Annotated in this window: 48 protein-coding genes (1 of these 48 running past the window's edge); 24 read left to right on the top strand and 24 right to left on the bottom strand. The window is 41.1% G+C overall.

Annotated features, from left to right (window positions below; all coding sequences use genetic code 11):
• Positions 1 to 1147 carry the 5' portion of an acyl-CoA dehydrogenase family protein gene (locus MSC25_RS18540; protein ID WP_248444250.1) on the bottom strand. The gene continues 74 nt to the left of window position 1, outside the view, so the window shows 1147 of its 1221 coding nt (coding positions 1-1147); it begins with the start codon at positions 1145 to 1147; the stop codon falls past the left edge of the window.
• Between the two features lie 115 nt (positions 1148 to 1262).
• Between MSC25_RS18540 and MSC25_RS18535 the strand changes: the two genes are divergently transcribed.
• Positions 1263 to 2171, top strand: coding sequence for a LysR family transcriptional regulator (locus MSC25_RS18535; RefSeq protein ID WP_248444248.1), 909 nt, complete (start codon positions 1263 to 1265; stop codon positions 2169 to 2171).
• Positions 2172 to 2229: 58 nt separating this feature from the next.
• Here the strand turns inward: MSC25_RS18535 and MSC25_RS18530 are convergent, their stop codons facing one another.
• The 3 genes from MSC25_RS18530 to MSC25_RS18520 form a co-directional block, all read right to left on the bottom strand.
• Positions 2230 to 3102, bottom strand: coding sequence for a bile acid:sodium symporter family protein (locus MSC25_RS18530; protein ID WP_248444246.1), 873 nt, complete (start codon positions 3100 to 3102; stop codon positions 2230 to 2232).
• 1 nt (position 3103) lies between these two features.
• Entirely contained in the window at positions 3104 to 5089 is a 1986-nt protein-coding gene (locus MSC25_RS18525; protein ID WP_248444244.1) for an AMP-binding protein, read from the bottom strand.
• 129 nt (positions 5090 to 5218) lie between these two features.
• Positions 5219 to 6025, bottom strand: coding sequence for a class II aldolase/adducin family protein (locus tag MSC25_RS18520; protein WP_055254313.1), 807 nt, complete (start codon positions 6023 to 6025; stop codon positions 5219 to 5221).
• A 90-nt stretch (positions 6026 to 6115) separates the two neighbouring features.
• On the opposite strand from MSC25_RS18520, the gene MSC25_RS18515 reads away from it, so the two are divergent.
• A complete protein-coding gene (locus MSC25_RS18515; RefSeq protein ID WP_248444242.1) occupies positions 6116 to 7045 on the top strand; it encodes a LysR family transcriptional regulator in 930 nt (309 codons plus the stop codon).
• On the opposite strand, the gene MSC25_RS18510 is transcribed toward MSC25_RS18515, so the two are convergent.
• The 4 genes from MSC25_RS18510 to MSC25_RS18495 form a co-directional block, all read right to left on the bottom strand.
• Positions 7029 to 9413, bottom strand: a complete 2385-nt coding sequence (locus MSC25_RS18510; protein ID WP_248444240.1) for a TonB-dependent receptor — start codon at positions 9411 to 9413, stop codon at positions 7029 to 7031. The two genes, MSC25_RS18515 and MSC25_RS18510, sit on opposite strands and share 17 nt — an antisense overlap.
• Positions 9414 to 9576: 163 nt before the next feature.
• Positions 9577 to 10314 carry a phytanoyl-CoA dioxygenase family protein gene (locus MSC25_RS18505; RefSeq protein ID WP_248444238.1) on the bottom strand — a complete coding sequence of 246 codons (738 nt, stop codon included), beginning with the start codon at positions 10312 to 10314 and terminating at the stop codon, positions 9577 to 9579.
• The gene (locus tag MSC25_RS18500; RefSeq protein WP_248444236.1) at positions 10311 to 10901 is read right to left on the bottom strand and encodes a uracil-DNA glycosylase family protein; all 591 of its coding nucleotides are present in this window, start codon (positions 10899 to 10901) and stop codon (positions 10311 to 10313) included. Before MSC25_RS18500 ends, MSC25_RS18505 begins: the two co-directional genes overlap by 4 nt.
• A gap of 150 nt (positions 10902 to 11051) precedes the next feature.
• The gene (locus MSC25_RS18495; RefSeq protein ID WP_006793291.1) at positions 11052 to 11408 is read right to left on the bottom strand and encodes a VOC family protein; all 357 of its coding nucleotides are present in this window, start codon (positions 11406 to 11408) and stop codon (positions 11052 to 11054) included.
• Positions 11409 to 11630: 222 nt separating this feature from the next.
• Between MSC25_RS18495 and MSC25_RS18490 the strand changes: the two genes are divergently transcribed.
• The 3 genes from MSC25_RS18490 to MSC25_RS18480 are packed head-to-tail and all read left to right on the top strand — an operon-like array spanning position 11631 to position 13899.
• Positions 11631 to 11969, top strand: a complete 339-nt coding sequence (locus MSC25_RS18490) for a hypothetical protein (RefSeq protein ID WP_248444235.1) — start codon at positions 11631 to 11633, stop codon at positions 11967 to 11969.
• Positions 11966 to 13561, top strand: a complete 1596-nt coding sequence (locus tag MSC25_RS18485) for a PepSY-associated TM helix domain-containing protein (RefSeq protein WP_248444234.1) — start codon at positions 11966 to 11968, stop codon at positions 13559 to 13561. The genes MSC25_RS18490 and MSC25_RS18485 overlap by 4 nt, the downstream gene beginning before the upstream one ends.
• Complete coding sequence (locus MSC25_RS18480) at positions 13558 to 13899, top strand: DUF3325 domain-containing protein (protein WP_248444233.1); 342 nt, start codon at positions 13558 to 13560, stop codon at positions 13897 to 13899. Before MSC25_RS18485 ends, MSC25_RS18480 begins: the two co-directional genes overlap by 4 nt.
• 238 nt (positions 13900 to 14137) lie before the next feature.
• Here the strand turns inward: MSC25_RS18480 and MSC25_RS18475 are convergent, their stop codons facing one another.
• A complete protein-coding gene (locus MSC25_RS18475; RefSeq protein ID WP_121638614.1) occupies positions 14138 to 14659 on the bottom strand; it encodes a lipocalin family protein in 522 nt (173 codons plus the stop codon).
• Between the two features lie 120 nt (positions 14660 to 14779).
• Between MSC25_RS18475 and MSC25_RS18470 the strand changes: the two genes are divergently transcribed.
• The 3 genes from MSC25_RS18470 to MSC25_RS18460 are packed head-to-tail and all read left to right on the top strand — an operon-like array spanning position 14780 to position 16189.
• Positions 14780 to 15235 carry a YaiI/YqxD family protein gene (locus MSC25_RS18470; protein WP_004588273.1) on the top strand — a complete coding sequence of 152 codons (456 nt, stop codon included), beginning with the start codon at positions 14780 to 14782 and terminating at the stop codon, positions 15233 to 15235.
• Position 15236: 1 nt separating this feature from the next.
• Entirely contained in the window at positions 15237 to 15779 is a 543-nt protein-coding gene (locus MSC25_RS18465) for a hypothetical protein (protein WP_138685448.1), read from the top strand.
• A gap of 17 nt (positions 15780 to 15796) precedes the next feature.
• The gene (locus MSC25_RS18460) at positions 15797 to 16189 is read left to right on the top strand and encodes an ACT domain-containing protein (protein ID WP_248444232.1); all 393 of its coding nucleotides are present in this window, start codon (positions 15797 to 15799) and stop codon (positions 16187 to 16189) included.
• Positions 16190 to 16314: 125 nt separating this feature from the next.
• Here MSC25_RS18460 and MSC25_RS18455 read toward each other — a convergent pair whose 3' ends face one another.
• Complete coding sequence (locus MSC25_RS18455) at positions 16315 to 17196, bottom strand: LysR family transcriptional regulator (RefSeq protein ID WP_248444231.1); 882 nt, start codon at positions 17194 to 17196, stop codon at positions 16315 to 16317.
• A 144-nt stretch (positions 17197 to 17340) separates the two neighbouring features.
• On the opposite strand from MSC25_RS18455, the gene MSC25_RS18450 reads away from it, so the two are divergent.
• Both MSC25_RS18450 and MSC25_RS18445 read left to right on the top strand, forming a co-directional pair.
• Positions 17341 to 17946: a short chain dehydrogenase gene (locus MSC25_RS18450; RefSeq protein ID WP_248444230.1), complete on the top strand. Its 606-nt coding sequence runs from the start codon at positions 17341 to 17343 to the stop codon at positions 17944 to 17946.
• Positions 17947 to 18044: 98 nt separating this feature from the next.
• A complete protein-coding gene (locus MSC25_RS18445; RefSeq protein WP_157683944.1) occupies positions 18045 to 18215 on the top strand; it encodes a hypothetical protein in 171 nt (56 codons plus the stop codon).
• 1 nt (position 18216) lies between these two features.
• On the opposite strand, the gene MSC25_RS18440 is transcribed toward MSC25_RS18445, so the two are convergent.
• From MSC25_RS18440 to MSC25_RS18420, 5 genes are all read right to left on the bottom strand, one after another.
• A complete protein-coding gene (locus MSC25_RS18440) occupies positions 18217 to 18873 on the bottom strand; it encodes a class I SAM-dependent methyltransferase (protein WP_248444229.1) in 657 nt (218 codons plus the stop codon).
• 12 nt (positions 18874 to 18885) lie between these two features.
• Positions 18886 to 22536 (bottom strand): SbcC/MukB-like Walker B domain-containing protein, encoded by a 3651-nt coding sequence (locus MSC25_RS18435; RefSeq protein ID WP_248444227.1) that lies wholly within the window; start codon positions 22534 to 22536, stop codon positions 18886 to 18888.
• Complete coding sequence (locus MSC25_RS18430) at positions 22533 to 23780, bottom strand: exonuclease SbcCD subunit D C-terminal domain-containing protein (protein ID WP_248444226.1); 1248 nt, start codon at positions 23778 to 23780, stop codon at positions 22533 to 22535. Before MSC25_RS18430 ends, MSC25_RS18435 begins: the two co-directional genes overlap by 4 nt.
• Before the next feature lie 77 nt (positions 23781 to 23857).
• Positions 23858 to 24094: a hypothetical protein gene (locus MSC25_RS18425; protein ID WP_004588266.1), complete on the bottom strand. Its 237-nt coding sequence runs from the start codon at positions 24092 to 24094 to the stop codon at positions 23858 to 23860.
• A gap of 135 nt (positions 24095 to 24229) precedes the next feature.
• Positions 24230 to 24466, bottom strand: a complete 237-nt coding sequence (locus MSC25_RS18420; RefSeq protein WP_004588265.1) for a hypothetical protein — start codon at positions 24464 to 24466, stop codon at positions 24230 to 24232.
• 382 nt (positions 24467 to 24848) lie between these two features.
• Here MSC25_RS18420 and MSC25_RS18415 point away from each other — a divergent pair, with 382 nt between their 5' ends.
• The 4 genes from MSC25_RS18415 to MSC25_RS18400 all read left to right on the top strand — a co-directional run bounded on the left by MSC25_RS18415 (position 24849) and on the right by MSC25_RS18400 (position 29554).
• Positions 24849 to 27284 carry a M1 family metallopeptidase gene (locus MSC25_RS18415; protein WP_248444224.1) on the top strand — a complete coding sequence of 812 codons (2436 nt, stop codon included), beginning with the start codon at positions 24849 to 24851 and terminating at the stop codon, positions 27282 to 27284.
• Positions 27284 to 27775: a DUF6702 family protein gene (locus MSC25_RS18410; protein WP_248444222.1), complete on the top strand. Its 492-nt coding sequence runs from the start codon at positions 27284 to 27286 to the stop codon at positions 27773 to 27775. The genes MSC25_RS18415 and MSC25_RS18410 overlap by 1 nt, the downstream gene beginning before the upstream one ends.
• A 257-nt stretch (positions 27776 to 28032) precedes the next feature.
• Positions 28033 to 28650: an HAD-IA family hydrolase gene (locus MSC25_RS18405; protein ID WP_004588262.1), complete on the top strand. Its 618-nt coding sequence runs from the start codon at positions 28033 to 28035 to the stop codon at positions 28648 to 28650.
• A 178-nt stretch (positions 28651 to 28828) separates the two neighbouring features.
• Positions 28829 to 29554 carry a YebC/PmpR family DNA-binding transcriptional regulator gene (locus MSC25_RS18400; protein ID WP_248444220.1) on the top strand — a complete coding sequence of 242 codons (726 nt, stop codon included), beginning with the start codon at positions 28829 to 28831 and terminating at the stop codon, positions 29552 to 29554.
• 280 nt (positions 29555 to 29834) lie between these two features.
• Here MSC25_RS18400 and MSC25_RS18395 read toward each other — a convergent pair whose 3' ends face one another.
• Complete coding sequence (locus MSC25_RS18395; RefSeq protein ID WP_248444218.1) at positions 29835 to 32027, bottom strand: malate synthase G; 2193 nt, start codon at positions 32025 to 32027, stop codon at positions 29835 to 29837.
• A 236-nt stretch (positions 32028 to 32263) separates the two neighbouring features.
• Between MSC25_RS18395 and MSC25_RS18390 the strand changes: the two genes are divergently transcribed.
• On the top strand, positions 32264 to 33865 hold the full coding sequence (locus MSC25_RS18390) for an isocitrate lyase (RefSeq protein ID WP_004587182.1): 1602 nt from the start codon (positions 32264 to 32266) through the stop codon (positions 33863 to 33865).
• Between the two features lie 490 nt (positions 33866 to 34355).
• Here MSC25_RS18390 and MSC25_RS18385 read toward each other — a convergent pair whose 3' ends face one another.
• From MSC25_RS18385 to MSC25_RS18375, 3 genes are all read right to left on the bottom strand, one after another.
• Positions 34356 to 36392: a S9 family peptidase gene (locus MSC25_RS18385; protein ID WP_248444216.1), complete on the bottom strand. Its 2037-nt coding sequence runs from the start codon at positions 36390 to 36392 to the stop codon at positions 34356 to 34358.
• Positions 36393 to 36756: 364 nt separating this feature from the next.
• A complete protein-coding gene (locus MSC25_RS18380; RefSeq protein WP_248444214.1) occupies positions 36757 to 37491 on the bottom strand; it encodes a 5-oxoprolinase subunit PxpA in 735 nt (244 codons plus the stop codon).
• 19 nt (positions 37492 to 37510) lie between these two features.
• Entirely contained in the window at positions 37511 to 39307 is a 1797-nt protein-coding gene (locus MSC25_RS18375; RefSeq protein WP_248444212.1) for a glycoside hydrolase family 3 protein, read from the bottom strand.
• 557 nt (positions 39308 to 39864) lie between these two features.
• Between MSC25_RS18375 and MSC25_RS18370 the strand changes: the two genes are divergently transcribed.
• Entirely contained in the window at positions 39865 to 40074 is a 210-nt protein-coding gene (locus MSC25_RS18370; RefSeq protein ID WP_004587186.1) for a cold-shock protein, read from the top strand.
• Positions 40075 to 40195: 121 nt separating this feature from the next.
• Entirely contained in the window at positions 40196 to 40951 is a 756-nt protein-coding gene (locus MSC25_RS18365) for a transporter substrate-binding domain-containing protein (protein WP_348983544.1), read from the top strand.
• A 96-nt stretch (positions 40952 to 41047) separates the two neighbouring features.
• On the opposite strand, the gene MSC25_RS18360 is transcribed toward MSC25_RS18365, so the two are convergent.
• From MSC25_RS18360 to udk, 3 genes are all read right to left on the bottom strand, one after another.
• The gene (locus tag MSC25_RS18360) at positions 41048 to 41749 is read right to left on the bottom strand and encodes a transporter substrate-binding domain-containing protein (RefSeq protein ID WP_055254351.1); all 702 of its coding nucleotides are present in this window, start codon (positions 41747 to 41749) and stop codon (positions 41048 to 41050) included.
• Positions 41750 to 42103: 354 nt separating this feature from the next.
• Entirely contained in the window at positions 42104 to 43327 is a 1224-nt protein-coding gene (locus MSC25_RS18355; RefSeq protein ID WP_004587189.1) for a NupC/NupG family nucleoside CNT transporter, read from the bottom strand.
• A gap of 17 nt (positions 43328 to 43344) precedes the next feature.
• Positions 43345 to 43974 (bottom strand): uridine kinase, encoded by a 630-nt coding sequence (gene udk, locus MSC25_RS18350; protein ID WP_004587190.1) that lies wholly within the window; start codon positions 43972 to 43974, stop codon positions 43345 to 43347.
• 194 nt (positions 43975 to 44168) lie between these two features.
• Here udk and MSC25_RS18345 point away from each other — a divergent pair, with 194 nt between their 5' ends.
• The 6 genes from MSC25_RS18345 to MSC25_RS18320 all read left to right on the top strand — a co-directional run bounded on the left by MSC25_RS18345 (position 44169) and on the right by MSC25_RS18320 (position 52101).
• Entirely contained in the window at positions 44169 to 45386 is a 1218-nt protein-coding gene (locus MSC25_RS18345; protein ID WP_055254353.1) for a phosphopentomutase, read from the top strand.
• A 15-nt stretch (positions 45387 to 45401) separates the two neighbouring features.
• Positions 45402 to 46103 (top strand): purine-nucleoside phosphorylase, encoded by a 702-nt coding sequence (deoD, locus tag MSC25_RS18340; protein WP_004587192.1) that lies wholly within the window; start codon positions 45402 to 45404, stop codon positions 46101 to 46103.
• A 1508-nt stretch (positions 46104 to 47611) separates the two neighbouring features.
• Complete coding sequence (locus MSC25_RS18335; protein WP_248444210.1) at positions 47612 to 48613, top strand: glycosyltransferase family 2 protein; 1002 nt, start codon at positions 47612 to 47614, stop codon at positions 48611 to 48613.
• Between the two features lie 1583 nt (positions 48614 to 50196).
• On the top strand, positions 50197 to 50940 hold the full coding sequence (locus MSC25_RS18330) for a ferredoxin--NADP reductase (protein ID WP_248444209.1): 744 nt from the start codon (positions 50197 to 50199) through the stop codon (positions 50938 to 50940).
• Positions 50941 to 51032: 92 nt separating this feature from the next.
• Positions 51033 to 51764, top strand: coding sequence for a nuclear transport factor 2 family protein (locus MSC25_RS18325; RefSeq protein WP_029773547.1), 732 nt, complete (start codon positions 51033 to 51035; stop codon positions 51762 to 51764).
• A 16-nt stretch (positions 51765 to 51780) separates the two neighbouring features.
• Positions 51781 to 52101 (top strand): hypothetical protein, encoded by a 321-nt coding sequence (locus MSC25_RS18320; RefSeq protein WP_248444208.1) that lies wholly within the window; start codon positions 51781 to 51783, stop codon positions 52099 to 52101.
• Positions 52102 to 52866: 765 nt separating this feature from the next.
• On the opposite strand, the gene MSC25_RS18315 is transcribed toward MSC25_RS18320, so the two are convergent.
• Complete coding sequence (locus MSC25_RS18315) at positions 52867 to 53745, bottom strand: tetratricopeptide repeat protein (RefSeq protein WP_024032988.1); 879 nt, start codon at positions 53743 to 53745, stop codon at positions 52867 to 52869.
• A gap of 658 nt (positions 53746 to 54403) precedes the next feature.
• Here MSC25_RS18315 and katG point away from each other — a divergent pair.
• Entirely contained in the window at positions 54404 to 56584 is a 2181-nt protein-coding gene (gene katG / locus MSC25_RS18310; protein ID WP_248444207.1) for a catalase/peroxidase HPI, read from the top strand.
• 430 nt (positions 56585 to 57014) lie between these two features.
• Here the strand turns inward: katG and MSC25_RS18305 are convergent, their stop codons facing one another.
• Positions 57015 to 57470, bottom strand: a complete 456-nt coding sequence (locus MSC25_RS18305) for a transposase (protein WP_095206753.1) — start codon at positions 57468 to 57470, stop codon at positions 57015 to 57017.
• Between the last annotated feature and the right edge of the window lie 201 nt (positions 57471 to 57671).

Here is a 57671-nt window from a genome sequence, read left to right as displayed (position 1 = left end):
AAATACGCCCCATTGCATTAAACGAGGCAATAGGAAAGTCGCTCGACACCCCAGCGCCACCAAACACTTGTATTGCCATATCTGAGACCATTTGCAGCATATTAGGCACTACTACTTTTATGCTCGATATTTCGGTCATGGCGTGTTTAACGCCTTTGGTGTCTATTTTCCATGCCGCGTGCAGGGTTAATAAACGGGCTTGATCTATTGCCATACGCGCTTGCGCTACGCGTTCCAAATTACCGCCTAATTTAAGTAAGGGTTTACCAAAAGCGCTGCGCGACAGCCCGCGTTTAATCATGAGCTCTAAACAGCGCTCTGCTGCGCCAATTGCGCGCATACAATGATGAATTCGCCCAGGCCCCAGGCGCCCTTGTGCAATGGCAAAGCCTTTGCCTAACCCTAAAATAAGATTTTGTTTTGGTACGCGTACGTTATTAAATTCCATTTCGCCGTGGCCGTAGGGGGCATCAAAATCGCCACAGGCACTTAGCATACGCTTAATGTTTACACCGGGTGTGTTTAGCGGCACAAGTACCATTGAATGCTGGCTGTGTTTATCGTTTTCGGGGTTAGAAAGCCCCATAAAAATAGCCACCTGGGCATTAGGATGACCGAGGCCGGTGGTCCACCATTTTTTGCCATTTAAAATAAGCTCGTCGCCATCAACATCTATGGTTGCTTGCATGTTTGTCGCATCTGATGAAGCGACATCGGGCTCGGTCATGGCAAATACTGAGCGAATATCGCCATTTAATAATGGGGTTAACCACTGCTGTTTTTGCTCATCATTTGCAAAATGATAAAGCACTTCCATATTGCCGGTGTCGGGGGCATTACAATTAAATATTTCTGATGCAAATAAACATTTACCCATTTGCTCTGCAATAGGGGCGTACTCTAAGCAGGTTAAGCCTTGTGCTAGTTCTGCATCGGGTAAAAATAAGTTCCACAGGCCAGCGGCTTTTGCTTTCGCTTTTAATGGCTCAATGTGCTCACTTAGTTGCCAAGTGGTCCAATTGTTTGAATTATTTTTAGCATGGTTATGCGCAACTACTGCTTGCTCAATAGGCAATACGTGTTCATCCATAAAGGCGGTTACACGCTTTAGGTAGTCTTGGCTTTTTTGGCTTGGCTCAAAGTTCATTAGGGTTGCCTGTTTATTTTTTAGTTAACCCAGCATAAAACATTCGCCCCAATGAATTAAATGAAATATATTACCAGTTAAGTGTGAATTACATTCATAGTGTGAGCGGGTAATAATGATTGAAGCTAAAAATATTCAACAGTTGGATTTAAATTTACTTAAAATATTTGAATGCCTATACCGTGAAAAAAACATGAGCGAAACCGCAAAGGTGCTATACATAACGCCCTCAGCAGTCAGCCATGCTATAAAACGTTTGCGCAGTGTATTAAACGATCCGTTATTTGAGCGCCAAGGGCAATTAATGCTCCCCACCCCTGCGTGCCAACGTATGGCACCTGAGCTAATAGATTTACTCGAAAAATTACGCCAAGTGCTACAAGCCTGCGGTGACTTTAATTTAGCGACCACTGCACAAACCTTTAAAATAGCCCTGCACGATGCAATAGAGCCTATTGTTTTGCCTAAATTGCAACTTGCACTGGCAAAACATGCTCCCAATTCAAGCTTAGCGAGCGTAAAATTAAGCCGTGAAGATATGCATAAGCAATTAGCTAATCATCAAATAGATATGGCAATTGATGTAGCACGGCCAATAAAAGCGCCCATTAGCCACGCTGTTCTCTCAAGTGATCACTTTTGTGTACTCATGAAAAAAAACCACCCGCTTAAAAACCAACTCAATATAGACAATTATTTAGCGGCTACGCATGTTGCGGTATCTAATCGAGCAACCGGCACTGTTATTGAAGATATTGCGTTATTGCAATTGAGTTTTAATAGGCAGGTGGCTATACGTTGTCAAAATTATTTTGCCGCGAAAGAGGTAATAAAAGACGCGCCATTTTTACTTACTTTACCTTCAATGGTTGCCAGTCAATTGCTAGACGACACGCTAATAGCACGCCCCGTGCCCACTACTATGCCTGCTATTTATCAGCATTTATACTGGCATCAAAGTACAGATAAAGACGACGCTTTAATATGGTTACGCGGGCAAGTACAGCCTATTTTTAAACGTTAATAGCTATAAAAAAAGCGCCAAACTTAGTGAACTAAATTTGACGCTTCGCGTTGTTTTTTTAAGCGTTTACAAAGCGTTTGTTTTTAAACTTAAGCCCAGCAATTAATAATAGCGGCCCAATAAACATGGCAAGGCCATATACACCGCCCGTTACTGCGTATTCGGGCTTATTTAAAAAGCTTATAGCAATTAAAATAGCCAACGATGCGTTTTGAATACCCACCTCAATCCCAAGTGTAAGCGAATCGGTCAGGTTAAGATTTGAAAGCTTAGCTATGAGCAAGCCAATGACCATTGAGCCAATATTTAATGCAAGGCAGGCCCAAAATACAGCATCAAACGAGCTTATGAGTAAGGCGCGTTCTTTTATTACTAACGCGGCTATCATGGCGAGCATAAAAAATAACGAAAAACGCCTAAAAAACGGCTCGCTTTTAATCGCAAATTCGCTTTTAAAATGGCGCAGGCTTATACCTATGGCAACAGGCACTAAGGTAATGACAAACAGCCCAAGAGATGTAGTTAATATAGAAAAGTTAGCATCGTCTTGCGGCGCAAATTGGTGCATGGCAAAGCCAATAATAAACGGGGTGGTAATAATGCTAATAGCAGTTGAGGCAGCGGTTAAGCTTACCGAAAGCGCTAAATTAGCCTTTGCCAGCTGGCTCACTACGTTTGACATAGTACCACCTGGGCACGCGGCTAAAATCATTAACCCTATTGCTATAGGCGTGGGTAAATTAAGTAAATAACACAAACCTAAAGCCAGTAGCGGCATGGCAATAATTTGGCCTAGTAAGCCCATAGCAATTGCTAAGGGCTTTTTAAAAAGCCGCGTAAAGTCGCCAACTGTAAGCCCAAGCCCCATGCCAAACATAATAAGGGCAAGGGCGAGTGGGAGTATGATTTCTGTTAAAAATGATGCGTTCAAATCAGGCGGCCTCTGTTGTTTTTAATGCCAGCACTTCGTAGTTAAATGAGTACGGGGTTAGCAGCGTTTTTATCTGTTGTTGCAGCGCGTTTAACTCATCTTCATTAACTAAAATTGTGGCTTTTATGCCTAACTTTTTATCAGCAAACACATTTATTTGCACGGTTTTGTTGATTAATTGCTCGCTAAGAGCCTCTGTAATGGTTTGTTTTATTTCTAGGCAAACCAATTCGGGCTTATAAATTTTACCTACGGCAGTAAGCGGTATTTCATCAATTATATAAATAGCTTTTGGTATTGCTGCCCGCTCAGGTATGTTGGCGCTAACATACGCGGTGAGTTCATCAAGCTTAAGCGTGCTATTTGGGCTTAGCGTTACGTAAAGTACCGGCACTTCTCCTGCGTAGCTGTCGGGGCGTGGCACGGCGGCTGCAAGTGTTACATCGGGGTGGCTGGTTGCGGCATCTTCTATCATTTTGGGGTCTATATTGTGCCCGCCACGTATTATTAGCTCTTTTTGCCTACCACATAAAGATACATACCCGCTCTCATCTATTTTTCCTAGATCGCCGGTTCTAAAATACTGTTGGCCGTTTTCATCAACTACCCATGCGCCTTGGTTATGCGCATCTTCTACGTAACCCGGAAATACGTTATTACCGGTTATTATTATTTCGCCAACATCGAGTGTATCGCACATTTTAACAAGCGTGCCTTGCTCGTTTATATCGGCAATTTTAAGTGTAATACCAGGTATTGGTAGCCCTACAGAAGCCTCTTTATTAATTGGGTTTACAGGCATTAACGTACTTACTGAGCTGCCTTCAGTTGAGCCATAACCCTCTACCAGTGGGGTGTTTGTGAGTTTAGTAAACAGGGCTTGTAAATCTGATGAAAGCGGCGCGGCCCCACAAATGGCAAACTTCATTTTAAGCGGTGGCACCGATATTTTTTGCGAGGTAATTTGCTCAACCATAGCAGCGTAAACCGTAGGTACGGCGGTCATAACGGCTACATCGTAATTATTAATTAGGGTGAGTAAGTTTGGAATGATGTTTTTACCTCTAAAGCCAGAAGGGCTTGCGAGTAAAATTTTACAGCCTTTCATAACTGAGGCTATGCCTGTTGCCACTGCCGCATTTACATGAAATATGGGCAAACCTACTAGCATGGTATCGCCTGCGTTTACTGGCGAAAGTAAATTAACCTGCCCTGCATTGGTAAGCTGGTTTAAGTGCAAGTGCTTGGCAAGTTTTGGTAGGCCGGTTGTGCCACCCGTATGAAAATACGCGCACACATCGCTTTGCTCAGGCAAAATAAAATTAGCTGCTTGCGTATTTTGCGCCGCGAGTACTTTTTTAAACCCATACACGGGTACTTTATTATTTTGCGAGCACGCTATGTCGTCACCAAATAAGCTAATGACCGCTTTTAGGCCGGGTATATGCTCTTTAATTGCCATTACTTTTTGCCAAATATCGCTACCAGGGACAGGGCCTAGGGCAATGATTACTTTGGTATTGGCTGAGATCATAATTTCTTTCATTATGGACTCATCAAGCAAGGGGTTTATAGGGTTTGCAATGCCAGCGGCCTCTGCTGCCCAAAGCGATACATAGGTTTCAGGGAAGTTAGGTAATACCAGCGAGGTTACATCGGTTTTAGTAATACCCAACGAGTGCAATGCATTGCCAAGCCTTGTTACGTTTTTTGCGAGCGCTTTGTAACTCATTTTACGGTGCGGGTTAGCAAAGCTTTTGCCTTTAAAGGTCATTAAAATGCGGTGAATAAGCTTTTTTGCAAACGGAATTTGCGCTTCGCTAATGCAGTCGCCATCTAAAATGTATTCAATAGCGGTTGCATCACCAAAGTTTTTTGCCGATTGTAAAATGGCATGATAAGTAGAGCGAGGAAGTTGCTCTGGTGATATTTCAGCAAGGTTTAAATTGCCAACATCGGCGTGGTTTTTAATTGTTGTTATATTCATAAAACCCTCAACGTATCTTTATAATGTGTGTGTTTGCGTGTGAGTGTATAGTATTTAAACGCGGCCTTGGGTGTGTGGGCCATTACCGCGCAAATTTTAGTCTATCAAAATTAAGCTATTGCCAGTGTTTTAATCTAAAAAGCTGTTATCTTTTGCGGCAACAACCTGATACATGGGCTGAAAGTTCCCCCATGTAACTAGCTCTGAGCCATTGGCTTGTTTAGTGTGTAGCGCAACATCGTGAGAAATAAGCTTGGGCTCGCCTGCGGCTTGCGCTAATAATTGGCTTTGGCAGCAGCTATCTAGCAATACAAAATTGGCAACTGCGGCATCAACCGACGAACCAACGGTAAGTAAACCATGGTTTTGCAAAATAACAGCGCAGTGATCAGCCAGTGACTTAGCTATCATATCGCCCTCTTCGCTGTCGGCTACTACGCCGCTAAATACATCAAATACGCTATGGTTTTCGTAAAATACGCAGGCATCTTGCGAAATAGGTTTAAGTAACTCTCCTAATGCCGAAAACGCACGGCCATAACGTGTATGGGCATGGGCTACTGCGTTTACGTCGGGTCGCGCCATGTGTATGCGTGAATGGATAGCAAACGCGGCGTTATTAATCGGTGTGCTGCCTTCAATAATATTACCTTTATGATCAACCCGAATAAGATCTGACGCTTTAATATGCGAAAAATGCATACCCACAGGGTTTACCCAAAAGGTATCGGGCTCTATGCAGTCGCGAAGTGTTATGTGCCCGGCAAGCCCTTCATCAAAACCGTACATGGCAAATACTCTAAACCCAGCGGCTAGGCGTTGTTTTTCGTAGCTGCGTTGCTCCTCTAGGGTGTTAAATTTAGGCGGCATGATAAGTTTAAATTTGTCGCTACCTATGGTCATTTTTGCGGCTTGCTGCTCTAGTGTATTGCTCATAATAATCCTAAATTAAACTCTGTTGACTTTAGTTTAGTCTCGCTTAAGATAAATAGAAGTGATGTTAATTAATGGTTAAACATAAATACTATGCATGGAAAGATAGATTTAAACCTGTTTGTAATACTTAAAACGGTATATCAAGAGGGCAGTATTACCACTGCAGCGGATAAACTGCATTTAACGCAACCTGCTGTTAGCCATGCGCTTTCTCGCCTTAGAGAAAAGTTTGACGACCCATTATTTATTCGCCACGGTCGGCGTATGGTGCCCTCACCTTTTTGCCAAAAAATAATAGCGCAAGTTATTGAGTCGGTGCAGGTATTAGAGTCAACCTTAAATAACGAACGGCTTTTTGATATAGCCGCCTTTAAGCGCGAAATTAAATTTGGCTTTAGAGGTATTTTAGAATCGATATTTTTTCCGCCGCTAATGAGCGACCTACTCACAAACACCCCCAATATCACGATTAACAGCCGACAGGTGTCGCATGTTGATATGGAAAAATCACTCGAAAACCAAGAGCTCGATATAGTCATTGATGTACTTACCCCTACCAGTAACCACATAAAAAACACCTTTATTTGTAATGAGCATTTTTCGCTAATTTGTAGGCACGATCACCCAATATTAAATGACTTAACCGTACAAAATTACGCAAAGGCATCGCACGCGTTGGTGTCGTTAAAAGGTGCGCAGGTAGATATTATTGATATGGCGCTGGCAAAGCATGCACTTGCCCGTAATGTAGTGCTTAAATGTGAACATTATTTTGCGGCGACTAAAGTGATTAGCCAAAGCGACATGATAATGACAATGCCAAACGCGTACGCGCAGGTATTAAAAGAGCAAATGCCTGTGCATGTAACTAGCTTGCCGTTTGATGTGCCGTTAATGCCCGTGCACATGTATTGGCACGAACAAGCTGATGACGATTTAGTAAATAGTTGGATGCGAGAAAAGCTGCTAGGTTTAGCCCAGCAACTTATCCCTGCTGACAAACTTAAAAGCGGTAATTAAATTGTGCGTGATAACTGCGCCCACGCTCTGATAAAAAACGGTGTGCGTAGCTAATTACTGGCACATCGTTGGCCTGCGAAAAAGCTTGTTTATCGGTTAAATTTTTAGCCAATAACGCCACCGACCAATCTCCTTCACTGCTACCTAGCTCTATGCGTAAATTTAGCTTTTCAAAAGCGCTTTGCTTGGCTATTGGGTCAAGATCTTGCTCTAAAAAGTAATCGTCACTAAAGTTAAGCGCTAAATTGCTACTTAAAGTAAGGTTTGAAAACACCTCGGAATTGTAATCAATCGCTATATTGCCTGAGTAATCGGGAGCAAACGCGCCAGTTTGCCCGGTTAAATCTTGAAATGCTTGGCCAAGTAGCTCGCTTTGCATAACCGTTGGCGATGCACTGGCGTATTGTTCGTATTCAAAATCAAGCACCGCAAGGTTTGCCGATAGCTGCCAACTTTGATTTATTGCCCAGCGCGAATCGAGCTCAATCCCTTTTACTTTAGTTTCGGCGGCATTTTTAACTACAAATGCATTACCATTAAATTCAGATACTTGTAGGTCATCGTACAGGGTGTAAAACAGTGTAGCATTTACTTGTAGAGTATTTTTAATTGGCTCGGCTTTTATGCCAAACTCAAAGTTTGTGGCTTTTTCGTCGTCAAACTCAAAGCCTGAGTTTTCATCAACCGTGTTACCTTGTGAGCCATTTAAGCCAGAGCCATCAAAACCACCGGCTTTGTAGCCTATGGCAGCGCTTGCAAATAACATGGTGTTGTTAAACCCTAAATACTGCACACTAATATTGGGTGATAAGTGCGACTCATCTCGCTTAGCGTTAAGGTTATGTACCCCCGCGCCCGAAAGCTGCCCTGCAATAGTGGGAGCAGCTGCATTAGCAAATTGCTGTACGGCTTGCGGTGTGTTTGGCTCAAATACGCTATACACACTTTGTACGCTGCTTACTTCTTTTTCTTCTTTTTGATAACGCAGGCCAAAATTAGCGCGCCATTGCGCGTTTACATTCCAAGTAAGGGCGGTAAATGCTGAGTAGCTTTGTTGGTCTTGATCAAACAGCGCATTTACGCCCAATGATGTACCCACTAAATCAGGAATAAGTAACGATGCGCCAAATAAAATATCGTTTGGGTGCTCAAGCTCACTGCTCATGTAAAAAATGCCCGCTACGTATTCAAGCGTGCGCCCTGTTGGCGAGCTTACTCTAAACTCTTGCGTAAACTGGTTATAGGTTTCTAAGTAGTCTTGTTTTATAAGCGGGATTTCTGAAAAATCCGCGTCAAAGGTTGAGTCCCAATCGTACTCGCTATACGTGGTTACAGAGGTAAATTCGTATTCGCCATGGTTATAGGTTAATTTAAGTGATGCGTTATCAAGCGTGGTTTTACTTTGCTCATTAAGCCCACCTGGGTGATCATCGCCCGATACCGAACTTGTGTAATCAAGGCCAGAGTTGTCGCTTAATAAAAGTGAACGATACCCTACATTGCCTGGGTTAGTAGGGTCATTTGCTATTTGTAAATCTCGGTTGGGAGTATCAATAATGTATTGGTAGCGCGAACCGTGCGACTCAAACTCACCGTGTTCCCACTTAAACAATGCGTTTATATCATCGTTTATTTGCCAATCTATTGATAAACGTGCACCTGATGAGTCGTTAGATTGCTCATCACTTTGGCGCGCTTGGTTATATAAAAAGCCATCAACAGAATGATCAAACGCGGCAATACGAATGGCTAAATCATCGTTAATAGGAATATTTATAACGCCTGTAAAGCGCTTTTCGTTATCAGAGCCAAACTCTGCCGATACGTTGCCTTCAAGTACATCGGTTGGCGAGTTTGAAACCATACTAAAGGCTCCTGCTGTGGCGTTTTTACCAAACATAACCGACTGCGGGCCTTTTATAAGCTCAAGGCGCTGCATATCTAAAAATGGAAATTTAGCCTGATGCCCGCGCCCTAAATACACGCCATCTTTATACATAGCAACCGATTGCTCAAAGCCTGAGTTAGTACCCGAGCCTATGCCGCGTACAAAAATACGTTTGCTGCTTGAGGTTTCGGTTATATGCACGTTGGGTAGGTTTTCGCTTAGGGCGAGTAAATCGTCAACACTGTTTTGCTCGAGGTAGTCGCCAGAAAGCGCTTGAATAGAGGTAGGAATATCTTGTAGCGATTGGACCCGCTTTTGCGAGGTGACGGTAATGGTTTCAAGCTCACTTTTATTTATTTTTTGCTCGCCAGCTTGTGCCATACCCACGCTTAATGCGCTGAGCGTAAATAAAGTAAGTGTTTTTTGTTTTAAAAAAGCAGGTTTTAAACGTGTGTGTGACTGTGTGTGTTCAGTTGTCATAGCTGCAACTCCATTATAGAGGTTATTTTTATTGGATAATTTTGCGTCTATTTCATACTGACGAGTCTTAAAATAAATAACAGTGATGTTTATTTATTCAACACTATTAGTAATATTTATAGTTAAGCGAAAAAGTGTTGTGCTAAATGGGGTTATAGCGGGTTTAAAGTGGGTTAAAAAATACTTGTGGATTAGCGGTTATATTTGCTACTGCCGAGCTTGGGGTGTTTGCTGCATTGATAAAGGCAGTAAGCTGTGGTGCATTTTCGCAAAAAATAATATCCAGTGCTAGGCGGTTTTTGCCGTATAAGCCTCGGTGAATCATATTGGCTGAAAACAACAGTAAGTCACCCGCATTAAGTTTAATAACTTTGCCTGTAGTTAAGTTATCGCTTGGCAGTTTATTATTTTTTGCAAGACGTATATTTAGCTCCTCTGGTGTATCCCAATTTTTATGCGAGTGGGCTACAAGCTCTATACCTGGCTCGTCTTCAAGGGCTAACCGGCAGTGCACTACGTCGGGCCCGTTTAACGCAGCTTGTTGCTCTTGCACATTTAAATGGTATTGCATATCGCGATGCCAATAATTTTTTTGTGTAACATTAACGGGATTAAAAAATAACTGAGTATTTAAAAACAGTGGCTCACTAATCGCCTGTTTTACACGCTTAATTAATTCGTTATCAGCTATTAAACTAAATAAGGCTTCGTTTTGCTGCGCCGTTAAATACTCACTATTTGTTATGCCTGAACTATTAATTGCACGGGATTGATAAAACTCATGGTTATTAGCCTTCCACTTTGTATGAAAGGCATTAACTAGGAGCTTAATTTTATTTAGCTCTTTGATACTGTAAAGCCCCTTTACAAGCATATAACCGTTTGATTTATAGTTGTTCATTGTGGTTCTTTATTTAATATTGCAGCAACGCGCTCAGCAAGCTCTGGCAGTACATCTTGTGCAAACCATGGGTTCTTTTTAAGCCAAATATTATTGCGTGGGCTTGGGTGTGGTAGCACCAAATGCTCCGGCCAATATTCACGCCACGATTTTACTAACTCGGTTAAGGGCATGTTTTTAGTATGCGGTAAATGATAAGCCTGCGCGTATTTACCGAGCACGATTGTAAGCTCTAAATTTGGCAGAGCGGCCAGTAATTGCGCTCTCCATGCAGGTGCACATTCTTTACGCGGAGGTAAGTCGCCCGACTTACCTTTACCAGGGTAACAAAAGCCCATAGGTAAAATTGCTATTTTTTGCGGATCATAAAACTCATCAACACTTAGCCCAAGCCATTCGCGTAGGCGGTTTCCGCTGGCATCGTTAAAGGGCTTGCCAGTTTCGTGTACTTTTATGCCCGGTGCTTGGCCGGCAATTAAAATACGCGCATTGGCATTAAATTGTATAACGGGGCGAGCACCTAACGGTAAATGAGGTTCACAGATCACGCATTTACTAACTTGCTCAATTAAATTGATCGGATCCATATAAATCTGGCCTTAAATGCTTAAATTTCGTTCTAAATGGCCATTTAGACCTAATGAGTTGGTAAAAAATCGGTTTATTTTACTCAAATTAGTTATTAGTTGGTAAAATCGTGATCTCACTTGAAAATAACAACTAATCATTTGATATATTTATTGTTTTTCTGACCATACGGCAAATTCGTTACCACTGGGCTCGGTAAAATGAAAGCGGCAGCCACCGGGGAACTCAAAAATAGGTTTTACTATTTTGCCGCCATATTGCGCTACTTTTTTATAGGTTGCGTGAATGTCGTTACTGTAAAACACCAGCAGTGCGGCCCCATGTTGAGTAAGTGATTTAAGCGGTGCTTTAAAAAAGCCACCATCAAGCCCTTGGCCGCTAAATGCCGTATACTCTGGGCCATAGTCGGTAAATTGCCAGTTAAACACGTTAGTAAAAAAGCTTTTTGTAGCTGTTAAATCGCACGCGGGAAATTCTACATAATTTAGTTTTTCGTGGTTGCTCATTTTAAATTTACTCTTTGGCTTGCCAGTATTGACCACTGTAAACCTTCGTAATTAGCTAAGCAATAACCCTAAAACAGCAGAGATCAGTATTTTACTAACATGCTAGGCACTAATGTTAAATTAACTAGAATATACAAATGAGAATCGCTATTTTTTGTATTTGTAAGCTTTATAATAACGCCTTATTTTTATTCTCGTATTTGAATAAGGGATTTGTTAACTATGCAGGCACCTCTGCACATAGCACCTTTTACAAAAACTAACCTAGCTGCGCTTTTAAATGTGGCCCAAAGCTATAGAGTGTTAGTATTTTTGCGTTTTATTATTGCCATAGTGGGTGGTTATGCGTTTACCTCAGCGTGTATTTCATTATTAAGTGTACTGCTGCCCATTCCTAAGCAAGATGCCGTATTACTGTGTGTGTCTATCAGTATTTTAATTTACGCCGCAGTGTTTATTTATGCGTTTTCGGTTAAGTCGTTAAAAACTGTTTGGATCAGTATTTTACTAAGTACAGGTTTTTTTGTTGCTATATTGGCATTACTGAAGGGTTGGCTATGAAAGACAGTTTTTTTAGGTCGATGACCTGGCTACATACCTGGGTGGGCTTACTTACCTGTTGGATTATTTACGTAATATTTTTTGCAGGCACAGCGAGCTTTTTTAGAGACGAAATAAATCTGTGGAATCAGCCGGCTATACACAATGTGCAAGCCCAAACCGACAGAGTGGCCGCGCAAAGGCAGCAAATTATTAATGGCTTTGATTATTTAAATCAGCACGCTGAAAATTCCCCTAGTTGGCGTATTACCTTGCCTGAAGAGCGAATACCGTATTTGGTATATGGCTATGCAAAACCTAAAGAGCCAGGGCAGCGCCGCAGCCAGTTTGTAAATACCCAATTAAACCCAAACACCATGCAAGCGCTGCCTCCTTTTGTTGAAAGTAAAGGCGGTAACTTTTTTTATCGGTTGCATTATCAGCTTTATTATTTAGATGCCATAACAGGGCGCTGGGTAGTGTGTTTTGCCAGTTTTTTTATGCTACTGGCAATAATTTCCGGCGTGGTTATTCATAAGCGCATATTTAAAGATATGTTTACCTTTAGGCGCAATAAAGGGACTCGTAGCTGGTTAGATGCACATAATTTAAGCTCGGTACTTGCCCTACCGTTTCATTTAATGATTACCTACACAGGCATTATTACGCTTATATTTATGTTGTTCCCCTACCCTGCGTTAACGACGTATGACAAGGGTATGCGTGGCTTTTTTAACGATGTAACACCTAGCAATAACGTGACTAATAACGCCCAAGGCAGTGCAGAATTGCTCCCTATAAACACTATTTTGGATCAAGTTTATACTAAGTGGCCTAGTGCAGATATTACGCGTGTTCAGGTTAGTAAACCGAATATGGCCGCCTCAACAGTAACGGTATTGGTGAGCCCTGCAAAGGCGCTTCGCGATCAATCTCCACGGCTTTTGTTTAGTGGCGCTACCGGCGAGTTAGTAGCACAAACTGATGACGAACTTAGCAGTAGTAAAGCACTTTATGAATCACTTAACTCTATGCATACAGGGCGCTTTGCTACGCCTTTACTGCGCTGGTTATACGTACTTGGCGGTATTGCAGGCTGTGTAATGATTGGCTCTGGCTGCATAATGTGGGCTAAACGCATACGCGAGCGTAATAAAGGTAAAGCCTCATTTGGCTTACAATTAGTCGAAGGTTTAAACCTTGCCACCATTATGGGCTTACCACTGGCTACTTGCGCCTTTTTTATTGCCAATAGATTACTTAGTCCGACCGTAGCAGGGCGTGGTGAAAAAGAAGTTACAGCGTTCTTTTTAGCATGGTTGGTGGTTGCTGTTATGGCACTTTTAAAGCGAGATAGGCTGCAATGGCGTGTAATGGCTGCCATAAATGCCCTCGCGTGTTTGAGTGTACCGGCAATAAATGCGCTTACCACACAGGGCAATATAGTGAGCTACTTACTTAATAAACAATGGGCCTTGTTTATTTTCGATGCGGTATTTTTACTGTTTAGCATACTGTTTTTAGTACAAACCGAAAAATTACGTACTGCTTCTAGCGCATCTAAAAAAGCAGCTAATAAGCTAGCCGATAATAAAAAGGGGCAAAAAGCATGATTGATTTACTTAGCTTTAGCCTCTGTTTGTTTGCTTTTAATGGTTTTGCTTTGGCAAAACCAGCGCATTTTAAAACGGTGTTTACAACGCGTCCCTCTAAGCTGCAAAGTAATTTGCTACTAATAGTTGCCTGGATCAGTATTTTACTAAGTTTATTGCTCTGTGTTGTTACGCAGCAGGGATACGGTGCTTTACTTTTTTGTGGCTTTATGGGTCTAAGTGTATTAATTATAACGATTTTTTATAATTTTATAGAAAAGTTGATTAAGCCATTTAGCTTTTTAAATATGTTACTGATTGGCTTATCAGGGCTATTACTGGTAGTAAATTCACTTTAGTTAGTAAAAACCTGATCCAAAGAAAGCCATTAATTTTAGGCAAAAAAAATGGCAAGCTATAAAGCTTGCCAACAATAGGGGGATATTCAGTATGTCCAACACTTGCATGTCTCGTTGCAAGTGCAGCTAATATAGCCCTAACATATTTAACTTACCTTACAGTGAGATGATCGTTTTATTACAGCTGTAACAATCATTTGCTCAACAACTGTAAAGCCCCTTTACATAGCTAAATAGCCTACTGTTTAACCCAAATAATTTGCTCTGTAGCAAAGCCTAGTTTGTTTGCTTTAGCTATAAAATGTTGTTTAAGCTCGTCACTAACGGTAGGTGTACGCGATAAAAACCATAAAAAGTCACGGTTATAACTTGTAATAAACGCATATTGGTAGTCGTCTTGGTCTAATTCAAAAATAACGTAAGCACCATAAAATGGACCAAAAAACGAGACTTTAAAATGGCCTGTGTCAGTCCCTTCTACAAATTTAGCTAAGCCCTGTGCTTCATCCCACTTTTGCTCTTTAGTTATAAAACCTTTGTTGAGCACTTTTACTGTGCCATCGTCGTTTACTGTGTAAGTCGCGGTTACTTGCTCCATACCCTCTTCGAATGAGTGATCAAGGCGGGCAATTTCGTACCACTTACCTTTGTATTGCTCAAGGTCAAAGTTTTTAACCGGAGTAATGCCCTCTGGTGCGCTTGTACAGGCGGTGAGTAAAAATAACCCTGTAATGAGTAAAATAGTCGTAATGGCCTTCATGAAAGCTCCTTTTTAAAAGTGATGTTGTTTGTACGGCTCTAAGCCAATAAAGTTTGCTAGCCGATTAAAATAAATTGCTATAGGATCAGCTAAATACTAGAGCAATTAAAAGATTTAAGCATGAAAATATGGGTAGATGCCGACGCATGCCCTGTGGTAATAAAAGAAATACTTTTTAGAGCCGCTGAGCGCACGCAAACACCAACCATTTTAGTAGCTAACCATGCAATGCGCATTCCGCCTTCAAAATTTATAAGCCGCGTACAGGTTTCGAGCGGGTTTGATGTGGCCGATGACGAAATAGTAAAACGCGTAGAAAAAGGCGATTTAGTTATTACTGGCGACATACCGCTAGCCAGTGAAGTTATAGATAACGGTGGCCAAGCACTTAACCCACGCGGTGAGCTTTACACGCCAGAGAATATTCGCTCGTTATTAAACGTGCGCGACTTTATGGATACCATGCGCTCAAGCGGCGTAGAAATGAGTGGCGGGCCACCACCGCTTAGCCAAACCGACCGCCAAAACTTTGCTAATAACCTCGACCGTATTTTAGCGCAGAAAAAGGCGAGCTAGTGTGAGTGAGCAACTAATTGGCTTAGGTGAGCAAGCCTTTAGCGTAGCCGTTTATGTGGCAAAAGCGCCGCCTATGCCCTACTTTGCAACCCTACACAGTGTTGAGCCTGTAATAAACGAGCAAATAAATACCATAAACCAGCACTGCGGGAATGGCTGGCGTAAAGTGTTTAACGTATACGCTAAAGTGTTGTTTGCGCTACCGAGTGAGCATTACAGCTTTGCTAAACAAGCCGCTAGCTGGCAAGCGTATCGCGATACATTTTTACTGCAAAAAAACAGTAAAACAGCGCTGTTATTTAGTGCGCCCATTATTAACGGCGCAAATAAAAATCAACTGCATATTATTGCTGGGCGAACCCATGCTAAAAACTTATTACAGCAAGGTAAGCTTAATGCGCAATTTAATTGGTTAGACGATGAGTTTGCAATTGATACAACGAATAACATTATCGTGTGCCCGTACTTTGATTACCGGCAGTTAAGTAATATTAAAATAGCCCGATTAAGCGAGCTAGTTGCCAAGCTTAAAACATCTAATTAAAAATGTAAGGACTCAACATGGCGGGAATTTTAGAGCTAAATACGTTATTAAAATCAATGAACCCCGAGCTTAAACAAGGTGAATATATATTTTGCTGTTTAGCAGGCAACCTTGCTGACTACGTTCATTTAAACCCGCTTGCCAGTTACGTTGAAGAAGAAGGCCTAACCCTTATTTTAAATGCAGATACCGCCAATAAAGCCGGTATTACTTATGAAGCTAAATATAATTTAATCACCCTAAATGTGCATTCAAGCCTTGAGGCTGTTGGGTTAACCGCTGCGGTATCGGCCAAATTAACCGAGCATAATATTAGCGCTAACGTAGTAGCTGCGTTTTATCACGACCATATTTTTATACAAACCGATAAAGCGCAGGCCGCGATGAAAGCACTTGGTGAGATTTCTTGAGTTTGCGGGCACAGCAACATGTTAGGTGATGTGGATATTAGCGCATCGGGTGGCGCTTCGCTTAACCGACCTACGTTTTAGGATGAGCTTGTCTTAAGCGTTTGAGCAGAATTAATATATCCAAATTACTCAACCACTAACTTTGACACTACCCATTTATGCAGTGGGTTTTTATTGTAGCGTGGATGCCACGCGGCTATTACATCAAACGGAGCTGGCAGCTGCTGTAGCTCTATTTTTACCAGTTCGGAGCTTACCGCGCGTGAGGGTAAAAACGCGATGGAGTCGGTGATTTCTAGGTACATAGGCACAATTGAAAAACACGGTGCCGATACAACAACATTGCGCGTTAAATCAAAGCTTTTAAACCAATCGTCAATAGAGCCTTTAAAATTTGGGCGCGAAGGCGAGGCTATAATGCTTGGGTAACTGGCTATTTGTGCAAGGGTTGGTTTTGTGCCTGCTATTGATGAGTTAGCTGAAGTAACGCAAATATGTTGCTCCTCAAATAACTTAATAATGGGGTAAGTACTTGGGATGTAGTCAGGGAAGGCAATGGCTAAATCAACTTTACCGTTTTCCATTAAATCGTGCAGGCTATCGAGTTCAAAGTCTCTTATTATTAATTTTAAATTAGGCGCTTGCTCTCTTAACTCTTTTACAAGCGCTGGCAAAACAACTTGCTGTGCGTAGTCGGTAGCGGCTATTACAAACGCACCATCAACTGTTTTTGGGTCAAATATTTTAGGCGCTAATAATGCCTGAAAATCGTTTAGCAGCTTGTCTATATCTACCGATAACTCTTCTGCATAAGGCGTTGGCACAAAGCCGGTGGTTTTTCTTAAAAACAGCTGGTCGTTAAATACATCACGCAGCTTTTTGAGTTGCTCACTCACAGCTTGTTGGGTTAAGCCTAATTTACTCGCCGCTTTTGATGCGTTTTTTTCGCGAATGAGCGCCTGGAAAATACGCAGCTGCTTTATATCTAGCCTGTCTAACTTACTCATGCCAATGCCTTTGTTATTTTAGCATTATTAACGTATCACATTACCATTTATTTTTGTATCACTTACATGAAGTGGTTGTTTCTAATTGTCGAGCTACCCCCTTATTATGCCCCTACACACTAAATTGAATGATTGGAGCAAACAATGAAAACAGTAATTTTAATCGGTGCACTGGGCAAAATGGGTCAAGCGGCATTGACCGGTTTATCTAAGCATAAAGTAATTACAGCGGGTCGCTCGGGCGATGTAGATCATATTGTTGATATTACGAGTGAAGCGTCAATTACTGCTTTGTACGAAAAAGTAGGCCACTTTGATGCCCTAGTAAATACAGTGGGTTTATGCGAATACGAAACCTTTGCTGATATGAGCGAAGAGCAGTGGATGACGACCATTATGAGCAAAATGATGGGGCAAATTAACCTTGTACGTATTGGTCAAAAGTACATTGCTGATGGCGGCTCATTTACGCTAATTAGCGGTATTTTAAACGTTAAACCGATTCCTTTTGCGATTGCCGATGCAACAACAAGCGGCGCAATAGATACGTTTGCAAAATGCGTATCACTAGAAATGCCACGTGGCACGCGTATTAATGTGGTTAACCCTACTGTGCTTGAAGAAGCGTGGGATGTTTATGGCGAAATGATGCCAGGTTTTCAACCCGTGCCAGGCAAGCTTGTTGGTAAAGCGTTTGAGCGTTCGGTTGATGGCTTTATTACTGGCGAAGTTATTTTTGTAGATGCATAACTACCCGCCAAATTGGTGATGCAATTGGCAAACTAATAAGCGCTTTGCATTAACAGTAACTGCAAAGCGCTTAAATACAGATTTTAATAGGTGATGAAATGAAAAAATTAATACCCGTATTTGCAATATTATTGGCCGCAGGCTGTGCCAGTGTAGCACCAAGCTCGCAATATGTTAGCGAGCCAGGTGCCGATTCTAATAAAGAATGTAAAACCATACCGCGCCATAAACATACGGTTAAATGGTGCAGGCCGCATCCTTCAAGATAAGTTAAACAACGTATCCGCTAAAACCAAGCGCTTTAAAATAAAGCTTAGGAATACCGTATTTGCACTCGTTAAGTAACTCGCTAAAGCGCATTCTATCAAGTGGGTAAAATTCACTGTCTAAGTTTTGAGCTGTGTAGGCTTGCCCTGCATCACTTAAGCCTAAATCGGCACACACAGTAATTTGTGCTTCGCGCTCAAAGTCGGTTTCAGGTTTCATTAAATCGCTAATAAATAAGTTTGCGCCTTTATTTAAATTAGCTTTAATATTTTTTAATAGCTGCTTTTTGCTGCCGTCGTCTTTTAAAAAGTGCATTACGAGTAGGCATAGCGCCGCATCGGCCTTGGTAGATAGCTTATCAAGCTCGCCTTCAATAACATTAACGCGCTTTGCTATGCCGTGCTCTTCAAACGCGTGTTTAGCAATTGCGAGCATATCACTTGAGGTATCTTGCGCGGTAAATTGCCAAGTAGGGTTAAGCGCGGCAAGGGCGAGTATTTCTTTGCCTGTGCCTGCGCCCACGACTAAAATATGTGCGTTATCTTTAAGGGTTGCTTTAAGTTGAGCATTAGTAAGTTGATGCAATAGCTCATAACCAGGGACTAAACGGGTAATGCGGTCGTTGTAATGTGTTGCTTGCTCGCCTGTGAATGTTGGCATTTTTTAACTCCTTTATAAGACTTCAACAGTGGAGTATCCACCACTTTTTTTACTTACATGTACTTGCGTGGCTACGCGTTCACTCATTTCACTCACATGCGATATAACCCCTACTTTACGGCCTTGTGCTTGTAATGAGTCGAGTGCGTCCATAGCAACGCTGAGTGTTTCGCTATCTAACGTACCAAACCCTTCGTCAATAAACAAAGAGTTGATTTGCACTTTGTTTGAAGAAAGCGATGCAAGCCCTAAAGCCAGTGCTAGTGATACTAAAAATGATTCACCACCAGAGAGCGTATTAACAGAGCGTTGTTCGTCGGCCATATCGCGGTCAATAATGGCTATATCGAGCGATTGCGCAATGGCAGTGAGCTCGTAGCGTTTATTGAGGGTTTTTAAATGGCTGTTAGCATAATGCAGCAATATTTTAAGGGTTTGTGTTTGCGCTAAATTACGCATGGTTTTACCGGTTGCATCCCCTAATACTTTATTAAGCACGTGCCACTGCTCTACCTGCTTTTTAAGGGTAGCAAGTTCAGCGTGTTTGCCCTTAAGTGCTTTGGCGTTTTGATTGTGTTGCTCAAGCGCGGTATTAGTGCCAAGCAAACTATTTTGTAGCTCAGTTTGTTCATTGGCTAAGGACGTTTCTTGCTCTGCTAATTGGCTTTCGCTTTTTTCGGGCTTGTTAGTATTTTGGTGATCTGTTTGTGCCTTTTGCTGTTGCTTAAGCGCTGCATTTGCGTCTGTAAGTGCAGCTAAACGCTGCTCAAACTGCATTAATTGCTCTTTTATTTGCTCACTAGTCAAAGTTAGTAAAATAGCGATCTGTTCGTGATTTACCTCGCTATATTGCGCTTTAAAGTCGCTAAACCAGGCATTGTAGCGCTCTTCAAGTGTGCTTTGCTCTTGAATTTGCTCTGCCAAGCGCTGCTCAATGTTTTTGAGTGTTATAGCGTGCTCATCGCGTTTTTTAATTGCGCTGTCGTGGGCTTGTTGGCTTGTATGTAACGCCTTTTGGCACTGCTCAAGCTGCGCATTAAGTTTTGCTTGGTAATCATCGGCACTTAATGGCTCGTTGTTAAATAAAGCAAGGCGCTCTGTGAGTGTGGTGTTTTGCAGCTGTTGCGCCTTGGCTAAATCGTCTTTTAAAACTTTAAGCGCTTGCTCACTTTTAGCAATTAACGGTGTGAGTTGCTGTAATTGCTGATTAGCGCTGTCTATTTGTTTTTGACTTTGTTCAAGCTGAACTTGTGTTTGCTGGTACTGCTCAACCAGCTGGCTTAAATCGCTCATATTAAGCGTGTTGTTTTGCAATTGCTGCCAGTAGTCACTGTGCTCAAACTGTGCATTAAGGGTGCTGGTAAGCTCGTTAACTTGCGTATTTAGCTCTGCATGTTTAGTGTTTATTTGGCCAAGCTTATTGGTTAATTCAACATGCTGATTATGCAATTGCTGCTGTGTATGTTGCTCGGTTTTTAAGTTACTTATTAGCTGATTTACTTTTTCTTGCAGAGCTGTTTGCTGTTTTTGCGATTCAAAATAGTGCAACTTTTGACTGCTGAGCTGGGCGTATGTTTCATCAAGCTGCTGTGCTGTTAAGTCGTTAAGCTCTGTACGTGCCCCTTGCATTGTTGTTTTAATTTCTAGCTGCTTTGCCTGTGCGTTCTGTATGGCTTGGCTGTATTGGGCGTGCTCAGTGACAAGTACAGCATGTTGAGTTTGGTGCTGGTGCAGCTTAGCTTGGGCGCTATCGTGTTGCTGCTTAGCTTGGTTATAACTTGTTTCAAAATCGGCTATTAGGTTATTTAATTGCGGGTTTTGGCTGCTTGCATACGGGTGCTCTTTTGCCCCGCACACTACACATGGCTCGTTAGGGGTAAGCTGCGTGCGTAAATGCTCTACGTTTTCGCTGGCACGCAGGCGAGCTTGGTTTAATGCGTATTCACTGTGTTTAAGTGCTTGCTCGCACGAGGCTAAGCTTTGTTGCAATGTTGTTTGCGTTTGCTCACTGTGTACAAGCTTGGCCGCAACCGCAGCTTGTTGTTGTGTGCTGTGTTTTATTTCTTGATTAAACTGCTGGTAGCGCAAACGCTGATCTTTTAAATATTCAATATTTTTAAGTTTGCTATCGCATTGTTCAATATTAAATTGGCGTTGTTGCTCACTTAGCTGGTTAAGATCTTTTTGTTGATGCGCAAGTTGTTGCTCTTGCAACTCTACTTTTTTAGTTTGTTCAGCCAACAGTGCCGCTTGTTTAGTTTGCTCTTCTAACAGCAGTTGGTTTTGCGAAGCGGTTGCCTTTATTTGCTCATTGGCACTTAAATACGTATTAAAGCTATGTTGGTAATAATTCCAATCATTAGCCAATGGTTTAAGCTGCGTGTGTTCGTTTAGCCACGTTTGATGCCCAGTGCTGAGTTTGTTTGCCGCATCAAGTGCATGTTGGCTTTGCGTGTACTGCGTTTGTAATTCGCTAAGTTGCTGCTGCTCTTTTTCGCTTTGCTGAGTCAGGCTTGTAATAGTTTGTGCGTGTATAGCAAGTTGGCTGTCGAGCTCGCGGGCTTTTGCAATAATTGGCTCTGCCGTTTGCTTTTGCTCTTGCGCTGTTTTTAACTCGCTTTGCTTTGTTGTAAGTGTTGCGGCCTGCTCTTTTATAAGCGCAGCATGGTCAATCGCTTTTAAATCGCTTATTTGCGTACTAAGTGCGTTGTTTTGCGCCGTTAAGTACTCATGACGTTTGCGGTTGTCTTTTATTTCAAGGGCGCTTTGTGCTTGTTTAGCTTGCTCACTTTGCTTTGCTATTGCATCAAGCTGTTGTTGCGCGTGTTGCTGCTGCTCTACAGCGTGTTCTAGTGCCTTCGATAAGCTAGCTGCTTGTTTATACCAATTTAAGTCTTGCTCTGTTGCTGCATGCGTTTTTTTAGTTTGCTCAATTTTTTTAAGTAACTCATCGCGCTGGGTTTGTTTAGCACTTAATTCGTCATCGCTTAACAAGGTGTAGCTTGCAAGGCTTGCATTAAGTAATTCATATTGATCTTTTAGCGCTTTATTACGCTCAAAAATACGTTTACCTATTAAGCTAAATTTATCGGTGCCGGTTAAACATTCTAAAAGTTGTGCGCGTTCATCGCCTGTGGCTTTTAAAAAGGCTGCAAACTCGTGCTGTGCTAATAATACCGCACGCGAAAACTGATCAAAGCTTAGCCCTATTTTGTTTTCTACTTCTTTTATGGTTTGGCTTTTATCGGCTATTAGGGTTTCATCGGGCAAGGTTACTAACGTATGCTCAGCTACTTTTAGCTTGCCTGTTGCCTTTTTGTGGGTACGGGTAATAACGTAGCGTGCGCGGTATAATTGTTTGTCTTGGCCAACAAAATCAACTTCAGCAAAGCCTTCCCATTTGCCTCTGCGCAGTAAGTTACGCGCATCGTTTAGCTTTATACTGTCGCCGTTAAAATCAATTAAGTTGCCTTTATCGCCTTTTAAGCGTGCAGTTTTAGTATAAAGCGCTAAACAAATAGCATCTAAAAAGGTGCTTTTACCTGCGCCTGTGTCGCCGGTTATAGCAAACAAGCCCGCATCTTTTAGTGGAGCTTGAGTAAAGTCGATTTCGGCATCGACTATTGAGGCTAAGTTGTGAATACGAACTGCGGTTATTTTCATAGTTGCTCTTGCTCCGTCAGCTCACTTATTACATCGTTTAACAGTGTTTTTAGCTCATCTGGTACAGCTTGGCTGGCCATATCTTTGTCGTTTGCATAGGCTTGTTCTAATAAGTTTAATGGGTTGAGCATTTCAATTTCGCTTAAATCTTCAAATACGGTGCTGTTATCGCTTGTTATGGTTTGTTCTCGTACCCGCTCAATGCCGCAAAATTTTACGTGTTTACCCTCAAGTGCCTGCTCTATTTGTTCTCTAAAGGTGGTGTCGGTATCACTTGATTTAAGTTTTACGCGTAAATAAGGGGCTATAGTATGTTGTGATGTATCGAGCGCTTTAATTTGCTCGCATAAGTCGCTTAATGGCACGCACTCCCCTTTTGGTAAAATAATCACTTCAGCAGAGCGAGGAATGTAAAGGGGGTTTACAGATGTGCTAATAATCTGTTTTTCATCACTTTTAAATTCTACTACATTAACTTGGTGCGTGTAGTTACGCTCTGAAAACGACATAGGAATAGGCGTACCGCTGTAACGAATAACGTCTTTTTTAGCGACTTGCTGCGCTTTGTGTAAATGCCCCAGTGCTACGTAGTCTGCCTTGTTACCAAATATATTGGCCGAAATAGACTCCTCCCCACCAATCACTAAATTACGTTCTGAGTCACTTGAAATATCACCGCCTTTGGCATGTAAATGCCCCATTACAATTAACGGCGAATTTTGCGCGTTAATGCTATAGGCGTGATCAAGAGCAAGCTTATAGGCTTTTTCAACGCCTTGTGCGTAACTAGGGCCGTTTTTAGTATGACTAAGTGAACTTATATCGCTGGTACGTAAAAAAGGCATAGCGACGATTACAGCGCGTTTATTTTGCGTATTTATTTCAATCACGGTATTGGCTGGGTCGGTTACTTCAAAGCGCCCCACTACATGGGTGTCAAACTGAGCAAGTAAGGGCTGCGCTGCTAATATACGATTTGCTGAGTCGTGGTTGCCGGCAATAATAACAACATGCAATTGCGGGCAACGCTTTTTAGCATCTTTTATAAATTGGTAGAGTTGGTTTTCGGCGCTGGCACTGGGTGTGGCAGTATGATAAATGTCGCCTGCAACTAAAAGTATATCTATGTGTTGCTCTACAAGGGTGCTAAGTAGCCAAGTAAAAAATGCAGCGTGCTCATCACGGCGGTCATGTTCATAAAATTGTTGGCCTAGGTGCCAATCTGAGGTGTGGAGAACTTTCATATCGCGCTCTTAAAAAACCATAAGAGCGCCAATATACCCAAGGCAAGTAAAGATGCAAGCCTCGGGAGGGCTTTAGTTTAGGTAAAACTATATATAGCAATAATAATGACAGGAAGCGCTAACAAAGCCATACCTAGCGGCATTTTTAAACTTTTGGTTTGCTTTGCTTGCAATGCTTTTATGGCATTCGTTTCGTTACAGGCGGCTACTTTATCAATATAAAAATAACCTGAGTCTAGATACTGCTTACAACTTTGCTGATTTGCTGGAATGGCTATTAGCTCTTGTTGTTTTTTTAGGATATAAAAATCCATACACCCACCACATTGCTTACTGGTAATAAGTACATATTTGAGAATAATTGTAACGATTTTATTATGCTCAAATAAAAAAAGTGGGCGATTTTAAATATAAAATGCACTAAATATCAACCTAAAATTTCACTATTTTTAATTTATCGTATAAATAGTTAATATTAGTGAGATCACGGCAATATTTGCGCCAATTATTAGCCACTTTTTACTGTGTTTTTGTTCAGTAGATAGGCGTTTTAGTGCATCTTGCTTATTGCATGCCGACACCACATTAACATACGAATATTGGTTAGATTCGTAGCGCTCTAGTAAGTCTTTATCAGCAGGGATAGCTTCGAGCTGATGATCTTTTTTTACAATGTAAAATTTCATATCGGGCTCCTTTAGTTTAAATATGCGGCTTAATTTGTATTGAACCTGAGCGCATTAGAACCGTGTAAACACTGCTAACGCTATAAATTTAAGCTCAATTAAAACAACATATTTTTGCACCTTAATTTAATCCTAAGCTAATGGCATGAATTAGGCCTGAACCCTTATAAATACTGCGTTTGTACCTTAATTAATACACATCAACTAGCTGTGAAGTGTAAACCCCCTTTACAGTTTTAAAAGCGGCTTAATTTACTGATTAAAAAAGCATGTTAAAACAACGTGAATATTACCGTGTTTAATGGGCGGTTGGTCGCTAATTAATTGAACAAAAATAGTAACTTTGTCAAAGTACGCTCACAAAATTCCACTAGGACTCATAATGAAAAAAACAGTTCTTACGCTAAGCGCGTTTGTGTTGCCTTTGGCAATGTCGAGCGCTGTGTTAGCGTCATCCGTTGAGCAAACTAAAGGCTCATTCGTTGATAAATTTCGTCAGTTAGACGAAGCGCTTCCTACCCCAAATGTTTATCGTAGTGCCGCCGGTGAGCCTGGCGAAAAATACTGGCAGCAACGTGTTAATTACGACATAGATGTAAAGCTTGATGAAAAAAAGCGCCGCTTAACAGCAAGCCAAAGCATTGAGTATAAAAATAACTCGCCGCATACACTTAAATATTTGTGGTTACAGTTAGATCAAAATATTTTTAAAAGCGACTCAATTGCCGAAACCACAAAAACGTTTAAAAGCACGCTAAATAGTTTACCTGCGCAAAAGCCGGCTAAATTAAGTTTAGGTGAGCTACGTCGTCAACAATTTATGAGCGACAACGAGCTAGGCTATACAATTAGCAATGTAAAAGATGACAATGGCGATGAACTGCGCGTTACTGTTGTTGATACGCTAATGCGTATAGATTTAAACGAGCCGTTAAAACCAGGCAAAGAAGCTGAGTTTAGTATGAACTTTGCTTTTAACATTGTTGAAGAAGATGCCGTAGGTGCGCGTTCTGGTTACGAGCACTTTGAAGAAGATGGCAACGATATATTTTTACTTGCGCAGTGGTTTCCGCGTTTAGCTGCGTACACCGATTACGAAGCATGGACAAACAAGCCGTTTTTAGGCCGTGGTGAGTTTACGCTTGAGTTTGGTGATTATGATGTAGAAATTACTGTACCTGCTGATCATATTGTATCGGCAACAGGTAAGTTAGATAACGCAAGCAAAGTGCTTACTCGCACGCAGCGTAACCGCTTAGAAAAAGCTGAAACAGCAAAACGCCCTGTATTTATTGTTACTGAAGAAGAAGCGTTAGAAAACGAAAAACAAGGTACCGATAAAACAAAAACATGGCACTTTAAAGCAGAAAATGTGCGTGACTTTGCGTGGGCGTCATCGCGTAAATTTATGTGGGATGCAAAGGGCTATCAGCAGGGTGGCGATGAACAACCTTTAGTGATGGCTATGTCGTTTTACCCTAAAGAGGGTGGCGATTTATGGAAAAAGTATTCAACTGAATCTGTAGTACATACAATGGAAGTGTATTCTCGCTATTCATTTGACTACCCATACCCTGTAGCGCAATCGGTAAATGGCCCTGTAGGTGGTATGGAATACCCAATGATCACTTTTAATGGCCCACGTACAGAGCTGCAAGATGATGGCTCGCGCACTTATTCTCAAGCTGAAAAACGCTTTTTAATTGGTGTGGTTATTCATGAGGTTGGCCATATTTACTTCCCTATGATTGTAAACTCTGATGAGCGCCAATGGACCTGGATGGATGAAGGTTTAAATAGCTTTTTAGATGGTGTTGCAGGGCGTGAATGGGACCCAACTATACCGTGGGGTGTTGAGCCGCGCGATATTGTAAGCTACATGAAATCGCAAAACCAAGTACCTATTATGACGCAGTCAGACAGCGTACTTCGTTTAGGTCCTAATGCTTATACTAAACCAGCCGCGGCACTTAATATATTACGTGAAGTTATTTTAGGCCGTGACTTATTCGACTTTGCTTTTAAAGAGTACGCACAGCGCTGGAAATACAAGCGCCCTACTCCAGCAGATTTTTTCCGTACGATGGAAGAAGCCTCGGGTGTTGATTTAGATTGGTTTTGGCGCGGCTGGTTTTACAGCACCGACCATGTAGATATCTCGTTAGATAAAGTGTATCAATTACGTTTAGATACTAAAAACCCTGATATTGACTTTAAACGCTTACGCGATATAGAAGCAGACAAACCAACATCACTATTTGTTAAGCGCAACCGTGAAGAAGGTAAGCAAACTTGGATTGAAAAAAATCCAGATATTACCGACTTTTACGACGAAAACGACCGCTTTACTGTTACTAATAAAGAACGTAACGCGTACAACAAGTTTTTAAAAGGCTTAGAGCCGTGGGAGCGTAAAACGCTAGATCGCGCGCTTGAAGAAGATAAAAACTACTATGTTATGGAGTTTTCAAATCTAGGTGGCTTGGTAATGCCTATTTTATTAGAGCTAACTTATGAAGATGGCACAACCGAAGAGCGTTACATTCCGGCTGAAATTTGGCGCCGTAATCACAAAAATGTACAAAAGCTTATTGTTACAGATAAAAATAAGCCATTGGTATCGGTAAGTGTTGACCCTCGCTGGGAAACAGCTGATGTAGATGTTGAGAACAACAACTACCCTCGTCGTATTATTCCTTCACGTATTGAAGTGTATAAAAAGAAAAAGAGTAAAGCGAAAGTAAGTCGAGATATTATGCAAGACATTAAAACTGAGCTTAAAAAAGGCGAGAAAAAAGATGGTGAGGAGCAACAATAATGCGCTTTTTGCTTATTATTGTTTGCCTTTTAGTTGCTGCGCCAAGTATGGCGCATCAACTAAAGTCATCGGTTACTACGGTGCTTTTTAATAAACGTACTAACAATATTGAGCTTATGCATCGCTTTTATTTACATGATACTGAGCATGCTGTAGCGCATTTATTTAATGGAAAAGCCGATATCATTAGCAACAAGGCCGACCAACAACGTTTTGTAGAGTATGTTGAGTCGCATGTTGCGCTGCAAACCTTAAAGGGTAAGCCATTAACGCTTAGCCAAGTCGGTGCGCAAATTGATGGAAAGTTTTTTTGGGTGTATCAAGAAGCTCCTATCCCAAAAGGGATTGAAGGCATAAAAATGAGTAACGGCGCACTGCGTGACTTATGGCCTTCTCAAGTAAATATGGTAAACGTAGAAGGTAAAGGCAAGATTAAAACCCTTCACTTTACCCAAAACGATGCCTGGCTCGAGGCTAAGTTCGAGCAATAAGTACTTCCCCAACCTGCGCGCACTGCAGTTTATGTGCGCGTATTCTCCTTTTGTTTATGCTGTGTTCATTTTTGATCTGTTATTACTAGCTGTTCGTAGAATTTTAGTAATTAATTGGTGTTTATAAGGCTAAGTAATAGATAAGTGAATACTTTTCTAATAATTTGTTTGATAAACATTTGCTAAATTATTCTCATGAAGTAGAGTCATTATGTGTACACATGTTGTATTGATTTTTACCCCATTCAAGGAATGATATGAAAGCTCAAGTAGAGGCTATTCAAGGAGTTATATTTGATTTAGATGGCACTTTAGTATCGTCTGAGTTAGATTTCTCTCTTATAAAAGCACAAATAGGTTGCCCATGCGAGCAAGACCTACTTGATTATATTGCCCAGCTTCCATCGCCCTACATGCGTGAAGAAGCGATGAATATAGTGCATCAGCACGAGCTGCAAGACGCTCAGTTTGCCACTATATTGCCAGGCGTAACCGAAGCCGTTAACGCCCTTAAAGTTAAAAATATTCCTATGGCTATTGTTACCCGCAATTTTGATAAAGCGGCAGCAATAAAGCTACAAAATAACCCGCTACCTATCGAAACGGTATTAACCCGTAGCGATGCCCCAGCCAAACCCGATCCCAGTGCCTTAAATGCAATTGCCACGCTTTGGAATATAAACGCCAGCAACTTGTTATACGTAGGGGATTTTTTATACGACATTCAAGCAGCACATAATGCAAATATGCGCGCTTGTTTGTACGCGCCAAACGCGGTGCCTATTTATGCCGACCAAGCTGATTACGTTTTACGTGAATTTACCGAATTAGTTACTTTAGTCGAAAGTTACTCACAAAAAGTGGAGTTATGTTAAATAGCGCATAACTTTTATTGTTGCGTAATTACTCCTGTATTATTTGCATAGGCTCGGCCTTATTTATTTAGCAAATAGGTTGTTTTAAATTCAGTTTGTAAAGTTCAACAGACCCTAGCCCAATAGGGTTTGAATTGGTAAAATATGGCAAAATTAACGTATTGATTAGAGGCACAAGATGGGCAGAGCATTTGAAGTCCGTAAGAGCTCGATGGCTAAGACAGCCAACGCAAAAACTAAAGTTAACTCAAAGTACGGTAAAGAAATTTATGTTGCCGCTAAAAATGGCGAACCAGACCCCGATGTCAATCAATCACTGCGTCGTCTAATTGAAAAAGCAAAAAAAGACCAGGTTCCTGCTCACGTAATAGAAAAAGCAATTGAAAAAGCAGCCGGTGGGGCAGGGGAAGATTATTCTCCCGCACGTTACGAAGGCTATGGCCCAGGTAACTGCATGGTTATTGTTGATTGCTTAACCGACAACCCAAACCGTACAATTAAAGATGTACGTTTACCGTTTACCAAAACAGATTCAAAAATTGGTACACCGGGCTGTGTTGCACATATGTTCGATCACCTTGCCGTACTTGGTTTTGCCGGTGACGACGACGAAGTGGTACTTGAAGCACTAATGATGGCCGACGTTGATGTAACCGACGTTGAAGTTGAAAATGGTAAAGTGTCGGTATTTGCACCCCATACTGAGTACTATAAAGCGAAAACAGCGCTTGAGAAAAACTTTGAAGGGATTAACTTTGAAGTTGATGAAATTACGTTTGTTCCGCAAGTGCATGTAGAAATTGAAGATGAAGAAGTTATTGCTAATTTTGACAAGTTCATCAATATGCTTGAAGACTGTGATGACGTTCAAAACGTGTATCACAATGCAATAATTAAAAATTAATTTAGCGCTAGGTACAGTGAGCACTAAATTAGGGCGTGTTGACCTTTGGCGCTTGAATTTGCAGCAGTATGTTTGGTTTTTAGGCAAGGCAGAGCCTATGAAGTGTGGTTATTCCCCATAAATAGGCGATAACGTAGCATAAATGCCAAACATACGCTGCCCTTTTGGGTTCTGCCTAGGTTGAACAAATTTCAATCTGCAAAGATCAACACGCCCTAATAAACAAAAAGCGCGTTTTGTGTAGGCAAAACGCGCTTTTTTGCTGTTAAACTAATGTTAACTATTCAGCTAGGTTATGGTGTTTTGCTTTATATTTTAAGCGGTAACTGTGTAATAGGGGCTCGGTGTAGCCACTTGGCTGCTTAGCACCTTCTAATACAAGCGCTAAAGCGGCTTGATAAGCAATACTATTTTTAAGTGACTCTTCGCTTTGTGCCATTGGCTTGTACGCGCTGTCGTGCTCATTTTGGCCATCGACTACTTTAGCCATTTTAGCCATAATCGACTCTATTTGTTGTTGAGTACACACCCCATGCTGTAGCCAGTTTGCCATATGTTGACTTGAAATACGCAAGGTTGCTCTGTCTTCCATTAAGCCTATGTGGTTAATATCAGGCACTTTTGAGCAGCCAATACCTTGGTCTATCCAGCGTACTACGTAGCCTAAAATGCCTTGTGCATTGTTCTCAAGCTCACTTTGAATATCTTCTTTACTGAGCGTTTGCGGCTGAGCCATTAAAGGAGGTGTAAGTAAATCAGTAAGGCTTGCCATACCTCGTTTGGCAATTTCTTTTTGCTCGGTAAATACATCTACATCGTGATAATGCATAGCGTGCAAAGTGGCTGCGGTAGGCGAGGGCACCCACGCGGTATTAGCGCCAGATTGCACATGAGCAAGCTTTTGCTCCATCATAAGTGCCATTTTATCTGGCATTGGCCACATACCTTTACCTATTTGTGCTTTACCGCTTAGGCCGCAGGCAAGGCCTGTATCAACGTTACGGTCTTCGTACGCTTTGATCCACGGCTGAGCTTTAATAGCGGCTTTTGGCAAAGCGACCCCTGCGTGCATAGAGGTATGAATTTCATCGCCCGTGCGGTCTAAAAAGCCAGTATTTATAAACACCGCGCGCGCTTTGGCTGCGTGTATACAGGCTTTTAAATTTACTGAAGTACGGCGCTCTTCATCCATAATCCCCATTTTTAGGGTGTTTTTTGGCAAGCTAAGTGCTTCTTCTACCATGCTAAAAAGCGTATTTGTAAAAGCAACTTCTTCAGGGCCATGCATTTTGGGTTTTACAATATTGATGCTTTGCGCACTGGTGTTTTTAATGCCTGTTTTTTTATTTAAATCGTGCAGGGCTGCGGTTGCGCTAAACATCGCATCCATAATGCCTTCAAATACGGGTTGGCCGTAAATGTCGGTAATAGCAGGGTTTGTCATTAAGTGGCCTACATTACGGACAAACATCATGCTGCGGCCTTTAAGCGTAAGGCTACTGCCATCAAGGGCTGTATATTGCCTATCGCTTTGTAAAGTACGCTCTATGGTTTTATCGCCTTTTTTAAACGATTCAACCAAGTTACCTTGCATTAAACCCAGCCAGTTTTTGTAAACTTGTACTTTATCCTCGGCATCTACTGCGGCAACAGAGTCTTCGCAATCCATAATGGTTGTTAGTGCAGCTTCAAGCAAAACATCTTTTAATCCTGCTTTGTCGGCTTGGCCGATAGGGTGGTGATGGTCTATTTGCAGCTCGACATGCAGGCCATTGTTTTTTAATAAAATAGCACTTGGGTTTTGCGCTTCGCCTTGGTAGCCAATAAGTTGCTCAGGGTTTTTTAATTGAGTATGCGAGCTGTCTCTTAGGGTGATAGACAAGACGCCTTCAACAATTGAGTAGTTGGTGCTTTCTATGTGTGAGCCATTTTTAAGGGGCAGGGCTTTATCTAAAAATTGGCGCGCATACGCCATTACTTTAAAACCACGAACTGGATTATACGTAGTGCCTTTTTCAGCGCCGTCGTCTTCACTTAATACGTCGGTGCCGTACAGCGCATCGTATAACGAACCCCAGCGCGCGTTAGCCGCATTAAGCGCAAAACGTGCGTTGCTAACAGGCACAACAAGCTGAGGGCCTGCGCTGAGTGCTATTTCGGGCTCTACATTTTGCGTTTCAATGGCAAAGTCTGCAGGCTCTGGTACTAGGTAGCCAATGTCTGTTAAAAACGCTTGGTACTGCGCGCTATCCCACGTTTTATTTGTTTTATGGTAGTCATCTATTTGTTGTTGTAGCTGCTCGCGCTTAGCTAAAAGAGCGTTATTTTTCGGGGTAAGCGTTTGTACTATGTTTGCAAAGCTTTGCCAAAATTGCTGCTCAGATAAATGAGTGCCTGGGAGTAGCTGTGTTTTTACAAAGTTGGCCAGCTGTGTATCTACGCTTAGCCCTGAGTGTGTGAGAGTGTGTGCCATATTTACCTTCCTTAAACGGTCGCGGTGTTGTTGTGTGCGTTAAAGCAACAATAACGCAAAAAAGGCTCAGTGCGTGCTTTTTAGCCATTCACAAAAAATATAGCGGTAATAACAACTATAAATTTACTAAATCTAAAAAATAAGCCTAATGTTGAATTAAGCGATACGGAGCACACACTCCTAGCCACTCTCACAATAATTTAAATAATTTATAGACCCGTTCGAAGGATTTTATTATGACAACATACACACGTGAAACCGATACATTAGCAACACTTTGCCAATCTCAAGGTAGCGCATGGAAAGCCATTAACCCTGAATATGCAAGCCGCATGCGTTTACAAAACCGTTTTCGTACGGGGATTGAAATTGCACAATACACCGCAGATGTAATGCGTGAAGATATGGCCGCTTACGATAAAGACACCAGCCAATACACACAGTCTTTAGGTTGTTGGCATGGATTTACTGCGCAACAAATGATGATGGCAATAAAGCGTCATCAAAAAACAACTAAGCGCAGTTATGTTTACTTAAGTGGTTGGATGGTTGCTGCACTTCGCTCTGCATTTGGCCCGTTACCGGATCAAAGCATGCACGAAAAAACCTCAGTGCCTGCGCTTATTGAAGAGATTTATACGTTTTTAAAACAAGCCGATGCCCGTGAACTAGACCACTTATTTAATGATCTAGACGAAGCGAAAGCCAATGGCGGGGATGTGCAAGCGGTGCTTGATAAAATTGATAATTTTGAGACGCATGTAGTGCCTATTATTGCTGATATTGATGCTGGTTTTGGTAACGAAGAAGCAACCTACCTACTTGCTAAAAAGATGATTGAAGCAGGTGCGTGTGCCATTCAAATAGAAAACCAAGTGTCTGACGCTAAACAATGTGGTCACCAAGCAGGTAAAGTAACTGTACCGCACGAAGATTTTTTAGCAAAAATTAATGCTGTACGTTACGCATTTTTAGAACTCGGCATTGATAACGGTATTATTGTTGCGCGTACCGACTCATTAGGCGCAAGCCTTACGCAAAAAGTGCCTGTGTCACAAACGCCAGGAGACTTAGCTAGCCAGTACAACGCGTTTTTAGAAACCACACCTATTAACGGTGTAGATGATTTAAACGAAGGTGATACGGCAATGAAAATTAATGGCCAATTATGTAAGCCAACGCGTTTAGAAAACGGATTATACCAGTTCCGCGAAGGCACTGAAAAAGACCGCGTGGTACTAGATTGTGTAACAAGCTTACAATCGGGCGCTGATTTATTGTGGATTGAAACCGAAAAACCACACGTTAAACAAATTGCAGAGCTAGTTAACCGCGTTAAAGAGCAAGTACCTGATGCTAAGCTTGTTTATAACAATTCACCGTCATTTAACTGGACGCTTAAGTTCCGTGAGCAAGTGTACCAAGAGTGGCAAGAAGCGGGTCGCGATTTGAGCGCTTACCCAAGCCTAGGTGATAATAAAGGCCTAATGGCGCCAGAAATGGACGATACAGAGCTTGCTGCTGAAGCGGATGTATTAGTACAAAACTTCCAGCGCGATGGTGCACGTGAAGCGGGTATTTTCCATCACTTAATTACACTGCCTACATACCATACGGCTGCACTAAGCACCGATATTTTATCAGAAGGTTACTTTGGTGATATGGGCATGCTTGCTTATGTACGTGATGTACAACGCCAAGAAATTCGCCGCGAGCAAGCCTCAGTTAAGCACCAAGATTTAGCAGGGTCTAATATTGGCGATACGCACAAAGAGTACTTCTCTGGTGAAAACGCACTTAAAGCCGGTGGTGAAGATAACACCATGAACCAGTTTTAACTTTTCTAGATAGTGTTACTCAAGGGCCGTAAGGCCCTTTTTTTATTGTATTAATATAAATCGGACTCGGCTAAATTTAGTTTGGATCACAATTTAACTAGGTAGATATTAAGTACAGCTATATGGCTGCTTTTTTACTGTAAAGCCGCTTTAAAGTGCAAAATCCCCCTATTAAAAGGCTGTTTTTAGCTGTTTTACTAAGTATAAGTAAAATAATAAACCGAAATTTTACTAACCTGGTGCCTTTATAAAACAATTTTTTACTAACTGAGTGCTTATAAACAGTGGCTCAAACCGATTTTTTACCAACTCAAACGATTAAAATTACAATAAACCGAAATTTTACTAACTGAAAAACACCTAAGTCCGATATGGATAAGCTCAAAACTGTAAAGGGGGTTTACAGTTTGGCATTAATTAACCTAAGCGTTGGTAATTACAAAAAAAATAGCCACTTAGGTGTGGCTATTTTTAAACCTAAACACGGAACTTATTTTTTGTTTGAGTGTTTATCAAACCACCATTGAATGTAGGCTACCTTGGTCATTAAATTAGAAGGGCGCGCCGTAATACCGTGTGATGCATTAGGAATACGCACCATGGCGGTATCAACACCTTGCAACTTAAGGGCTTGATAAAACTGCTCGGTTTCAGAAATAGGGGTACGGTAATCTGCCTCCCCTGTTAAAAGCATAGTGGGCGTTGTTACGTTACCTACATAGCTAATAGGTGAGCGTTTCATGTAGTGCTCAATATGATCCCAAGGTTTACCTGGGAACCAGTAATCGGCAAAAAATGGATAAAAGTCGGCAGTTAGTACAAAGCTGATCCAATTAATCACGGGTTTAGCCACCACTGCTGCTGCAAACCTGTCGGTGTGCCCTACAATCCATGCGGTTAATACACCACCGCCAGAGCCACCTGTTACAAATAGTTTAGACTCATCAATAAAGCCTTTCGCTATTAGCGCATCAACGCCGGTCATTAAATCGTCAAAATCGTTACCTGGATAATTATGATGAATTGTTTGGGCAAACGTTTTACCGTATGAATCACTGCCTCGTGGGTTCATGTATAAAACCACGTTCCCTTGGGCTGCAAATAATTGCACCTCGGTACTAAAGTGAGGGCCATAATTGGCCACAGGGCCGCCATGAATTTCTAAAACAAGTGGGTATTTTGTTGATTTATCAAACCCAGGTGGGTATGCAATCCAACCTTGAATTGGCAGCTGGTCGTGGCTCGATTTAAGCCAAATCTCTTCTACGTTGGCAAGTTCTTTATCGCCTAACGCATCGGCATTGAGTGTAGTGAGGCGACGAGTTTTGCCTCGTTTTATAGTGGCTATATCTGCAGGGCGCTGAGTATCGGCAAGTGTAAAAGCAATTTCGCCATCTTCGCTTACATCAAAATCGCCGCCTGAATAAGGACGACCAAACGCAACGCTACCTATTTGCTCGGTGAGAACTTTACGCTTACCACTGCGTGGTTGGTAGGCAAGGGCTGTTTGGCCTTCGTCTGCGTAGCTAAAGTAAACCCCTTTTGAATTGGCACTCCATTTAATTTGCCCCACACTTCTATCAAAATTAGGGGTTAGGCTTTTTGTATCGCCCGTTTTTAAATCACGAATATAAAGCTGCGTGTTTTCGTAATTGGTGCGTTTATCATCATACCCTGTAAAGGCCAAGTAACGCCCATCGGGAGATACTTTAGGTTGTTGGTCAGGGCCGTTTCTGTTGGTAATGGCAGCAATTTTTAAGGTGCTTAAATCAAGCTGGTATATTTCACTATTAGTGGGCTTTAGTTGATTTTGCTCATGCCGATTGGCCGAAAAATAAAGGCTGTTGCCGTTTTTACTAAAGCTTACTTCGCCGGCGTTATTAAACTCATCGTGTGTGAGCTGCTTTGCATTACCGCCATTTGCATCTATTGCAAATAATTGGCTAAAACCTTTTTGGCTATAACCGCCTCCGTCGGCACGGTAGTATACATCGTCTATAAATTTAGCAGGTTCGGCCCATGTAGCGCCCTTAGGCTTACCAGGTAAGTTAACAGGTGGTGCACTGCTACTTGGTACAAACATACTAAAAATAAGCTGCTGAGAGTCGGGATGCCAGGTAATTGCGCGTGGGCTGCTGGTTAGGTTACTAATTTTTGCTACAGCACCTGTTTTAAGCCACTTCATATAAATTTGGCTGCTGCCATCGCGGTTAGATATAAACGCAAGGCGTTGCCCATCTGGCGATAGTACTGGGGAGTGATCCATATGCACGCCCGAGGTAAGCGGTTGCAGTTGTTTAGTTTTATAATCAACTGACCAAATATTACTGACTTTACGGTCCGTTTTTATATCCATACGGTTACGTACAAAGTACACCGTTTTACCATCGTCTGCTATATCAATTTGATTGGCGTATTCAAGGTTAAACACATCTTGTAGCTGTAATGTGTTGTCCTTTGCAAAAGCTAACTGGCTACTACCAAGTAATAAACTGCTACTTAAACTAAGTGCTAAAAGCGTCTTCATTTGTATTCCCTGTTGTGGTTTTTGTATATGTAGTTATATGTCAGTAGGGAAGGGATGAAAAGCGCGATGCGGTGAAACTATAATTTAATACCGGTTTAAGTAAAGCATGGTTACTTTATAGTAATAAATAGCGGGCTTACTGCGTTAAATTTTTTATATGCAACGCCATGTATTACTGCGCTGTGTGACTTGTGCTGTGTAACTTATGCTGTGTTGATGCGCTATTTCTAAAGCGATATTAGGTTGTACATGATTGAACTAAATGGAGGTTAAAGCTGTAAAGCCCCTTTACAGCTAAAAATTTTTAAAGTGAAACAAACACGCGTTTTGTAGCTTGAGGCTTAATAACGAGCTAAAAGCAAGGTTAGGTTGCTGATACACACAGTGATTTAATTTCTTTAATAAGAGCTATACCGGCTGCGTTATCGCCATGCACGCACAAACTGTTGGCATTTAAGTTCAGAGTGTTTCCTGAGCGAGTGGTTACACAGCCGTCGGATAATAGCTGTTTTACTTGTGCTAAAAGTGCTGGCTTGTCGTGAACGCTGCCATCAAGGTGGCGAGATACTAAATGCCCTTCGTCTGTATATTGCCTATCAGCAAAGGCTTCTAAAATAAGATCTACACCTAAACTATTGGCGGCAAAGGTGTGTTTTGCAGAGTCTTTTGTGGCTAACAGCATAAGCTTTAATGGTGCAGGGTAGTGTGCTATAGCAGTAATAACTGTTTGTAAAATATGATCGTTTTTCATCATGTCGTTATATAAAGCACCATGTGGCTTAACATAGCTAAGTGTTAAGCCTTGTACTTTAGCCATGCCATCAAGGGCAGCAATTTGGTAATGTAAGCAATTGGTCAGTTCTTGCGCGCTAAGGGCCATAGAGCGCCTGCCAAAACCTTGTTGGTCGGGGTAACTTGGGTGCGCACCTATTTGTACATTGTGCTGCTTTGCTAAATACAACGTATCGGCTATTACATCTGGGTCTCCACCATGAAAACCACACGCAATATTTGCCATATCAATATGAGGCATTACCTCATCATCTAATCCCATTTTCCATGCGCCAAAGCTTTCGCCTAAATCGCAATTCAGTTTCATTTTTTATCCCTTGTTATTATTATTTTATGGTAACTGGAAGCACGCCATGAGCGTGTGCATTGCCTAACAATACCTTAGCAAGCGCTGTAAACGCAGGCCCCGCAACAGCATTGTTTTTATCTGTATCTATATTATACGCATAAGAAGCAAGAACTGCATTAGCTCTGCTACCAAACTGCGCTATGTCGTAGGGGGCACGCAAACTTATAAATATTGTTTTTTTATTCACTGATGCAGCTATATCCAATAAAGATGACAGCGCTTTAGGTTGCTCAGCGGTGTTGAGTGCAAAGCGAGGGTCGTCTTTCAAATCATCCATTCCTCCAATCTCTACAGCGCTTTGATTAGGCGTAGCGTTGCCTGCAATAACAACATCTGCATTTTTAATTAAGCTACGCGCCTTTACAGGGTCAAACCCTTGTAAACTACTGCAACTATATTTAAGCGCCGCAGTACTTATAGCGCTAAGCGCTTGCTGCATGGCTATGCATTTTCGGGTATCGGGCATAATAATATGGATGTGTTGCCCTTTGCTTAAATTAAGAGGCAATGCATTATTGTTATTTTTAACCTCAGTAATAGCATTTACGGCAAGCTCAGCTTCTATTTTGCGATGTGCTTGAGAGCCAATAATATCTTTTGCTTTAGCCAAAGTGCTTAATGGGTCTAGCTGTGTGGTTAATTTAAATTTATTTTTTAAAGCGGTTATACGCGCAGCCGATTGAGCCACTTCGTCTTTACTGAGCTGCTTATTATTAACAGATGCGACTAATTCATCCATAAGTTTGTCGAGTGCGTTTAAATCAGCCGGTGTTCTGATCTCTATTGGCATAAGCGCTAGGTCAACGCCTGCTGCAAAGGTATTGATTACCGCTTGGGTTGGGGTGAAAAAGTGACTAATGCCGGCCATATCTAAAGCGTCGGTTACCACCACACCTTGATAATTTAACTCCCCTCTTAAAATGTCAGTAATTATAGTACGCGACATAGTGGCGGGTTTTATCATGCTTTTGCCATCAACACTTACAAACGTACTGTTATCGAGTTGTGGGTATTGAATATGCGCCGTCATAATCATACCTGGATTTTGCGTGGCAATTATGTGTTCAAAGGGAGCTAAATCTTGTTGATATATGTCTTCTTTGGAGTGATTTACTTGTGGTAACCCTGTGTGGCTGTCTACGTTAGTATCGCCGTGCCCTGGGAAATGCTTTAACGATGTAATAACGCCGTTGCTCTCAAATCCTGCCACTTGTGCTGCGCCTAGCTTACTGACAAGCGCTGGGTTTTCACCAAACGAGCGCACATTAATTACCGGATTGTCGGGGTTCATGTTTACATCTACCGTAGGGGCATAGTTAACATTAATACCTAACGAATTAAGCTCTTTAGCTATAACAGTGGCAGTTTGGGTTGCGTATTGAGTGCCATACTTTTTATAAGTTGCACCAATAGACATATTACCAGTAAATGAAGTGGCTACATCGCGTGGTAAACGCGCTACTCGGCCGCCTTCCTGGTCTATCGAAATAAATAACGGCAGCTTTGAGCTTGATTTACTCGCCGCAGCTTGTAATTGGCTATTAAGGGTAATGGTTTGCTCAATAGATTGGGTGTTTTCAGAAAATAAAATTACACCACCAATATTATGCTTAGTAATGGCCGCTGCTAGTTCATCAGGTAGGGTAGTAACCGGTGTTCTGCATTGTTTGCTTGACCCTTGCTGACAAAAATAGCGCAAATCGAGTATTAGTTTTTGCCCCAATTGTTGTTCAAGAGACAGTGTAGGCTTAGCAAAAGAAGATTGTAATGGCATTAAACACCCAGATAAAAAAACAACAGACGAAATAAAGCATTTATTTAGCAAAACACACTCCAACGCTAAATAGATAAGTGGCAGTAGCTTATCTATTTTTGTGTACAACTGCAAAGTGCAGCTGTTTGTATACACAGGGTAAATTGTAAGGCGTGTATCATGGCTGAATACGTTTTATCTAAATGGTGAGTAGGTGTTAAATTAGCTGTACTCATTGCCGCCGTTTTAAAAACTAAAGATTAAATAGTTCATTGTTTTAATTGGCCAGTTAACTATTAAAGCCGCGCAGGGGTTAAGCTATAGGCTAGCCACGGGAGTTATTAAAGGCTAAGCACAAACACTATTTATTGCCTGCATTACTATAAAGGCTTGACATAAATAGTTAACTCTATATAGTAGACCGCAGCTAGAAAGAAAGCATGTAATTTATAAATCTTTATTTCGTTGTTGTATAAGTAATACTTGTAGTACCGTCCTGAAGTTTTTAAGTACCATCTCATTTTTTGCTACACCCGCTCTTATGAGCATATTTTTTATTTTTATATCAGGATATTACAATGTCTAACATCGTATCAGGTACAGTTAAGTGGTTCAACGAGTCTAAAGGTTTTGGTTTCATCGAGCAAGAAAACGGTCCAGACGTTTTCGCACATTTCTCAGCAATCAAAAGCGAAGGTTTCAAAACTTTAGCTGAAGGCCAACGTGTAGAGTTCACTCTTTCACAAGGTCAAAAAGGTCCTCAAGCGGATAACATCACTCCGTTATAATTTTTACTTTTAAAGTAAAAATAAAAAAAAGCGCTTAAGGCGCTTTTTTTGTGTCTAAAATTTGACTGTAAAATAGCGCCATCTATCATTTAATAATATAAATTAATGTAGTGGTGCGGTTATTCTAAAACTCTTTCCTTTTATTGCTTGTTTCTTCTTTAGCACGTTTACTTATGCAAACCATTTTAAGTTAGTTATTTATACAGATCAGTTTGCACCTTATAATTTTATAAACGAGCACGGTCAACTTGTTGGCGCTAACTACGATATAGTCAACGCACTGTGTATTAAAGCAGAAGTAGAGTGCGACTTTAAAGTCATGCCTTGGAAGCGTGCCGCAATGCTTGTGCATAAAAAGCCTTATTCAGCCATTTTTTCAATGGCGCAACATACTAACCGAATTCCTTTATTTAATTGGCTTGGCCCGTTAACTACTGCACGAACTTATTTTTATAAGTTAAAAAGCCGTCCTGATGTCACTGTAAATACCCTTAACGACACCACTCTTTATTCGTTAGGCATGGTAAGGGGAGATATATATCAATCATTGGTCAAAAAAATAGGGTTTGTAAATGGGCAAAACTTAATGACGTTTGGTGAAGAGCAACAATATATTCAGCTTTTTATAAACAATAAAATAGATCTTATTTTAGGCTCGGAGCACGTTATTTATAACCAATTAAAGCCTTATAACGTGAGCTTACTTGATGTAGAGCAACTTACTGAGCTACCTGTAAGTAACGACCTTAAAGATAATTATTTAGCGTTTAATAAAGCGGTGCCGCAGCACATAGTAGATCGCTTTCAACGTGCCTTTAAAGTGCTAAAACAAGAGCGCAGTCTCGATTCGTTCATAGCGCCATATAGCAATAATTAATAACTAAGCCCCTATTTTAGACTTCATTACTTAGGCACTAATTAACGTAACTAAGCGTTAAAATTGCGCTTAAATAAGTAAGGTTTAGCTTAGGTGCTAGGGTAGCCCTTGGGTATTTTTAAGTGTGTAAAAGGCTTTTTGTAGCGCGTTTATATAGCGCATATCGGTGTTTTTATTTGCTGCCAAATAGGCATCTACCTTGAGTTCTTCTACATTATATATGGCTTTAAATTCAGCGTCAGGGGTGGGCAAATACTGACTTATTTGATGTATAAGTTCGGGGTCATCAACAATTAAGTCTACTTTTTTAGCAACCAGTAACGCATACGATTTTTGTATATCGGTGGTGAGCACAACCTCAAACCCCAAGTTGGTTAATATATCAGTAGAAAAGTCGTTACGTTGCATCGCTATTTTGTATTTTTTTGCCTCCTCAGTATTGTTAATAATTATGTCGTCACGCTCTTTAAGCGCAACAAAAGCAAGCTCAAAATGCGAAACTGGGCCTATCCAATGAAAGTTGTTTTCTCGCCCTTTGGTGCGCGCTATGGTGTAAATAAAGGTGTTTTGAATAGTGCTGGCAAGTCTAAATGCTCGCGCCCATGGATACATTTGTATGTCGGGCGTTAGGTTAGCCTTTGCAAAAATCGCCCTTATAAACTCAGTGCCTTTGCCTGTCACTTTTCCATCAACAAGTATTTGATCGGGTGGCGAGAGTTCCGTGACAACTAAAAGAGGGTCAGAGCTTGCGTAGCTATTAAAAAAAACAAACAACAATACTAATAAAAGTTTACGCATTTATATAAATCGTCTTATCAACAGCGGCTATTTTATGAGTGTGCTTAAAGGTAGAGCATCAATAAAACAGTAGGTTACATTAGGATAAACCTAAGTGTGGCCTAAAATTTATAATTTACCACTTTTCAATAATACAAATTTATCGCAAAAATATAAAAAACCATGCGCATATATGTACTTAAAGGTAAGAAAGAGAAAGTTGTTTTTAACAGGAAGAATATATTTATAAGGGCCCTAAAACGATAAAAGGGCCTTGCGGCCCTTGGTGAAGTATCGTTCAAGTCAGATAGTGCTTTAACCCCTTAAAGTACTATCTTCTTGTTTTGCAACACCGGTGTTCATCTCATTAAGTTTCTAAGCTAGCGAGAGGAAAAACCCAGCAATTGCTGCGCTCATAAGGTTAGCCATAGATCCTGCTAACACTGCTCTGAGCCCTAAGCGTGCGATATCCTTTCGCCGACTAGGCGCCATACCGCCTAATCCACCTAGTAAAATAGCTATCGACGATAGATTAGCAAACCCACATAACGCAAATGTTACAATTGCTTGAGTGTGCGCACTTAACGTATCGCGATAATTTATAAAGTCTAAGTAAGCAACAAACTCATTTACTACTAACTTTTGACCAATAAAACTACCTGCTATGATTGCCTCATCCCACGGTACGCCAAGTAACCATGCAACAGGAGCAAATACATAACCTAAAATTTCTTGTAGCGTTAAAGTAGGGTAATCAAACCACCCACCAATACCGCCTAGTAAACCGTTTAATAATGCTATTAATGCTACGAAAGCTAATAGCATTGCGCCCACATTTAGCGCTAAATGCATGCCGTTAGCTGCGCCTGATGCTGCTGCATCAATAACATTAACTGGCTTGTCTTCATCGGTGTCTAAATCAGCAAGCGTATCTTTAGGTGTTTCGGTCTCTGGCACAATCATTTTGGCCATTAAAAACCCACCTGGTGCAGCCATAAAGCTAGCGGCAATTAAATACTTAAGCTCTACACCAATAATTACGTAACCTGCCATTACAGAGCCTGCTACCGTGGCTAAGCCACCTACCATTACTGCAAACAACTCAGACTTAGTCATGGTTGCTATAAACGGCTTAACAATTAAGGGTGCTTCAGTTTGGCCTACAAATATATTAGCCGTTGCTGAGAGCGACTCTGTGCGAGAGGTTTTCAATAGTTTTTGTAAACCGCCGCCCAGAATTTTAATTATCCAATCCATAATGCCAATGTGGTAAAGCACAGCAACAAGTGCTGAGAAAAACACAATGACCGGTAAAACTTGAATAGCAAAAATAAAACCGAGTGTATCTTGCGATGCAAGTGGGCCAAATAAAAACCCAATCCCGTCGTTTGCAAAGCTAATTACCGAAGAGACGGCACTAGACATACTTGCTAACACATTTTTACCTGCTTCAAAAAACAGTACAAACCCACCAATAACTACTTGCATAGCAAAGGCTATCGCTACGGTGCGTAAGTTTATTGCTTTACGATTAGTCGAAGCCGCAAAAGCAATACTTAGTAGTACAAACATGCCTACTAAGCTCATAAATGTTGTCATACAGATGTTTCCCGTTATTATTCTTGTAGTAAATACTTAATTTTACTTTTAATAATATCAATCGCAACGCGGTTCATTCCGCCTCGAGTCACAACCAAATCAGCGTTATGCTTTGAAGGCTCAATAAATTGATAAAACATCGGTCTAACAGTTGCTTGATATTGCTCAACAACAGATTGTAATGTTCTGCCTCTTTTTTCCATGTCTCGTTGCATACGACGCATTAAGCAAATATCAAGGGGTGTATCTATAAATACCTTAATATCAAATTCTTTATTAAGTGCTTTATCACTTAATAATAAAATACCTTCTACTATTAAAATTTTAGCTGCAGCAACGCGACGAGTTTCATCGCTTCGTGTGTGTTGTGCATAATCATAAGTAGGTACTTCGACAGAGTTACCACTACGAAGTTGAGTTAAATGTTCAAGCATTAACTCATGTTCAAATGCATCAGGATGGTCGTAGTTAGTTTGCGTACGGTGTTCCATAGGCAAATGCGACTGATCCTTGTAATAAGCATCTTCTTCAATAATGGCGATAGCGCCTGGTTCAAGCTCATTAACCAACTCATTGTAAATAGTTTGGCTAAAAAGAGATTTGCCCGACGCTGATGCGCCAGCAATAGCTATAATAGTTCGTGTCACTAAAGTTCTCACCCACACAGAAAGGAAAAGTTGTTTGGTTGATCACAATAGCAAAAAAGACACGAATAATCTCTTTTGCTTTGCTTAAGAACGCAAATTTATAATGTTTAGCTTTTATGAAACAGGACTTATGTCCTGTACGGAAAATTCGATCAGCGGATAAAGTAACCACCTAGAAGCAAAGTGAGGTCAACATGGCAAGAGCAATCATCTTAATGGCAGACAGCCTAGGTATAGGCGCAGCACCCGATGCAGACAAATTTGGTGATGTTGGAGCAAATACACTCGCCCACTTATTAAAAGCATACCACGACGAAACGGGTAAAGCGTTATCGTTACCTAATTTATCTAAATTAGGTTTAATCGATGCCTGTGAAGCCGCGGGCGGTGAAACGTGTTTAGTTTCTGATCGTCAAGCATCGCAAGGTGCATGGGGTTATGCAAAAGAGCTTTCAAGCGGTAAAGATACGCCATCAGGGCACTGGGAAATGGCCGGCGTACCTGTGTTATTTGATTGGGGCTACTTCCCTAAAACACAGCCGAGTTTTCCACAAGAATTTGTAGACGAATTTATAGCCGCTACCGGTATACCTGGCATTTTAGGCAACTGCCATGCATCAGGCACCACCATATTAGAGCAGCTAGGCGAAGAGCATGTAAAATCAGGCAAACCAATTTGTTACACCTCTGCAGATAGCGTGTTTCAAATTGCCGCACACGAAGAGTCTTTTGGCCTTGAGCGCCTTTACGAAGTGTGTGAAATTGCCCGCGAATTACTTGATAAACTAAATATAGGCCGTGTTATTGCTAGGCCATTTTTAGGCACAAGCAACGCAGATTTTGCCCGTACTGGTAATCGTCGCGATTATTCAGTATTGCCGCCAGCACCGACCCTATTAGATGTACTATCTAAACACGGCGGTGAAGTAATAAGCATTGGTAAAATTGCAGATATATATGCACACCAAGGCATTACCCAAAAACACAAAGCCCCAGGGCTGATGAATTTGCTTGAAAAAAGCAGCGAAGTATTAGCAAGTGCGCCAGATAACAGCTTAATTTTTACCAATTTAGTTGATTTTGACGAAAAGTTTGGCCACCGTCGCAACCCAGTTGGTTATGCAAAAGCGTTAAAAGAATTTGACGATTACTTACCAACTATACTAAACCAATTAAATGCAGATGACGTGTTAATGATCACTGCAGATCACGGCTGTGACCCAACCTTTCCAGGTTCAGAGCACACCCGCGAATATGTACCAGTTATAGCTTATCAACCGGGCATGCAAAATACCCCGCTTGGCGAGCGCAATAGCTTTGCAGATATAGGCCAAACCCTTGCACAGTGGTTTAACTTACCTGCACTTGAATACGGTGACGGCTTTTTAAATAAGCTAAACGCGCCTAAATAAAAAGGAAAACAATTAATGAGTACTCCGCATATTAGTGCAAACGTTGGTGACTTCGCTGAAACAGTATTAATGCCGGGCGATCCGCTTCGTGCACAATACATTGCTGAAAACTTTTTAGATGATGCAGTACAAGTAACAGGCGTACGTAACATGTACGGCTTTACAGGCACATACAAAGGTAAACCTGTAAGTATTATGGGTTCGGGCATGGGCATACCATCTATGTCTATTTATGCGCGTGAGTTAATTGTAAGCTTTGGCGTAAAAAATATTATTCGTATTGGTACCTGTGGTGGTATTGGTACAGATATTAAAATTCGCGACGTAATTTTTGCACAAGGCGCAAGCACCGACTCAAACGTAAACCGTGCACGCGTTCGTGGTTACGATTTTTCAGCAATTGCTAACTTTGACCTACTTTTAAACGGTGTTAACGCCGCTAAAGACCTAGGCATTAAAGCAAAGGTAGGTAACGTATTTACTACCGATACCTTCTACCAAGCTGACGACACATTCTACAAAGACCTAGATAAACTAGGTGTACTAGCTGTAGATATGGAAACAGCAGGTTTATATGGTGTAGCTGCAGAGTATGGTGCTAACGCAATGGCACTATTTACCGTAAGTGACCACGTGATCACCGGTGAAGCAACACCTGCAGATGAGCGCCAAAGCACATTTAACGAAATGGTTAAAATTGCTTTAGAGTCTATTTAATAAACGCAATTTTATTAAATTAGCAAACAGTTCCTTGGTAACGTATTCACTAAGTTTTGGAGACACGCCCAAAGTGAAGTGAGACTAAACCCCCAAAGCCGCATTTTATGCGGCTTTTTTTATGCCTATATAAGCGCCACTTTTAAAGCAGCCAGCAAGCTGCGCGTCTGCACAGCACGAGCTAACCGCGTAGCTGGAGTTCACCTCGCGTTTGGTATTAATTTTTTTTTTCGCGGCATAGAGCCGGCTGCTACTCATTAACTCCACCATAAAGTACACAGAGGCGATTTGCGCTACATATTAGAAAATTCGGGGTTTGGCTCATCACTTCTCATTATCTTCTCGGTGTTCTCAGTGGTGACATAATCACTTTTAAACAAAAGCAATGCACGTCTACAGGGGGTAGCTCCGACGTTAACTTGACTTGTAGACGTCGAGGCAAGCTCACTGAACTCGATGTGATAAATGATAGCTAATCATTTATCAATGAGAGATACAAGTCGTTGAGCTTGCTCACGCTAGAAGGGTAGTCCCTCATGGCTTTAGCAAAGGGGCTTACACTAGGGTAAAAGCGTTGCTTTTAAAACGCCAGCAAGCTTTGCGGATATTGGGGAAGGCTCAGCTTAGGTGTTAATGTTGATATTGTAAACGTAGAGCTTGCTCAGAGTTGATTTGCACTACTACCATTTGTCTGAGCATCTTCACTTTTTCAATGATTGCATTGTAAGCATCACAACAAATTTATATCGTATAAGCCCACTAATAGTAAAAAGTATCGCTTCAGGTCTGTCACAGTCATGCCTAACACTCGCTGAAGCGTAACAATAAAACTTTGCAGCTTCTAATATACGTTTGTAGGAGGAAAGAAGAGGGGATACAAGCAACTAAGCTAATAGATACTTATTGACAGTAAGGAATTTGAGCAACCTATAAAAAATTATCCAAGAAGTTCTTTGATAGACCATTTGATTCTAGGTATTATTAATAATCTTTATAAATTTACAAGCAGCAGGGGGCTGTGGGTTAAAATTATACCCCAAATAACCACTAAGCTCATGATGGTGTCCCTTTGTAAGAATGGGAAAATAATTTATAGGTATTTAGTCCCCACGGTTTTACTATTATGCCGTTAACTGCAATGGATAAATTAGCTAGTAGTTAGTATAGGGAACAATAGCTTTTATTCGTAAGTTTTCAGTTTAGTTGCTTACTTTATTGGGTGGCTGTACCGAAATTAAAGTTAATAAGAATAAATATAAAATAATTTTTATTCTTATTAAGCTAATCATTTTTTACTGATTGCTAGCAATAAATTAAAAACTATCGCTATTTTAGCAATGTTTTATTGCTTCAACGGTTAAAAATTAGTATTATTTTTAATCGTTAAAGGTTTAAATAACAAACTTAATATAAAAATATTAATTAGTTCATACAAAAATAATTAATTTGGCTTTGTGCAAATAATTAAGTGAATTGATTAAATACATGGATGATTTATAGGAATTATTATGCATAGTATAGGGGTCGTAATACCATTTTATCAACGAGATAAAGGAATATTGTTAAAATCTCTCAAGTCTATAATTGAGCAAGAAAGTTTAAGTAAAATAACTTACTATGTTGTTATTGTTGATGATTGTTCTCCTCTTTCACTTTCTGAAGAATTGGCACTCCTGCCTACTTTACCAAAAAATATACATTTAATTAGCCTTTACCACAAAACTAATTCTGGACCAGCTATAGCTAGAAATACAGCATTAAAATATATTCAAACTAAGCTTTGCAATATAGTAGATTATGTTGCATTTTTAGACTCGGATGATCAATGGGGTGTAAGCCATAGCACTTTAGCATTAGAGGCCTTCGACTTAGGTGCTAGCTTTTATTTTGGCAATACAGATCGAGATGGCTTCTATGATTCTAATTGGAATACTGATATTCCTGAAATGGAGCGCGATTTAAGCCACTTTTTAGTAGGCGAGTCTAAATTTTTAATAGATTCACCTGTTATTATCCAGTCAATGTACAATAAATATTTATCGCAAACATCGACAGTTATGTACAGGCTGAGTAAATTTCCTGAGGTATTATTTTGCGACCAACTAAGGTTTGCAGGTGAAGATGAACTAATGTGGCTATTGTTGTGTTCTAATGCTGATAAAGTTGCGTACTACCCTTGTGACATCACAAAATGCGGCAAGGGTGTAAATATGTTTTTTTCGAACATAAGCTGGGACCTTGTAGGTTCATGTAACATTATGGGAAGTAAAGCTCTGGCAACAGCGATGATTTTAGAGAATATTCCATTAGATTCAGAGCAAAGAAAAATTTTAAAGAAAACTTTCAATTCTCATTGCTATGTTTATTTTAAATTAATGGTAAAACATATGCTAAAATTTCGTGAGATAGACTTCAAAAATACTCTTCTATTAGTTAAATATTTAGTAAGTAAAGATCTTTCTAGCCTAGGCGAGCATATAAACGTAGAAGTTGAGTTGTCTACAAAATAGTCTTTATTAACTCTATTTATCACTTCTTTTTTTGCTTTTTATATTAATAAAAGTAATTTTAATTTTATTGTTTAAGTGAGTATAAATTAATTTATATAATGTTTATTTGGTTTATATAGTGCTTGTAGTGATTATTTAAGTTTTACACTTTTCAGGAGTTACAGTTATAATTTAACAGCGTATGGCCCCTCTCATTCTATAATAACTCCATTCTTATTGTCTTCTCCAAAATCGTATTACGAACAGAACCAAGTATTTTAAGTCTTTAAGCGTTTAAATTTTATATTCACTTAATGCTTAATGCATTAGAGAAATGTTAATCCTAATCTATTGTTTATAGTTAAAGCTAAATAAGTTTACAGAAATTTACTTCGTTTAATTAAAGTTTAATAAGAGCTATGTAACCCCTAGGTAAAAGCGTTGCTTTTAAAACGCCAGCAAGCTGTGCGTCTATAGGGCTGCATGTATTTCCTTATTAATTTAACCACATAATGCATTCCGCGCTACACAGAGAAACATGGGAACTGGTTATATTACTTCTTATGGTTTCTCGGTGGTGACATAACCACTTTTAAGACGTGTTTAGAGAATAGGGTTTATCGTGTAGCAGCGAGTTTACCTCGCGTATGGTATTAAATTTTTTCGCGGCATAAAGCCGCTGCTACTCATTGATTACACCACAGAGGACACAGAGGAAACAATGGGGGGCATTTTTCCTGTTCTTTTCCTTCACTCCTCGGTGGTGACATAACCACTTTTAAGACGTGTTTAGAGAATAGTGTTTATCGTGTAGCAGCGAGTTTACCTCGCGTATGGTATTAAATTTTTTCGCGGCATAAAGCCGCTGCTACTCATGAATTCCACTACAAAGTACACAGAGGCGCTTAGCGTTACACAGAGAGCACGGGGATTGGCTCATCACTTTTTAAATCACTTATTCTCTACCTCTAAAAGCGCAGCGTGTCTTAACCTCTTTGTGAATAATTGGCTTAACTTGTTTTTCACCACAGAGGACACAGAGGCGCTTAGCGCTACACAGAAGAAACAATGGGGGGTGGTAACATTTCTCCTGCTCTTCTCCTTCACTTCTCTGTGGTAACAAAATCACTCATGAACGAAAACAACGCGCGTCTACAAAGCATGAGCTAACCACGTAGCAGCGAGTTTACCTCGCGTTTTATATTGAATTTTTTTCGCGGCATAAAGCCGCTGCTACTCATTAATTGCACCGCAGAGGGCACAGAGACACAAAGGAAACAATGGGGGTTGGTAAGTCATTTCTCCTGCTCTTCTCCTTCACTCCTCTGTGGTGAAAAAAATCACTTATGAACGAAAACAACGCGCGTCTGCACAGCACGAGCTAACCACGTAGCTAGGGTTAACCTCGCGTTTGGTATTAATCTTTTTCGCGGCATAAAGCCGCAGCTACTCACCTTTTTAATCAAACCAATGTTACCCAAAGTAAAAGCACTATGTTTAAAAAGTCACTACACCCAGTGTCACTCTTACTAAGTTAATGCTAGTGTATAAATTACAACCATTTATTGTTTTTGTTGTTTAACCGTTAAGCTATGGAGTTGACAATGTCTAACTGGGTAGATGCAACCGTAAAAAAAGTAACATGGTGGAGCGATACACTTTTCAGCCTGGTAGTAAACGCAAGCGTAGAGCCATTTAAAGCGGGGCAGTTTACTAAGCTCTCGATTATGGAGGGCGATAAACGTATTGCTCGGGCATACTCTTATATAAACGCGCCTAATAATCCCGATTTAGAATTTTACCTTATCAATGTAGAGGGCGGCTTATTATCGCCTAGGTTGGCGCAATTAAAACCAGGCGACACTGTATTAATAGAGCAACGTGCCACAGGCTTTTTTACCTTAGACGAAATACCGCAAAGCGAGCAGTTATGGATGCTAAGTACAGGCACTGCAATAGGGCCGTTTTTATCTATTTTGCAGCAACAAGAGGTATGGCAAAAATACACACAGATTAATTTAGTGCACGGCGTACGTTTTAATACCGATTTAAGCTATCAAAATCTAATACACACCCTAATAAACGCACACCCTACACAACTTAACTACATTCCGGTTGTAAGCCGTGAGGAGCCACAACAAGGCCTAAAAGGGCGTATAACTACAGCAATTCAAAACGGCGAGCTATTTAGTAAAGCTTCTAAAACCCCAAGCCCGAGTAATTCGCAATTTATGATTTGCGGTAACCCACAAATGGTAAAAGACACCACACAGTTACTTTTAGACAAAAACTTTAAACGAAATCGTCGCAGAGACCCAGGGCACATAACGGTTGAGCAGTATTGGTAAAGTGTATAACAATCATTTAATTGCTACCCGAAAACGCTCAAATTTGTTATGTTGCAGCATTAACAGCGTTATATGTTCATATTAGGAAAGTTATGAAATCGTTATCTATTATTTTTGCCTCGCTTATTGCCACTGTTGCCCTGATCAGTTATGCAGCAGAGCAAACCGAAGAGACTCAAGAAGAGCAAAAAAGTACCGAGCAAGCGTCAAGCTCTACTCAAGCCAGCAATTCACCAACAAAAGCAAAAGATGAAAAGTTAAACACGCTTGAGTACCAAGCCCCAGAGCTTAAAACGCCAACAGTAGATACTACTAAACCTGACGACTCAAAAGTACTGGGTAGCGAAACCCCCAAACCGGTAGAAAAACCAAAAAACAAAGTAGAAAAAGCAGCAGCTGTGGCCGAGGCAGAAAAAGCGGTAACGCAAGCCAAAGAGGCATTAACCGCTAAGCAGCAAGCTAAAGCTAAGCAATCTCGCGAGTCGCTTGCTGTTGTAGAGCAACTAGTAGAAGCCTATAACGCACGTAATATTGAACAATTTATTCGTATGTACGATGAAGATGTAGAGTTTTATATTTTTCCTAATGAGCTATTATTTAAAGGAAAAGAAAAACTAATAGCCCGTTATGGCTTAATGTTTAAAAAATTAAAGTGTATTAATAGCTCGCCAATAAAGCGTATTGTGCACGGCGACATAGTAATAGACCACGAGCTATCAGAAACCTGTTCAACAGACGAAAACGTGGTAGATAAACGCTCTGAGTTAGTATCGAGCTACCAAATAAAAGACGGAAAAATAATCCGCGTATTATTTTTTAGATAATTATAAAAGGCATACTATGCAGTTAGCAGACGACAAAAAAATTCGCTTAATGTACCGCGTTGAGCCAGGGTGTTTAGGGCCGCAGGGCGCAGAACACATAGAAGACTTTTGTCGTTATGCTAATAAGCATATTAAATCACCTTATTACGGGCAATTTTTGTTTTTACCACGTTTTGATAAACAAAAAGATGAGCGTCAATACAGCGTAAAAAACCGCAACCTATCGCGAGTGCAAGCCAAGGCCTATTTAAACCATTTTGAAATTGATATAGATACCTTCGAAGAGCAACTCGACGAACTCCTCACCAAAGCCATCGATTTATACTTTAAACGATAATTATATACACCTGAATACAAGTTTTACCCTGTAGCTAATTTTGCCTGTAGACGCCTAGTTTGCTCAGGGGGATGCGTATTTTCTCATTAATTGCCCCACAGAGGGCATTTCGCGCTACACAGAGAAAATAGGCATTGGTGAGTTACTTCTTTGTGGTGAGATAATCACTTTTAAACAAAAGCAGTGCGCGTCTAACACTAAATTCAAATACTGTTTTGTAGGCCGAATTCTTACTTATGTGATCATTTATTAAATCACTTATTCTCTAGCTCTAAAAGCGCAGCGTCTCTTAACCTCTTTGTGAATAATTGGCTTAACTTGTTTTTCACCACAGAGGACACAGAGACACAGAGGAAACAATGGGGGGTGGTGAGTAATTTTTCCTGTTCTCCTCCTTCACTTCTCGGTGGTGACATAATCACTATTAAACGAAATCATGAGCTAACCACGTAGCAGCGAGTTTACCTCGCGTTTTATATTGAATTTTTTCGCGGCATAAAGCCGCTGCTACTCATTAATTGCACCACAGAGGGCACAGAGGCGCTTCGCGCTACACAGAGAATGGTGATTTATTTCTCCAGTTTTTCTCCTGCTCTCCTCCTTCACTTCTCGGTGGTGAGATAATCACTTTTAAACGAAAGCATAGGCTAACCACGTAGCAGCGAGTATACCTCGCGTTTTATATTGAATTTTTTCGCGGCATAAAGCCGCTGCTACTGCTATTGTGGGCTTCGCACTTTACGCCAATAACGCGCCCACAAAACTCTAGCTACCCGCTACTATGGTATTAAAGCTGTCGTTGTCGTGTAGGCTGGCAAATGCACTTTCGTGTAGTAGCTCATTACGTAAGTTTGGCGAGTATTCAAGGGCCATTTTTATATCGGCTAATGCATCGGCATGTTTGTGTGTAAGTGCATACGCACACGCACGCTGCCAGTAGGCATAGCCGTAGTCGCTATCTATATCAATGGCTTGGTTACATAACTCAATGGCTTTGGCGGTTTCGTTTAGCTCTAATAATGCATCGGCTTTATAGGCAATGGCTTCTACATCCTCTGGCTTACGTTTTAAAATTTCGTCAAATATTTCAATTTTGTTTGCAAAGTCGCTTTCTAGGTTTGCGCGCATCCATAACGAGTGCACCTCGTTAGTGACCGATATACGCTCTTGGTTACTGAGTATTTCTTCTGAGCGTACACGCAGTTTTTCTTCAAGAATTTTTAAGCGATCTTCGTACTCGTCAGTGATCACACTGACACGCGTATTTACTATGTCTTCTACTTTATTTTTAACATCGCGCAGCGAGTTCCAGCCTACTAAAACCAAAATAGAGGCCGTAGCAGTAATAATAAAAAACACGTTATTAATAGTGTCGGTGGTGTAAATAAGCGCTCTGTCGGCGGTATCTAACTGGGCGTGTGTAACTTGTTTTGTCACATCTTCGCGTAATTGTTGTTGGTCTTGGCGAACGGCTTTTAACTCATCAAGAATATAGCGTTCTAAAAGCGGTTTATACATGGGCTCATTTAATTGCGCTAACGCTTGTTGCTGTTGCTCTTCTGTTGGTGCAGCAGATTCTTGGGCATTAACAGTATTTAAAAGCGAAACAAAACAAACAAATAGAATAGTTATATAAAAACGCATGGGTACGCCTAGTTAATTATTAGTGACTAATCGCACTTTAACATGCAAGGCTTATTGGCACTAGGGCGTGTTGGCTTTGAACATTAAACAAGTTAACAAAATCATACAACTGTTCACACAGCCTTAAAGGATTTTAAATTTTAGGCAAAAAAAAGCCAGCCCAATGTGGGCTGGCAAAACTGCTTAAAACAACAATAAATTGTCGCAGGGAAATAACAGGAGTGAGTGGTCATAATAATCAAGTTAATCTGAACATTTACTTAATTATTCAAAATAGATTTCAATAAGTTATAAAGTAAAGGTGCATTGGGCTTAGTAATGCACCTTTATAAACAACTTTAATTTCATGGTGAAGGGGGGTATTCCAATGTGCGCTTAATTAAAAGCCACTTTCAAACCCTTCACATACCATTACGCGTTATCTATTTAATCCGATCACACTAATTGTGGTGTTTAAACTGTATTCATTAAACCAATGGTTTCAATCGATTTAATTCAAGTTAATACGCTGGCGAATGTAATATTAGGGGTCTATATTGTTTGAGCAGTAAATAAAAATTATGCGCAAAATTAATAAACCTTAGCGTGCAACTTTAAATGTAAGCGCTGGGGCTTGAGTAAAATAGTTAAACTCTTCATTTAAAGTAAGGAGCTGAAAATGAGCAGCACTAAATCGGGTCAATGTCCCGTAATGCACGGTAGTAACTCAGTTATTTCTAAAGTAAACACAGATTGGTGGCCAAATACTCTAAATTTAGACATTCTTCATCAGCACGACACAAAATCAAACCCCTACGGCACAGACTTCGACTACGCCGAAGCATTCAAATCTCTCGATTTAGACGCAGTAAAAGCAGACCTAAAAGCCTTTATGACCGATAGCCAAGATTGGTGGCCTGCCGATTGGGGTCATTACGGCGGCTTAATGATCCGCATGGCATGGCACTCTGCGGGTACGTACCGATTATCAGACGGTCGTGGTGGCGCAAGCACCGGTAACCAGCGTTTTTCGCCGCTAAATTCATGGCCAGACAACGCAAGCCTAGATAAAGCACGCCGCCTATTGTGGCCAATCAAGAAAAAATACGGTAACAAACTATCGTGGGCCGACCTATTTATTTTAGCCGGTAACATGGCATACGAATCAATGGGCTTAAAAATTTATGGCTTTGCCGGTGGCCGTGAAGACATTTGGCACCCAGAAAAAGACATTTACTGGGGCGCAGAAAAAGAATGGCTAGCACCGAGTGATGAGCGTTACGACAACGTAGAAAAGCCCGACACCATGGAAAACCCATTAGCTGCGGTACAAATGGGCTTAATTTACGTAAACCCAGAAGGCGTTAATGGTATACCCGATCCGCAAAAAACCGCGCAGCACGTACGTGAAACATTTGCTCGCATGGCAATGAACGACGAAGAAACCGCAGCGCTTACTGTAGGCGGCCACACGGTAGGTAAAACCCACGGTAACGGTAAAGCTGAGCACTTAGGCCCAGAGCCAGAAGCGGCCGACGTACACGAGCAAGGCCTAGGCTGGAACAGCACTAAAGAAGGCGGCTTTGGTCGCAATACCGTAACGTCGGGGCTAGAAGGCGCGTGGACTACCCACCCTACAAAATGGGATAACGGCTACTGCCACTTACTATTAAACTACGAGTGGGAACTAACTAAAAGCCCAGCAGGCGCGCACCAATGGGAGCCTGTAAATATTAAAGAAGAAGATAAGCCGGTAGATGTAGAAGACCCATCAATTCGTTTAAACCCAATGATGACCGACGCCGATATGGCCATGAAGGTAGACCCAATCTACCGTAAAATTATTGAACGTTTTAACAACGACTTTGAGTATTTTTCTGATGTGTTTGCCCGCGCGTGGTTTAAACTTACGCACCGCGACTTAGGCCCTAAAGCGTGTTACTTAGGTAAAGATGTACCAAGCGAAGACCTAATTTGGCAAGACCCAATTCCAGCGGTTGACTACACCCTGTCTGATGACGAAATTAGCGAGCTAAAATCACAAATTCTTGATTGTGGCGTAAGCGCAACCGATTTAATTACTACAGCATGGGATAGCGCACGTACGTACCGTGGCTCAGACCGCCGTGGTGGTGCAAATGGTGCGCGTATTCGTTTAGCTCCGCAAAAAGATTGGCAAGGTAATGAGCCAGAGCGCCTAGCAAGCGTACTTAGCGCCCTTGAAAAATTTAAAGCAGGTTTAGCTAAGCCTATCAGTATTGCAGATTTAATCGTATTAGGTGGCACAGCAGCTGTAGAGCAAGCTGCAAAACAAGCTGGTGTTGATGTAACTGTACCGTTTGCGCCAGGGCGCGGCGATGCAACCGACGAAATGACCGATGCCGAGTCGTTCGAACCGTTAGAGCCAGTACACGACGGCTTTAGAAACTACCTTAAAGGCGACTTTAGCGTATCGCCAGAAGAGCTACTTTTAGAGCGTAGCCAGTTAATGGGCCTAACAGCACCAGAAATGACCGTACTGTTTGGCGGAATGCGCGTGTTAGGCACAAACTACGCAGGCAGCAAACACGGCGTATTTACCGACAACGTAGGTGCGCTTTCTACCGACTTTTTTGTAAACTTAACCGACATGGCCAATAACTGGAAACCGTCTGAGCCAGGTGTTTACAACATTGTTGTACGTAAAACAGGCACCATAAAATGGACCGCAACACGTATAGATTTAGTGTTTGGTTCAAACTCTATATTACGTGCACTAAGCGAATTTTACGCACAAGACGACAACAATGAACGTTTTGTACATGACTTCGTAAATGCATGGGTAAAAGTAATGAACGCCGACAGATTTGATCTTAAATAAATCAAAATTATAGGCACAAAGGGGAGCAACATAGCTCCCCTTTTTATTATCTAAATTTTAGTTCGTGGCCTGTAGGCACAGAGCTTAGCTTCGGCGTTAGTTTGTCTTGTAGACGTAGAGCTTGCTCACGTTAGAAGCGTAGCTTCTCATGGCTTTAGCGAAGGGGTTTAACATCAGGGTAAAAGCGTTGCTTTTAAACGCCAGCAAGCTGTGCGTCTACAAGGTAGAGGTTAGCTCCGGCGTTAGTTTGACTTGTAGACGTTGAGCTTGCTCACGTTAGAAACGTAGCTTCTCATGGCCTTGGCAAAGGGGTTTACACTTAGGTAAAAGCGCTGCTTTTAAAACGCCAGCAAGCTGCGCGTCTACAGACTAGGGCTAAGCTCCGGCGTTGGTACACGATGCTTGTTCACGAAAAATAAAAATAATCCCCTCAACCCCCGCCGTTCAAATATATACAATCCCAAAAAGGGTATTGTTCAATCTTTTGCACAATCCCAGCTCTTAATGGGTTTGCAACAATATAACGAGCCTGAATTATTAAATCTCTTTCATTGCGGATTTGATGATCAAAATAATTTTGTTGCCAAATTGGACCTTTATCACCACTAAGCGCATTAATCTTCACGGTTGTTAAGCTTTTAAACTGCCTAACTACCTCAGATAGTGAGAGCGCCTTAACCTGAAAAAGCCAATGAAGGTGATCTGGCATTACGGTATAGCAAATAGTATTAACATTTTTTTGCATATAAAAGATCGCGCGAGCGGCTATACAGGCATTCTCAAAGTTTTCAAATAAATCGGCTCTTTGCACGCAGCATATGGTGACTGAATAATATTTATTTGCAGACGAGCAGCGACCTTTTAATAGTTTTGTTGAAGAAACCATGAGAGCCATTTCTTAATATATTTTAATAAATATAGGAAAACCTGTTTATTACACAAGGCAAGTTTTTAAAACAGTAGTTAATCTGACTTGTAGACGTTGAGCTTGCTCACGTTAGAAGCGTAGCTTCTCATGGCTTTAGCGAAGGGGTTTAACATCAGGGTAAAGCGTTGCTTTTAAACGCCAGCAAGCTGTGCGTCTACA

It is taken from the genome of Pseudoalteromonas sp. 1CM17D (assembly GCF_023161805.1).
Lineage (GTDB): Bacteria > Pseudomonadota > Gammaproteobacteria > Enterobacterales > Alteromonadaceae > Pseudoalteromonas > Pseudoalteromonas atlantica.
The sequence above is the reverse complement of the archived record's forward strand: the minus strand, read 5'-3'. Positions and strand labels throughout refer to the sequence as shown.

Coding starts and splice junctions, on each gene's coding strand:
- MSC25_RS18535 (WP_248444248.1), top strand. CDS start 1,263: ATGATTGAAGCTAAAAATATTCAACAGTTGGATTTAAATTTACTTAAA.
- MSC25_RS18525 (WP_248444244.1), bottom strand. CDS start 5,089: ATGAATATAACAACAATTAAAAACCACGCCGATGTTGGCAATTTAAAC.
- MSC25_RS18520 (WP_055254313.1), bottom strand. CDS start 6,025: ATGAGCAATACACTAGAGCAGCAAGCCGCAAAAATGACCATAGGTAGC.
- MSC25_RS18515 (WP_248444242.1), top strand. CDS start 6,116: ATGCATGGAAAGATAGATTTAAACCTGTTTGTAATACTTAAAACGGTA.
- MSC25_RS18510 (WP_248444240.1), bottom strand. CDS start 9,413: ATGACAACTGAACACACACAGTCACACACACGTTTAAAACCTGCTTTT.
- MSC25_RS18505 (WP_248444238.1), bottom strand. CDS start 10,314: ATGAACAACTATAAATCAAACGGTTATATGCTTGTAAAGGGGCTTTAC.
- MSC25_RS18500 (WP_248444236.1), bottom strand. CDS start 10,901: ATGGATCCGATCAATTTAATTGAGCAAGTTAGTAAATGCGTGATCTGT.
- MSC25_RS18495 (WP_006793291.1), bottom strand. CDS start 11,408: ATGAGCAACCACGAAAAACTAAATTATGTAGAATTTCCCGCGTGCGAT.
- MSC25_RS18490 (WP_248444235.1), top strand. CDS start 11,631: ATGCAGGCACCTCTGCACATAGCACCTTTTACAAAAACTAACCTAGCT.
- MSC25_RS18485 (WP_248444234.1), top strand. CDS start 11,966: ATGAAAGACAGTTTTTTTAGGTCGATGACCTGGCTACATACCTGGGTG.
- MSC25_RS18480 (WP_248444233.1), top strand. CDS start 13,558: ATGATTGATTTACTTAGCTTTAGCCTCTGTTTGTTTGCTTTTAATGGT.
- MSC25_RS18475 (WP_121638614.1), bottom strand. CDS start 14,659: ATGAAGGCCATTACGACTATTTTACTCATTACAGGGTTATTTTTACTC.
- MSC25_RS18470 (WP_004588273.1), top strand. CDS start 14,780: ATGAAAATATGGGTAGATGCCGACGCATGCCCTGTGGTAATAAAAGAA.
- MSC25_RS18460 (WP_248444232.1), top strand. CDS start 15,797: ATGGCGGGAATTTTAGAGCTAAATACGTTATTAAAATCAATGAACCCC.
- MSC25_RS18455 (WP_248444231.1), bottom strand. CDS start 17,196: ATGAGTAAGTTAGACAGGCTAGATATAAAGCAGCTGCGTATTTTCCAG.
- MSC25_RS18450 (WP_248444230.1), top strand. CDS start 17,341: ATGAAAACAGTAATTTTAATCGGTGCACTGGGCAAAATGGGTCAAGCG.
- MSC25_RS18445 (WP_157683944.1), top strand. CDS start 18,045: ATGAAAAAATTAATACCCGTATTTGCAATATTATTGGCCGCAGGCTGT.
- MSC25_RS18440 (WP_248444229.1), bottom strand. CDS start 18,873: ATGCCAACATTCACAGGCGAGCAAGCAACACATTACAACGACCGCATT.
- MSC25_RS18435 (WP_248444227.1), bottom strand. CDS start 22,536: ATGAAAATAACCGCAGTTCGTATTCACAACTTAGCCTCAATAGTCGAT.
- MSC25_RS18430 (WP_248444226.1), bottom strand. CDS start 23,780: ATGAAAGTTCTCCACACCTCAGATTGGCACCTAGGCCAACAATTTTAT.
- MSC25_RS18425 (WP_004588266.1), bottom strand. CDS start 24,094: ATGGATTTTTATATCCTAAAAAAACAACAAGAGCTAATAGCCATTCCA.
- MSC25_RS18420 (WP_004588265.1), bottom strand. CDS start 24,466: ATGAAATTTTACATTGTAAAAAAAGATCATCAGCTCGAAGCTATCCCT.
- MSC25_RS18415 (WP_248444224.1), top strand. CDS start 24,849: ATGAAAAAAACAGTTCTTACGCTAAGCGCGTTTGTGTTGCCTTTGGCA.
- MSC25_RS18410 (WP_248444222.1), top strand. CDS start 27,284: ATGCGCTTTTTGCTTATTATTGTTTGCCTTTTAGTTGCTGCGCCAAGT.
- MSC25_RS18405 (WP_004588262.1), top strand. CDS start 28,033: ATGAAAGCTCAAGTAGAGGCTATTCAAGGAGTTATATTTGATTTAGAT.
- MSC25_RS18400 (WP_248444220.1), top strand. CDS start 28,829: ATGGGCAGAGCATTTGAAGTCCGTAAGAGCTCGATGGCTAAGACAGCC.
- MSC25_RS18395 (WP_248444218.1), bottom strand. CDS start 32,027: ATGGCACACACTCTCACACACTCAGGGCTAAGCGTAGATACACAGCTG.
- MSC25_RS18390 (WP_004587182.1), top strand. CDS start 32,264: ATGACAACATACACACGTGAAACCGATACATTAGCAACACTTTGCCAA.
- MSC25_RS18385 (WP_248444216.1), bottom strand. CDS start 36,392: ATGAAGACGCTTTTAGCACTTAGTTTAAGTAGCAGTTTATTACTTGGT.
- MSC25_RS18380 (WP_248444214.1), bottom strand. CDS start 37,491: ATGAAACTGAATTGCGATTTAGGCGAAAGCTTTGGCGCATGGAAAATG.
- MSC25_RS18375 (WP_248444212.1), bottom strand. CDS start 39,307: ATGCCATTACAATCTTCTTTTGCTAAGCCTACACTGTCTCTTGAACAA.
- MSC25_RS18370 (WP_004587186.1), top strand. CDS start 39,865: ATGTCTAACATCGTATCAGGTACAGTTAAGTGGTTCAACGAGTCTAAA.
- MSC25_RS18360 (WP_055254351.1), bottom strand. CDS start 41,749: ATGCGTAAACTTTTATTAGTATTGTTGTTTGTTTTTTTTAATAGCTAC.
- MSC25_RS18355 (WP_004587189.1), bottom strand. CDS start 43,327: ATGACAACATTTATGAGCTTAGTAGGCATGTTTGTACTACTAAGTATT.
- MSC25_RS18345 (WP_055254353.1), top strand. CDS start 44,169: ATGGCAAGAGCAATCATCTTAATGGCAGACAGCCTAGGTATAGGCGCA.
- deoD (WP_004587192.1), top strand. CDS start 45,402: ATGAGTACTCCGCATATTAGTGCAAACGTTGGTGACTTCGCTGAAACA.
- MSC25_RS18335 (WP_248444210.1), top strand. CDS start 47,612: ATGCATAGTATAGGGGTCGTAATACCATTTTATCAACGAGATAAAGGA.
- MSC25_RS18330 (WP_248444209.1), top strand. CDS start 50,197: ATGTCTAACTGGGTAGATGCAACCGTAAAAAAAGTAACATGGTGGAGC.
- MSC25_RS18325 (WP_029773547.1), top strand. CDS start 51,033: ATGAAATCGTTATCTATTATTTTTGCCTCGCTTATTGCCACTGTTGCC.
- MSC25_RS18320 (WP_248444208.1), top strand. CDS start 51,781: ATGCAGTTAGCAGACGACAAAAAAATTCGCTTAATGTACCGCGTTGAG.
- MSC25_RS18315 (WP_024032988.1), bottom strand. CDS start 53,745: ATGCGTTTTTATATAACTATTCTATTTGTTTGTTTTGTTTCGCTTTTA.
- katG (WP_248444207.1), top strand. CDS start 54,404: ATGAGCAGCACTAAATCGGGTCAATGTCCCGTAATGCACGGTAGTAAC.
- MSC25_RS18305 (WP_095206753.1), bottom strand. CDS start 57,470: ATGGTTTCTTCAACAAAACTATTAAAAGGTCGCTGCTCGTCTGCAAAT.